This is a genomic window from Psychroserpens luteolus (assembly GCF_021032705.1).
GTDB lineage: Bacteria > Bacteroidota > Bacteroidia > Flavobacteriales > Flavobacteriaceae > Psychroserpens > Psychroserpens luteolus.
In genome coordinates this window covers 1-57,671 of the sequence record NZ_JAHVXI010000003.1, presented here as the reverse complement: position 1 = coordinate 57,671, position 57,671 = coordinate 1, and the positions used below count along the sequence as shown (strand labels likewise).

At 33.9% G+C, this 57,671-nt stretch carries 55 protein-coding genes and 1 other RNA gene (1 of these 56 running past the window's edge); 34 read left to right on the top strand and 22 right to left on the bottom strand.

Going from position 1 to position 57,671, the window contains the following annotated elements; translation table 11 throughout:
- The 3 genes from KWG70_RS09190 to rocD form a co-directional block, all read left to right on the top strand.
- Positions 1 to 164 carry the final stretch of an RNA polymerase sigma factor gene (locus KWG70_RS09190; RefSeq protein ID WP_230935722.1) on the top strand. 388 nt of this gene lie to the left of the window's left edge, so the window shows 164 of its 552 coding nt (coding positions 389-552); the start codon falls outside the window, past its left edge; it ends in the stop codon at positions 162 to 164.
- Complete coding sequence (locus KWG70_RS09185; protein ID WP_230935721.1) at positions 154 to 540, top strand: DUF6768 family protein; 387 nt, start codon at positions 154 to 156, stop codon at positions 538 to 540. The genes KWG70_RS09190 and KWG70_RS09185 overlap by 11 nt, the downstream gene beginning before the upstream one ends.
- A 157-nt stretch (positions 541 to 697) precedes the next feature.
- Positions 698 to 1,978, top strand: coding sequence for an ornithine--oxo-acid transaminase (gene rocD / locus KWG70_RS09180; RefSeq protein WP_230935720.1), 1,281 nt, complete (start codon positions 698 to 700; stop codon positions 1,976 to 1,978).
- A 68-nt stretch (positions 1,979 to 2,046) separates the two neighbouring features.
- Here the strand turns inward: rocD and KWG70_RS09175 are convergent, their stop codons facing one another.
- Positions 2,047 to 2,391: a CCC motif membrane protein gene (locus tag KWG70_RS09175; protein WP_230935719.1), complete on the bottom strand. Its 345-nt coding sequence runs from the start codon at positions 2,389 to 2,391 to the stop codon at positions 2,047 to 2,049.
- Positions 2,392 to 2,402: 11 nt separating this feature from the next.
- Complete coding sequence (locus KWG70_RS09170; RefSeq protein ID WP_230935718.1) at positions 2,403 to 2,705, bottom strand: DUF2752 domain-containing protein; 303 nt, start codon at positions 2,703 to 2,705, stop codon at positions 2,403 to 2,405.
- Between the two features lie 147 nt (positions 2,706 to 2,852).
- On the opposite strand from KWG70_RS09170, the gene KWG70_RS09165 reads away from it, so the two are divergent.
- Both KWG70_RS09165 and KWG70_RS09160 read left to right on the top strand, forming a co-directional pair.
- Positions 2,853 to 3,047, top strand: coding sequence for a hypothetical protein (locus KWG70_RS09165; protein WP_230935717.1), 195 nt, complete (start codon positions 2,853 to 2,855; stop codon positions 3,045 to 3,047).
- Entirely contained in the window at positions 3,047 to 3,598 is a 552-nt protein-coding gene (locus tag KWG70_RS09160) for a Smr/MutS family protein (RefSeq protein ID WP_230935716.1), read from the top strand. Before KWG70_RS09165 ends, KWG70_RS09160 begins: the two co-directional genes overlap by 1 nt.
- A 1-nt stretch (position 3,599) precedes the next feature.
- Here KWG70_RS09160 and KWG70_RS09155 read toward each other — a convergent pair whose 3' ends face one another.
- Positions 3,600 to 4,532, bottom strand: coding sequence for a hypothetical protein (locus KWG70_RS09155; protein WP_230935715.1), 933 nt, complete (start codon positions 4,530 to 4,532; stop codon positions 3,600 to 3,602).
- A 134-nt stretch (positions 4,533 to 4,666) separates the two neighbouring features.
- Here KWG70_RS09155 and KWG70_RS09150 point away from each other — a divergent pair, with 134 nt between their 5' ends.
- A complete protein-coding gene (locus KWG70_RS09150) occupies positions 4,667 to 5,809 on the top strand; it encodes a cysteine desulfurase family protein (protein ID WP_230935714.1) in 1,143 nt (380 codons plus the stop codon).
- A 7-nt stretch (positions 5,810 to 5,816) separates the two neighbouring features.
- Here the strand turns inward: KWG70_RS09150 and KWG70_RS09145 are convergent, their stop codons facing one another.
- From KWG70_RS09145 to KWG70_RS09135, 3 genes are all read right to left on the bottom strand, one after another.
- Positions 5,817 to 7,658 (bottom strand): hypothetical protein, encoded by a 1,842-nt coding sequence (locus tag KWG70_RS09145; protein WP_230935713.1) that lies wholly within the window; start codon positions 7,656 to 7,658, stop codon positions 5,817 to 5,819.
- A gap of 146 nt (positions 7,659 to 7,804) precedes the next feature.
- Positions 7,805 to 10,282: a TonB-dependent receptor gene (locus tag KWG70_RS09140; RefSeq protein ID WP_230935712.1), complete on the bottom strand. Its 2,478-nt coding sequence runs from the start codon at positions 10,280 to 10,282 to the stop codon at positions 7,805 to 7,807.
- An 11-nt stretch (positions 10,283 to 10,293) separates the two neighbouring features.
- Positions 10,294 to 11,985 (bottom strand): M23 family metallopeptidase, encoded by a 1,692-nt coding sequence (locus KWG70_RS09135; protein WP_230935711.1) that lies wholly within the window; start codon positions 11,983 to 11,985, stop codon positions 10,294 to 10,296.
- Positions 11,986 to 12,272: 287 nt separating this feature from the next.
- On the opposite strand from KWG70_RS09135, the gene KWG70_RS09130 reads away from it, so the two are divergent.
- The 4 genes from KWG70_RS09130 to rny all read left to right on the top strand — a co-directional run bounded on the left by KWG70_RS09130 (position 12,273) and on the right by rny (position 14,687).
- On the top strand, positions 12,273 to 12,563 hold the full coding sequence (locus tag KWG70_RS09130; protein WP_230935710.1) for a hypothetical protein: 291 nt from the start codon (positions 12,273 to 12,275) through the stop codon (positions 12,561 to 12,563).
- 15 nt (positions 12,564 to 12,578) lie between these two features.
- On the top strand, positions 12,579 to 12,872 hold the full coding sequence (locus KWG70_RS09125) for a cell division protein ZapA (RefSeq protein WP_230935709.1): 294 nt from the start codon (positions 12,579 to 12,581) through the stop codon (positions 12,870 to 12,872).
- Between the two features lie 56 nt (positions 12,873 to 12,928).
- A non-coding RNA gene (ssrS, locus tag KWG70_RS09120) (6S RNA) lies at positions 12,929 to 13,056 on the top strand.
- Positions 13,057 to 13,109: 53 nt separating this feature from the next.
- A complete protein-coding gene (gene rny / locus KWG70_RS09115) occupies positions 13,110 to 14,687 on the top strand; it encodes a ribonuclease Y (protein WP_230935708.1) in 1,578 nt (525 codons plus the stop codon).
- A gap of 30 nt (positions 14,688 to 14,717) precedes the next feature.
- Here rny and KWG70_RS09110 read toward each other — a convergent pair whose 3' ends face one another.
- Both KWG70_RS09110 and xerA read right to left on the bottom strand, forming a co-directional pair.
- On the bottom strand, positions 14,718 to 15,893 hold the full coding sequence (locus KWG70_RS09110) for a PAS domain-containing sensor histidine kinase (RefSeq protein WP_230935707.1): 1,176 nt from the start codon (positions 15,891 to 15,893) through the stop codon (positions 14,718 to 14,720).
- A gap of 69 nt (positions 15,894 to 15,962) precedes the next feature.
- Positions 15,963 to 16,871 (bottom strand): site-specific tyrosine recombinase/integron integrase, encoded by a 909-nt coding sequence (gene xerA / locus KWG70_RS09105; protein WP_230935706.1) that lies wholly within the window; start codon positions 16,869 to 16,871, stop codon positions 15,963 to 15,965.
- Positions 16,872 to 17,194: 323 nt separating this feature from the next.
- Between xerA and KWG70_RS09100 the strand changes: the two genes are divergently transcribed.
- From KWG70_RS09100 to KWG70_RS09085, 4 genes are all read left to right on the top strand, one after another.
- Positions 17,195 to 17,782, top strand: coding sequence for an outer membrane beta-barrel protein (locus KWG70_RS09100; protein WP_230935705.1), 588 nt, complete (start codon positions 17,195 to 17,197; stop codon positions 17,780 to 17,782).
- Between the two features lie 140 nt (positions 17,783 to 17,922).
- The gene (locus KWG70_RS09095) at positions 17,923 to 18,555 is read left to right on the top strand and encodes a porin family protein (RefSeq protein ID WP_230935704.1); all 633 of its coding nucleotides are present in this window, start codon (positions 17,923 to 17,925) and stop codon (positions 18,553 to 18,555) included.
- Between the two features lie 78 nt (positions 18,556 to 18,633).
- The gene (gene aroQ / locus KWG70_RS09090) at positions 18,634 to 19,053 is read left to right on the top strand and encodes a type II 3-dehydroquinate dehydratase (protein ID WP_230935703.1); all 420 of its coding nucleotides are present in this window, start codon (positions 18,634 to 18,636) and stop codon (positions 19,051 to 19,053) included.
- Positions 19,054 to 19,103: 50 nt separating this feature from the next.
- Complete coding sequence (locus KWG70_RS09085) at positions 19,104 to 19,586, top strand: PorT family protein (protein WP_230935702.1); 483 nt, start codon at positions 19,104 to 19,106, stop codon at positions 19,584 to 19,586.
- 50 nt (positions 19,587 to 19,636) lie between these two features.
- Here KWG70_RS09085 and lpdA read toward each other — a convergent pair whose 3' ends face one another.
- From lpdA to msrB, 3 genes are all read right to left on the bottom strand, one after another.
- On the bottom strand, positions 19,637 to 21,013 hold the full coding sequence (gene lpdA, locus KWG70_RS09080) for a dihydrolipoyl dehydrogenase (RefSeq protein WP_230935701.1): 1,377 nt from the start codon (positions 21,011 to 21,013) through the stop codon (positions 19,637 to 19,639).
- A 56-nt stretch (positions 21,014 to 21,069) separates the two neighbouring features.
- Positions 21,070 to 21,624: a DUF1572 family protein gene (locus tag KWG70_RS09075; RefSeq protein WP_230935700.1), complete on the bottom strand. Its 555-nt coding sequence runs from the start codon at positions 21,622 to 21,624 to the stop codon at positions 21,070 to 21,072.
- A 101-nt stretch (positions 21,625 to 21,725) separates the two neighbouring features.
- On the bottom strand, positions 21,726 to 22,208 hold the full coding sequence (gene msrB / locus KWG70_RS09070; RefSeq protein WP_230935699.1) for a peptide-methionine (R)-S-oxide reductase MsrB: 483 nt from the start codon (positions 22,206 to 22,208) through the stop codon (positions 21,726 to 21,728).
- A 164-nt stretch (positions 22,209 to 22,372) separates the two neighbouring features.
- Here msrB and KWG70_RS09065 point away from each other — a divergent pair, with 164 nt between their 5' ends.
- The 8 genes from KWG70_RS09065 (at position 22,373) to KWG70_RS09030 (ending at position 34,211) form a co-directional block, all read left to right on the top strand.
- Complete coding sequence (locus KWG70_RS09065; protein ID WP_230935698.1) at positions 22,373 to 24,310, top strand: alpha-1,4-glucan--maltose-1-phosphate maltosyltransferase; 1,938 nt, start codon at positions 22,373 to 22,375, stop codon at positions 24,308 to 24,310.
- A 1-nt stretch (position 24,311) separates the two neighbouring features.
- Positions 24,312 to 25,943 (top strand): trehalose synthase, encoded by a 1,632-nt coding sequence (locus KWG70_RS09060; protein ID WP_230935697.1) that lies wholly within the window; start codon positions 24,312 to 24,314, stop codon positions 25,941 to 25,943.
- A 3-nt stretch (positions 25,944 to 25,946) separates the two neighbouring features.
- Positions 25,947 to 27,854, top strand: coding sequence for a 1,4-alpha-glucan branching protein GlgB (gene glgB, locus KWG70_RS09055; RefSeq protein ID WP_230935696.1), 1,908 nt, complete (start codon positions 25,947 to 25,949; stop codon positions 27,852 to 27,854).
- A 157-nt stretch (positions 27,855 to 28,011) separates the two neighbouring features.
- Positions 28,012 to 30,417 carry a glycoside hydrolase family 31 protein gene (locus KWG70_RS09050; protein ID WP_230935695.1) on the top strand — a complete coding sequence of 802 codons (2,406 nt, stop codon included), beginning with the start codon at positions 28,012 to 28,014 and terminating at the stop codon, positions 30,415 to 30,417.
- A gap of 96 nt (positions 30,418 to 30,513) precedes the next feature.
- Positions 30,514 to 31,344: a M48 family metallopeptidase gene (locus tag KWG70_RS09045; RefSeq protein WP_230935694.1), complete on the top strand. Its 831-nt coding sequence runs from the start codon at positions 30,514 to 30,516 to the stop codon at positions 31,342 to 31,344.
- A 67-nt stretch (positions 31,345 to 31,411) separates the two neighbouring features.
- The gene (locus KWG70_RS09040; protein ID WP_230935693.1) at positions 31,412 to 32,746 is read left to right on the top strand and encodes an MFS transporter; all 1,335 of its coding nucleotides are present in this window, start codon (positions 31,412 to 31,414) and stop codon (positions 32,744 to 32,746) included.
- 33 nt (positions 32,747 to 32,779) lie between these two features.
- Positions 32,780 to 33,361 (top strand): hypothetical protein, encoded by a 582-nt coding sequence (locus KWG70_RS09035; RefSeq protein WP_230935692.1) that lies wholly within the window; start codon positions 32,780 to 32,782, stop codon positions 33,359 to 33,361.
- Positions 33,362 to 33,482: 121 nt separating this feature from the next.
- Positions 33,483 to 34,211, top strand: a complete 729-nt coding sequence (locus tag KWG70_RS09030; RefSeq protein ID WP_230935691.1) for a hypothetical protein — start codon at positions 33,483 to 33,485, stop codon at positions 34,209 to 34,211.
- 73 nt (positions 34,212 to 34,284) lie between these two features.
- Here KWG70_RS09030 and KWG70_RS09025 read toward each other — a convergent pair whose 3' ends face one another.
- The 4 genes from KWG70_RS09025 to KWG70_RS09010 are packed head-to-tail and all read right to left on the bottom strand — an operon-like array spanning position 34,285 to position 37,270.
- Positions 34,285 to 35,001 (bottom strand): head GIN domain-containing protein, encoded by a 717-nt coding sequence (locus KWG70_RS09025; protein ID WP_230935690.1) that lies wholly within the window; start codon positions 34,999 to 35,001, stop codon positions 34,285 to 34,287.
- Between the two features lie 29 nt (positions 35,002 to 35,030).
- Positions 35,031 to 36,128 carry a hypothetical protein gene (locus KWG70_RS09020; RefSeq protein ID WP_230935689.1) on the bottom strand — a complete coding sequence of 366 codons (1,098 nt, stop codon included), beginning with the start codon at positions 36,126 to 36,128 and terminating at the stop codon, positions 35,031 to 35,033.
- Entirely contained in the window at positions 36,106 to 36,672 is a 567-nt protein-coding gene (locus KWG70_RS09015) for a hypothetical protein (RefSeq protein ID WP_230935688.1), read from the bottom strand. Before KWG70_RS09015 ends, KWG70_RS09020 begins: the two co-directional genes overlap by 23 nt.
- A 37-nt stretch (positions 36,673 to 36,709) precedes the next feature.
- Positions 36,710 to 37,270 carry an RNA polymerase sigma factor gene (locus KWG70_RS09010; protein ID WP_230935687.1) on the bottom strand — a complete coding sequence of 187 codons (561 nt, stop codon included), beginning with the start codon at positions 37,268 to 37,270 and terminating at the stop codon, positions 36,710 to 36,712.
- A 230-nt stretch (positions 37,271 to 37,500) separates the two neighbouring features.
- Between KWG70_RS09010 and lon the strand changes: the two genes are divergently transcribed.
- The 4 genes from lon to cmk all read left to right on the top strand — a co-directional run bounded on the left by lon (position 37,501) and on the right by cmk (position 42,491).
- Positions 37,501 to 39,954: an endopeptidase La gene (gene lon / locus KWG70_RS09005; RefSeq protein ID WP_230935686.1), complete on the top strand. Its 2,454-nt coding sequence runs from the start codon at positions 37,501 to 37,503 to the stop codon at positions 39,952 to 39,954.
- The gene (locus tag KWG70_RS09000; RefSeq protein ID WP_230935685.1) at positions 39,938 to 40,687 is read left to right on the top strand and encodes a lytic transglycosylase; all 750 of its coding nucleotides are present in this window, start codon (positions 39,938 to 39,940) and stop codon (positions 40,685 to 40,687) included. The genes lon and KWG70_RS09000 overlap by 17 nt, the downstream gene beginning before the upstream one ends.
- A 74-nt stretch (positions 40,688 to 40,761) precedes the next feature.
- Positions 40,762 to 41,781 (top strand): type IX secretion system protein PorQ, encoded by a 1,020-nt coding sequence (gene porQ / locus KWG70_RS08995; protein WP_230935684.1) that lies wholly within the window; start codon positions 40,762 to 40,764, stop codon positions 41,779 to 41,781.
- Entirely contained in the window at positions 41,781 to 42,491 is a 711-nt protein-coding gene (gene cmk, locus KWG70_RS08990; RefSeq protein WP_230935683.1) for a (d)CMP kinase, read from the top strand. The genes porQ and cmk overlap by 1 nt, the downstream gene beginning before the upstream one ends.
- 29 nt (positions 42,492 to 42,520) lie before the next feature.
- Here the strand turns inward: cmk and KWG70_RS08985 are convergent, their stop codons facing one another.
- Positions 42,521 to 42,898 (bottom strand): LysM peptidoglycan-binding domain-containing protein, encoded by a 378-nt coding sequence (locus tag KWG70_RS08985; protein ID WP_230935682.1) that lies wholly within the window; start codon positions 42,896 to 42,898, stop codon positions 42,521 to 42,523.
- A 284-nt stretch (positions 42,899 to 43,182) separates the two neighbouring features.
- Here KWG70_RS08985 and rpsA point away from each other — a divergent pair, with 284 nt between their 5' ends.
- The 6 genes from rpsA to KWG70_RS08955 all read left to right on the top strand — a co-directional run bounded on the left by rpsA (position 43,183) and on the right by KWG70_RS08955 (position 48,294).
- Positions 43,183 to 45,018, top strand: a complete 1,836-nt coding sequence (gene rpsA, locus KWG70_RS08980) for a 30S ribosomal protein S1 (protein WP_230935681.1) — start codon at positions 43,183 to 43,185, stop codon at positions 45,016 to 45,018.
- 125 nt (positions 45,019 to 45,143) lie between these two features.
- Positions 45,144 to 45,683 (top strand): bifunctional pyr operon transcriptional regulator/uracil phosphoribosyltransferase PyrR, encoded by a 540-nt coding sequence (pyrR, locus tag KWG70_RS08975; protein WP_230935680.1) that lies wholly within the window; start codon positions 45,144 to 45,146, stop codon positions 45,681 to 45,683.
- Positions 45,684 to 45,688: 5 nt separating this feature from the next.
- The gene (locus KWG70_RS08970; RefSeq protein WP_230935679.1) at positions 45,689 to 46,618 is read left to right on the top strand and encodes an aspartate carbamoyltransferase catalytic subunit; all 930 of its coding nucleotides are present in this window, start codon (positions 45,689 to 45,691) and stop codon (positions 46,616 to 46,618) included.
- 4 nt (positions 46,619 to 46,622) lie between these two features.
- The gene (locus tag KWG70_RS08965; RefSeq protein ID WP_230935678.1) at positions 46,623 to 46,955 is read left to right on the top strand and encodes a ribonuclease Z; all 333 of its coding nucleotides are present in this window, start codon (positions 46,623 to 46,625) and stop codon (positions 46,953 to 46,955) included.
- Positions 46,956 to 47,387 (top strand): hypothetical protein, encoded by a 432-nt coding sequence (locus tag KWG70_RS08960; protein WP_230935677.1) that lies wholly within the window; start codon positions 46,956 to 46,958, stop codon positions 47,385 to 47,387.
- 1 nt (position 47,388) lies between these two features.
- On the top strand, positions 47,389 to 48,294 hold the full coding sequence (locus KWG70_RS08955) for a ribonuclease Z (protein WP_230935676.1): 906 nt from the start codon (positions 47,389 to 47,391) through the stop codon (positions 48,292 to 48,294).
- Here KWG70_RS08955 and KWG70_RS08950 read toward each other — a convergent pair.
- On the bottom strand, positions 48,291 to 48,725 hold the full coding sequence (locus tag KWG70_RS08950) for an SRPBCC family protein (RefSeq protein WP_230935675.1): 435 nt from the start codon (positions 48,723 to 48,725) through the stop codon (positions 48,291 to 48,293). The two genes, KWG70_RS08955 and KWG70_RS08950, sit on opposite strands and share 4 nt — an antisense overlap.
- 85 nt (positions 48,726 to 48,810) lie before the next feature.
- Positions 48,811 to 49,242, bottom strand: coding sequence for a hypothetical protein (locus KWG70_RS08945; protein ID WP_230935674.1), 432 nt, complete (start codon positions 49,240 to 49,242; stop codon positions 48,811 to 48,813).
- Between the two features lie 82 nt (positions 49,243 to 49,324).
- Between KWG70_RS08945 and pdxH the strand changes: the two genes are divergently transcribed.
- The gene (gene pdxH, locus KWG70_RS08940) at positions 49,325 to 49,972 is read left to right on the top strand and encodes a pyridoxamine 5'-phosphate oxidase (protein ID WP_230935673.1); all 648 of its coding nucleotides are present in this window, start codon (positions 49,325 to 49,327) and stop codon (positions 49,970 to 49,972) included.
- Between the two features lie 198 nt (positions 49,973 to 50,170).
- Positions 50,171 to 50,665, top strand: a complete 495-nt coding sequence (locus KWG70_RS08935) for a CAP domain-containing protein (protein ID WP_230935672.1) — start codon at positions 50,171 to 50,173, stop codon at positions 50,663 to 50,665.
- A gap of 70 nt (positions 50,666 to 50,735) precedes the next feature.
- On the opposite strand, the gene KWG70_RS08930 is transcribed toward KWG70_RS08935, so the two are convergent.
- The 4 genes from KWG70_RS08930 to KWG70_RS08915 all read right to left on the bottom strand — a co-directional run.
- Entirely contained in the window at positions 50,736 to 51,029 is a 294-nt protein-coding gene (locus KWG70_RS08930) for a hypothetical protein (protein ID WP_230935671.1), read from the bottom strand.
- 127 nt (positions 51,030 to 51,156) lie between these two features.
- Positions 51,157 to 53,091 carry an OmpA family protein gene (locus tag KWG70_RS08925; RefSeq protein ID WP_230935670.1) on the bottom strand — a complete coding sequence of 645 codons (1,935 nt, stop codon included), beginning with the start codon at positions 53,089 to 53,091 and terminating at the stop codon, positions 51,157 to 51,159.
- Between the two features lie 11 nt (positions 53,092 to 53,102).
- The gene (locus KWG70_RS08920) at positions 53,103 to 54,020 is read right to left on the bottom strand and encodes a PorP/SprF family type IX secretion system membrane protein (protein WP_230935669.1); all 918 of its coding nucleotides are present in this window, start codon (positions 54,018 to 54,020) and stop codon (positions 53,103 to 53,105) included.
- Positions 54,021 to 54,032: 12 nt separating this feature from the next.
- Positions 54,033 to 57,671, bottom strand: a 3,639-nt coding sequence (locus tag KWG70_RS08915) for a gliding motility-associated C-terminal domain-containing protein (RefSeq protein ID WP_230935668.1), incomplete at its 5' end; no start/stop codon positions are given.

Here is a 57,671-nt window from a genome sequence, read left to right as displayed (position 1 = left end):
CTGAGCATCAACAAATAGTGATTAAACTATTTTATACAGAAAACTATTCGTTAAAAGACATAAGCAAAATATTGCATGTATCTGTGGGTACAGTCAAATCGAGATTGTTTCACGCCAGAGAAAAATTAAAAAAAATAATTAAAACAGAATATTATGAAAACTAATATGAAAGACATTGACAAATTAATAAAAGAGACATTAACAGAAGAAGAAGCGAAGTTTTATGATGACTTGGATGAACAAAACGTTTTTGATATGATCTGGGGTTTGTTCAGAGGAAAGCATAAATGGATTATCATCTTAATGAATATTATGACTTTGATATTCTTTGGCCTATCTATCTATTGTGCTGTAAACTTTTTTGATGCCACCGAAACCAATGAATTATTAAAATGGGGAATGGGTTGCGTAGTGTTTTTACTTGGCGTGAGCATGCTCAAAATATTTGTCTGGATGCAAATGGATAAAAATGCGATCTTAAGAGAGATGAAGCGTTTAGAGTTGCAGGTTTCTTCGCTCTCTGGAAAAATCTCATCATAACATTTTTAGAAGCAACTAATATTTATTAATTTGCGAGCCCTAGGGATGATTTCTCTCCCACGCTGCTTTTTCAAGTCTTTGAAAGAATAAAGGTACAGAAGGAATGGACATTTTAGATATCCATTTGTTTGGATATGAACCTTTAAATTATTTTAAAATGGCTGTTTTAGACCAATTAACTTCGCAACAAGCGATCGATTTAGAAAACAAGTATGGTGCACACAATTACCATCCGTTACCAGTAGTATTGAGTAGAGGAGAAGGTGTGTATGTTTGGGATGTAGAAGGTAAGAAGTATTATGATTTTTTATCGGCTTACTCCGCAGTAAACCAAGGACATTGTCATCCAAAGATTGTGAATGCGATGACACAACAAGCACAAACATTAAGTTTAACGTCTAGAGCGTTTTACAATGACATGCTTGGAAAGTATGAAAAATTTGCTTCAGAGTATTTTCACTTTGATAAGTTATTACCAATGAATACAGGAGCTGAAGCTGTAGAGACAGCTTTAAAGCTTTGTAGAAAATGGGCTTATGAAGTCAAAGGAATTGATGAGAATGAAGCTGAAATCATCGTATGTGAGAATAATTTCCACGGACGAACTACAACGATTATATCATTTAGCAATGATCCAGTGGCAAGAAAAAACTTTGGACCTTATACTGATGGGTTTATCAAAATTGAATACGATAACCTTCAAGCATTAGAAGATGCGTTAGTAAATAATAAAAATGTTGCAGGGTTTTTAGTTGAGCCTATTCAAGGAGAGGCTGGAGTTTATGTGCCTAGCGAAGGTTATTTAGCAAAAGCAAAAGCGTTGTGTGAACAACATAATGTATTGTTTATTGCAGATGAAGTACAAACAGGTATTGCTAGAACAGGTCGTTTATTAGCGACTTGTGGAAACTGTAGTTGTGAAAATAAAAATTGTTCAGGTACTCCAGAAGTAAAACCAGATGTTTTAATTCTTGGTAAAGCATTGTCTGGAGGAGCTTATCCTGTGAGTGCTGTATTGGCAAATGATGCTGTAATGAATGTCATCAAACCTGGAAATCATGGTAGTACATTTGGAGGTAATCCAATTGCTGCAGCTGTTGCAGTCGCTGCTCTTGAGGTTGTTCGTGATGAGGATCTTGCAGAGAACGCATTTCAGCTAGGAGAATTATTCAGAAGTGAATTAAATAGATATATAGAAACAAGTTCTATAGTTAATTTAGTAAGAGGAAAAGGCTTGCTTAATGCGATTGTTATTAATGATGATGAAGATAGTGATACGGCTTGGAATATTTGTTTAGCACTTCGTGATAATGGATTGCTAGCCAAACCAACGCATGGTAATATAATTAGATTTGCGCCTCCATTGGTGATGACTAAAGAGCAATTATTAGACTGTGTATCGATTATTACTAAAACTTTAAAGCAATTTGAAGTTTAATTAGTTTTAAATATTAATAAAAAACCTCAATAGTTACTATTGAGGTTTTTTATTAATATGGGTATCTATTATTGTCCCATCATTTCTTCTAGTCTTTGTTGCATTAATTCTTGATCTTGAAGTGCTTCCATTCCAAATGTAACAATCAACCAAATCACTAAACACAAGTAAATCACACTTATTACCAATCCTATAATGGCTAAAATCTTACCAATTTTCACATTTTGATAACCTAGGTACATTTCTGGGTTTTGCGCATATGTTTTTGTCGCTTTTTGTGCTAAGATTAAGGCGACAATTGCTAGAATTATCCCTAGAATTCCATAACAGAAACATCCTATTATAGATAGGATTCCTAAAATTAAAATTAGTGTTGCGTTTTGTAATTGTTCTTGTGGTTGATATTCGTTCATGGTAGTATATGTTAATTTAAAAAAGTTTTATAAATGAAATTGCCTAAAATTAAAACGGCATTTACGATTGCCAAAGTAATAATAATTTTATAGGCATGCTTAAAATTTCTAAAGTAATTTAATAAAATCACGCCTAATAAAGCCATTAGACTGTAGATTGCTGGATACATATAGAATGCAGCAATAAGGTCTCCTTCTAGAATTAATGCGAGTGATCTTTGCATACCACAACCCATGCAATCAAGACCAAAAATCTTTTTGTTGATACAAGGGAGCATGTAATCTTCTGGAGACATCATTCTATAAAATTTCATTCAAAAATAATAAAATTGAAGGATAAGTGCTCACAGAGTTTCTGCCAATTACCAAAAATGATAAAAAAAACAGATTAGACCTATTAATTAAGTTTCTAAAATTGTATTTTCGATTAATTAAAGTGATACACGATAATTTAAAAATCAATGCCGAGAACACTTAGCTACATTTTAATCCTAATAGGAGGGATAATTGCCATTTACGCTCAAGCTCAAGAGGAACAAAATCAATATATCTTAATTGGAGGTATTGTTGTTTTAATGGTAGGTATTTACAATATATCTCGTAATATTCCGAGTAAGAATGACCAAGACAATACAGATAATGAAAACCTTGAGTGATGCATTTGAAAATTGGTGATCTTGTTTCGGTTTTAGATGAAGATATTAAAGGTGTCATCATACAAATTTCTGGTACTACGATAACTATTGAAACAGAAGATGGTTTTGATATGGAGTTTTTGTCTTCAGAGGTTATAAAAACACAATCATTTTCTTCTCAAATATTCTCGAATACAGATACTAATGCGGTTATAAACGAAAAGGAACAATCACATAAACCTAGGTCTGTAAGAGTAAAACCTAAAGCGCGAACACTGCCTGCAATGGAAGTAGATTTGCATATCCACCAAATCACAACACAGAATAAGCATATGAATAATTTTGATATGCTCAACTTACAGTTAGATACCGCAAGGCATAAGTTAGAATTCGCTATAAAAAAACGCATACAGAAAGTAGTCTTTATTCATGGCGTTGGCGAAGGGGTTCTCAAAACCGAATTAGAATATCTGTTTAGTCGCTATGATAATGTGAAGTACTATGCAGCCGATTACCAGAAATATGGCGCTGGCGCTACAGAAGTCTATATTTTTCAGAATGTAAAATCCTAGTTTAATTATCTTCTGGGAGTGTTATGGTAAATGTGTAAGTGCCTAAAGTTTGGTCATCAATACTAGCAATACTAATGTTTGCATTCATGATATCTACCGTCACAACTATGGTTCTTGTGTATTCATTTTCCGACATTTCACCAGCCGTAAAGGATTCTGCAGCATTTGGATTTAAATAACGTGCAGTATTTGGATCAGTGCCAGTTTCATCAAAATCATCAGTTAATGAAGAGTTACTGTTTTCATCTTCGTTAATGGTAGGAACACCGTCACCATCATCATCGTTGTCTAAATAGTTTGGTTTAGTGTCACCATTAGTAAAATTAAGATCTGTGTTTACTGCATCAGAAGGGTCACCATCACCATCAGGGTCGGCATTTTCATTAATCGTGAGTATATTGTCATTGTCGTCGTCTTGGTCGATATAATCAGGAATACCATCACCATCAGTATCTATGGCATCAGGATATGTGCCATCTGCAGCCTGTGCGCCGCGACCTTCAAATTCTGATAAGATACCATCCTCATCATCATCATCAAATGATGTAACGAATTTTGCTTCAGCTCCAGAGCCTGCAGCATAATCATTAGTAATAGTTGTACCTGGATTTGGAATGATTTGACAGATTAAGTCGTTTGGATCACCACTGTAGGTTCTATAGTTGAACATAGTCGATGTACCGTTAATAGGAATAGTCTTTTCGTAATTATTTGAAGGCGGATTAAAAATATCGTCATTACCAGCAATTGGAAAAAGTAGCGATAACGATTCATTAGGATCTACCTTGGTATCGTATAACAAATAGTCGCCTACATTAGCATCAAGACAAAGCTCAAGTGTTTGATCAAACTCAAGGTTAACTTCAAATACATCACCATCATCACAAGATAGAGCTAATAATCCAATTAAACATATATAAAGTAGTTGTCGCATTATCATAGATTTTAAACAAAAATAAAAGATTTGATTGTTTAATATGTCGCTTTAACAAATAATTTTGAACGCATAGCTAAGGAGTTTTAAAAACCCTTAGAAAGTTGCATCTTTGCATCAGAATTTTAATTGATATGAAGACTGTTTATTTTGATAATGCTGCAACCACCCAACTGCGAGATGAAGTCATTGATCGCATGGGCGAAGTGATGAAAACTAACTATGGAAATCCCTCATCTACACATAGTTATGGTAGACAATCTAAATCATTAATTGAGTCTTCAAGAAAACGTATTGCATCTCATTTTAATGTGTCAGCTTCAGAAATTGTATTCACTTCAGGTGGCACAGAAGCCGATAATCTCGTATTGAGAAGTGCTGTAAGAGATTTGGAAATTGCAGAGGTTATCACTTCAAAAATTGAACATCATGCTATTTTGCATACCATAGACCAACTTAGAGAGGAGTATGACATTTCAGTTAAATATGTAAAGCTAAACGACAAAGGAGATGTAGATATATCTCATCTGGAAACATTGTTGACATCTAAAACCAAACAATTAGTATCGTTAATGCATATCAATAACGAAATAGGGAACAAATTAAATCTCAAGCTTGTGGCAGAATTGTGTAAGACTAACAACGCCTTATTTCATAGTGATACCGTTCAATCGGTAGGTCATTATAAGCTGGATCTACAAGATATTCCTATTGATTATTTGGCTGCTAGCGCTCATAAGTTTCATGGGCCAAAAGGTGTTGGTTTTGCTTTTCTGAGGAAAAATAGCGGACTTCGAGCTTTGATATTTGGAGGTGAGCAGGAGCGAGGGTTGCGAGCTGGAACAGAATCTATTCACAATATTGTAGGATTGGATGAAGCGTTGCACTTGTCTTATAAGTATTTAGAAACAGAAGCCGCTTATATTTTGGATATAAAATCCTATTTTATCGAAAAACTAAAGCAAGTTCTTCCAAATGTGACTTTTAACGGTCAATCTGGAGACTTAGATAAAAGTACGTACACGCTTGTTAATGTGTGTTTACCTATTTCAGCAGATAAGGCTAATCTGTTACAATTTCAATTAGATTTAAAAGGTATTGCTTGCTCTAAGGGTAGTGCGTGTCAAAGCGGAAGTTCTCAAAATTCGCATGTGTTGACTGAAATTCTTGATAATGACCATTTGCAGCGACCATCTATCCGTTTTTCTTTTAGTAAGTATAATACGAAAGCGGATGTCGACTATGTGATTGATGTTTTAAAGGAATTTGTTGATTGATAAGGATTTAGAAACTCATAATATGTTTTTCTAAATTTTCTTCGGAAGAAAGATTGAGCTTTTTTCGAAGTCTGTACCTCGCCTTTTTAACACCTTCGAGTGATATGTTAAGTAAAGACGCAATTGAGTTTGAATCGTATTTCATTTTCAATAAAGCAATCAATCTAATATCATTTTTTGTAAGGTCACTATGAAGCTCAGTGATACTTTTATAGAAACTTGGATTCATTTCAATAAACTGAGTAGTAAACTGTTCCCAGTTATCATCTATTTGTTTGTCAATATGTAGTTTGTTAATCAGATGGTTCACCCTAGTATTATTAGTGTTATCTTTTTTTATGGTTGTGAGATCCTCTTTGAGTTCTATTAACATTTCATTCTTTTGAGCTATATGAAGCGCTTTAGAGGCAAGTTCTCTTTTTTGATATTCAATTTTTTGATTGAGATTATCGTTCTCTAATTCTGTTACTTTAGTGATAGCCTCTTGTTTTGTCGCTTTTAATCTAAATTTATTTATCAATGCGTAAGCTATGGCAGCTAGAAGGAGCAAAGAGATGATTAAGGCTATGTTCCGGTTATTTGCAGCGGTATTTTTAGTCGTTAGGAGATCATTTTCCTGTTGTTGGATTTTGATTTGATTGTCTCGTTTTTCAGCTTCGTAGAATTTTTCAAGAGCAGCGACCTCTTTTTGTTTTTCGGCTCCCAAAATGCTGTCTTTTAGTTTAATGTATTCTAAAAACGCATTACGACTTTCTTCATGTTTATTAACATCGTGGCTTGTGTTCGCTAGCGTTAGCAAGCTTTTTAATTTCTCGTATTTGTCATCAATAAGTTTTGAAACCGAATCAGATTTAAGCGCATACTTATAGGCAATTGCATTGTTACCTTTTTTCTTGTAGTTGTCTACTAAGAAACTATAGAAATTAATATTTAGGCCACGGTCATCAATACCTTCATTAATTTTTAGACCAGTCTTTAAATTGTCTATGGCTTCATCATATCTGCCTAATTGCCCATATAGATTACCGTAATGTTGGTATACGTAGGCATTAGCAAGCTGATGTTTGTCTTTGACTATTTTGTGTGCAACAGGTAAATACTTTAAAACGCTATCGGTTTCTTCCATATCTAAATAAGTAGAAGACATATCTATTAGTGCTACAGCATAATTCATGGTTCTACCTGCCTTTTTATATATCATTGCTGCTTTTTTAGTGGCAGCAATAGACTTTAAATCTTCTTGAAAATGTGTATAAACAATTGCTAAGTCTAAATTGACCATTGCAATACCTGTCGAGTCTTTTATTGTAGTATAATTTTTTTCAGATTCTAATAAGTTTGTTAAGGCATTTTTATAGTCGTTTATATTAATGTACGCAGCTCCAATATAGGATTGAGCATGAGCAATACGTTCTAGTTCTCCGCATTTTTTGGCAATCTCTAAGCTGTGTTTTGCACGTTCAAGTGTATTTGGATGATTTTGAAATAATGAAAAACGTGTAAGATTAAATTGGCTTATCGCTAGTTTACATTGATATTCAGTAGATTTTAATCGTTCATAGCCATTCTTATGCATTTGTTCAGCTATACTATCCCAATGGCCCATATTAAGTCTTAGATTGGCAAATTTGTGATAATAAAGTGCAGCGGTAGTATCAACCTCTAAGCGTTGTATGGAGGAATCTAAGGCTTCAAAAAACTTGGAATCAGCATTCGCATTTCCTAAATCAGCTTTGAAATGTTCATAAATACTATCCAAAGCGGTTTGATCATAAATTTCATTTTGAGAATTACATACGACATAGGAAAGGCAGAATAAAATAATCCAAGAGATTCTAGAGATATGCATTGTGAGACTTATTAAATGGTTGATAGCTAATTCTATCCATAAAAATAAGTCTTTTTAAAAAGATTAAAAAGTCAAGTCTTTATAAATGGGTGAAACTATAAATCGAAAAGCTAATTAAGCATGCTGGCAATAACAAAAGTCTTTATCTAGAACCGTGTAGACAGTCTTACATTAAATACACGTGGTGTTAAAAAGTTAGGAATCGCAAATTGACGTTTACTATATACATCACGAACCCAAGTATTGGTTATCGTATTTTGAGCATTAAACATATTAAAGATCTCAACTCCTAAAGTGAGTTCTTTAAATTTTTGTTTCCATTTCGATGTGTACGTTTTATTTTTATCAACTATGACATATGAAATTCCCAAATCGGCACGTTTATAATCACGAAGACGCGTTTGGAAATCGTAAGGATCTGCATAGCTTGGCGAGCCTCCTGGAACTCCAGTATTATAAACTAGGTTTAAATACATTTTTAAATCTGGAATATTAGGCACATAATCTTGAAAAAGCACACCAAACTTCAGGCGTTGATCTGTTGGTCTAGAAATGTAACCTCTATCATCAATATTTTCTTCGGTTTTTAAATACCCGAAACTAAACCAGCTTTCTGTACCTGGCACAAATTCTCCATTAAGTCGAAGGTCTACACCATAGGCATAGGCTTTTGCATTATTTTTTGCTCGATACCGTATTCTAACATTTTCTAAGGTATACGGATTTACATCACTTAAGCCTTTATAGTATGCCTCAGACACCAACTTGAATGGACGACCCCAAATCTCAAAACTGTACTCGTTTCCAAGAACAATATGAAATGATTTTTGAGCTTTTACATCAGGTTGAACTGTTCCTGAAGAATCTCGTAATTCGCGATAAAAAGGCGGTTGATAATACACGCCTCCTGCAATACGAAACAACATGTCTTTGTCCCAATCTGGTTTTATTGCAAATTGAGCTCTCGGGCTAAACACGGTTTGGGTAGAGGAGGAGACACCATTTTGATTTGGTATGTCGCTATTTACAGTCCAGTTGTGAATTCTCACACCAGCATTATAAAACACTTCGTTACTACCTAGCATTGTTCGCTTGCTCCATTGTGCATAGGCTTGGAGCCTATCAATTTGTACAGCATTGGTAGCCCTAACATTTTGAAACGCGACAAGAGGACCTTCAAATGGCTCATAGGGTTGATTGTTCGGGATATCAAAAATTGGAGGTCGTACCGAAAACCCAGCACTATCAATAACTTCCCATTCTACCAAACGGTCTCTAATATCTTCATGTGTATATTTTACAGACCATTCTAGCGTGCTTTCTTCATCGAGTTTATAATCGCCTTTATGCTCAATATTAACAATGACAGCATCCAAATCATTTCGTGCATGAGTCAATTGCGAACCAATACCTTCGGAAAACTCAACTTCTCCTAAGTTTTCATCACCAATATTACTATTAACTTCACCAAGACGGTATTGTGCTAAGATGTCAAAATATTCCTCTTCAGTAGTGTGATACGCTGAAGCAATAAGTTTTAGTGAAAGATCATCATTAACAAAATAATTAGCTTTAAATGCACCAAACGTGGTTAAATACTGATCTTTTTCCTGACCTTCATAAAATACCAAAAGCGCTACAGGTTCATCTAAAGTTCCAAAATTGGTTTGCCTATTCTTTGGTTGAAAGTCATATTTATTTAAAGAGATATTTCCAAGGAAATTTAAATGAAACTTATCACTAAACTTGTAAGTCAAATAGGTTTGAGCATCAGCAAAAACTGGAGTTACGTTGGTTTCAGTTTCAAGAGAGTTAATTAACAAGCTATTATCTCTATAGCGTAAACCTACAATTCCAGAGAATTTAGAGTCTTTACTTACAGCTTCGGCAGTAACGCTTCCTCCTAGAAGGCTAGCATCTGCTCGTACACCAAATGATACTGGGTTTCTATAGGTAATGTCTAGAACTGATGACAATTTATCACCATACTTTGCTTGAAATCCACCTGCCGAAAAATCTACGTTTTGTACCATGTTTGTATTCACAAAACTCAAGCCTTCTTGTTGACCAGAGCGAATAAGAAATGGACGATAGACTTCAATATCATTTACATACACAAGATTTTCATCAAAGTTACCACCACGAACAGAGTATTGTGTACTTAACTCGTTAGAAATATTAACACCAGGTAAGGTTTTTAATAGATTTTCCACACCAGGATTAGCACCTTTAATGGTTCTTATTATTTCAGGAGTAATTGTAGTGACGCCATCAACCGATTGTCTTGTATTACCATTTATAACAACAGTTGTTATTTGTTCAATTTCTATACTCATCACTGGATTGAATTCAATCTCCTGGCCATTTTTCAAATTGAAGGTTGCTTCAACACGTTTATGTCCTAAGTGAGTAAAAATAACTGTAACATTAGTGTCAGCTGGAATTTTGAGGATGTAGAATCCGTTCTCATTAGTTGTAGTTCCGTCATTACCAGCTTTTATACTAACACTAGAGATTGGTAATTTAGCATCGTCTAAAATGACACCTCTTATGGTTGCGGTTTGAGATATTCCGAAGAATGAAAAGCCTAACAAGGCTATAAGTAGCGTAATATTTAGTTTCAAAAGGTTATTTTTTATTTTCTAAAAAAGGTTGCTTCAAATGTAGTACTATTTCCAACATTATCTGTAACAATTATTTTAAGATTATTTTCGGTCTCTGTATTGACATTATCATCAAAGTCATAGGTCAAGGTATCTTTTTTATAATCGTACTCCATTAAAATCCACTTTCCGTTTATAGTTGCTCTGTAATTACTAATGCCAGAGAGATCATCATCAATCTTAACTTTCAGATAGTTGAGTTTGCTTAACCATTTTCCATCCTGAAAATTAATAGGAATGATAGTCGGGTTCACCGTGTCTCTTGCAAGAGCAAAGGTTCCTAATGATTTTGTTCTTGCAGATAACTTGTCGCCAAGACGTTTCGTACTGATATAACTCGGATTTTTATAATAACCGTATAATTTGGCAATAAATAATTTGCTTTTATCTTCTTCACTGTAACTACTTACATCATAAGTGATGGTGTAGCTTTTAAGCATAGGTACAACATCTCTATGCAATTTTAAGGTATCACTATCCACACCAAAATCAATATAAAAATCTTCATAAAAGCTTTGTTTTGGAAAGTATACTGAGATATTTTCGCTTTCTAATTCGTTAACTTGATCTGCATAGATGAAATGGTCTGGTTTTAATTCTGGAGCCTCTAAGATTTCTTTAGCAGGCCTTCCTTTTATTGGAATTGTCAACCATGACTCATTCCCTTTAAAATCTCTAATTCGTACTTTATATACCGTATTAGTGCTGTCCTCAACTTTTATATAACCATAACTGTCAACATCTTTAAGCATGCTTAAGGTGTTTCCAGATTGAACAAAGAGTTTCTGAATTCTTGATTTTTTCTCTTTAAATACTTCAAAGTCTATAAAGCGATTGATGTGTTTAGATTCGCTAAAACTGAAACGTTTAAAATCCATTTCAAAACTCTTATTGCCATTATAAAATGTTTGAATATTACTTACACCATTTTTATTGTTGGCAAGATCTTGCTGGTCATAACTCACAATTCCAAAACCAATATCACCTAGTGCTTCAATAGGTTCTGTACTGTAATCGCCATTTTTATTTGGTATTAATCGTAGTTCTTTTCGATTTTTTTCATCATCTACGTGAGAGTTTCTGTCTTTTGGATAGGCATAGGCAGCCAATAGAAAAGGACTTTTCGTGTCTTTTATATCAATACCAAAGAGCATAGGGTTTATAGGGCGTTCTTCATTGTCACGAATTTCAAAATGGAGATGCGGACCACCAGAACCTCCAGTGTTTCCTGAAAAGGCTACAACTTCATCTGATGAAATAGGAAGCTCGTCGGGAGACGGAAACATTTCAACTTCATAACTTTCCTTTTCGTACTGACACGCTTTGATATATTTTTGAATTTTAGGAGAAAACTTACTTAAATGTGCATAAACACTAACATAACCATTTGGGTGTGTGATGTATAGCGCTTTTCCGTAGCCATAATGAGATATTTTAATACGACTTACATAACCTTGAGCCGCAGCATATACCTTTAGACCTGTGCGTTGTTGTGTTTTGATATCTAAACCAGAGTGAAAATGATTTGAACGTAATTCGGCGAATGTACCAGAGAGTACGAGTGTAATATCTAAGGGGTTTCTAAAATAGTCTTGAGGATAAGGCGTTTCTGATTGACCAAAAGCAAAAGTGCAAACAAAGAAAAGTAAAATTAGGTACTTCATGTGGTTATGAGTTTACGTCAAAAGTTATATAACGTAAAAATATTGATTAAAATTGAATATAGAAAATATTCTACATATGTTGTTTTTAATATTGGTGAGTGAATATCTGAAAAAAACTGAAAATAATAAACAAAAACTTATAAAAAAGGAATTAGAAGTATTTGTAAATTGTTAGTCATGAGCCATTATGACTAAAGAAGTGTCATAAATTTCAAAATTAATATGAAAACAATTGCGATTTTTCACTTAGTATGTTAACTTTGTTACATCAGTATTGAAATTTGTAAATGAGTAAAATTGAAGATATTGTAGATTCTTTAGAGAACAAAATCAGCAAAGTTTTGCACAAACTAGAAGTTTTAAAGCAAACTAATGCTAAAATCTCTGAAGAATTAGCAATACAACAACAGAAAAACCTTCAGCAGCAAGAAGAATTAAGTTCTTGGGTTGAAAAATATGAATCACTCAAAATGGCAAATTCATTACTGGGCAGTGACGAGAATAACAGAGAAACAAAGCTCAAAATAAACACATTAATCAGAGATATTGACCATTGTATTGCTCAATTATCTGAATAATGCTAATTACAATTAATGGCAGAACAGCTTAAAATAAAGCTATCTATAGCAAATAGAGTTTATCCTCTTACCATTGCGCCAAGCCAAGAAGAAGGGTTGCGCAAGGCCGCTAAAAAGATTGAAGCCATGATAACACAGTTTGAGCAAAACTATTCTGTGAGAGATAAACAAGATGTACTAGCCATGTGCGCTTTACAGTTTGCATCTCAAGTAGAACAGAAAACAATAGATAAAGCCAATGTAAGTGAAGAAGTAGAGGAGAAGCTTAATGCTTTAAACCAATTACTTCACGAACATATAAGTGCATAACGTTCTTTAAAATAAACAATAGGTTACTGCCTACATTAGTTATTTATTTTTGATAAACTCAACGTTAATTCTTTAAAAAGGGTGAGTTGAAGTTGTAAAACCGTGCTGCTAATACTAATTTATTTTAGTATTTAGGCAGATTTTTGATCAGCTTGTTAGCCCTAAACTTGTTTTTAAGGAGTTTATACAGAATCCAAAACTGATGTAGGCTTTTTTTATATATAAACACTAACTAACATGGATACGAACACAATTTTAATGATTGTAGGAGGCGTGGTACTAGGTATAGTACTCGGGTATATTATTGCAAAAGCATTAGAAAAAAATAATGCTTCCAAACTCATAAAAGAAGCAAAGAATGAAGCAAATTCAATTTTAAAAAATGCTAAGAGCGAAGGAGAAACAATTAAAAAAGATAAGATTCTTCAAGCTAAAGAAAAATTTATAGAGCTCAAAGCAGAACACGAGAAAGTCATCTTATCTCGTGACAAGAAAATGGCTGAGGCAGAAAAGCGAACTAGAGATAAAGAATCACAAATCTCTAGTGAGTTGTCAAAAAATAAAAAAGCAAATCAGTCTTTGGAAAGTAAGATAAAAGACTACGATTTTAGACTCGAGTTTCTGGAGAAAAAGAAAGATGAAGTCGAAAAAGCTCATAAAAGTCAAATTAAGCAACTTGAGGTCATCTCTGGATTATCTGCAGAAGATGCCAAAACCCAGTTGGTAGAATCACTCAAAGGTGAAGCAAAAACTGATGCGATGAGTTATATTCAAGATACTCTTGAAGAAGCAAAACTTACAGCCCAACAGGAAGCCAAAAAGGTGATTATTAATACTATTCAGCGAATAGGAACAGAAGAAGCTATTGATAATTGCGTTTCTGTATTTAATATTGAGTCTGATGATGTTAAAGGACGAATTATCGGACGAGAAGGACGAAATATTCGAGCCATTGAAGCTGCTACTGGCGTTGAAATTATTGTTGATGATACACCTGAAGCCATTATTTTATCTTGCTTTGATTCGGTGAGACGTGAAGTGGCACGATTATCACTTCATAAGCTTGTAACAGATGGACGAATCCACCCTGCACGAATTGAAGAAATTGTTAGAAAAACACAAAAACAGATTGAACAGGAAATCGCTGAAGTTGGTAAACGAACTGTTATCGATTTAGGAATTCATGGATTACATCCAGAGTTAATAAAAATGGTAGGTCGTATGAAGTATCGTTCGTCTTATGGTCAAAACTTACTGCAGCATTCACGAGAAGTAGCTAAACTATGTGGTGTTATGGCTGCAGAACTTGGATTAAATCCAAAATTAGCTAAACGTGCTGGACTATTACATGATATTGGTAAGGTGCCATCTTCTGAATCAGATATGGAAACACCTCATGCTATTTTAGGAATGCAATGGGCCGAAAAGCATGGAGAAAAGTCTGAAGTATGTAATGCCATTGGAGCACACCACGATGAAATAGAAATGACAACATTGTTATCACCTATAGTTCAAGTGTGTGATGCTATTTCAGGAGCAAGACCAGGAGCAAGACGTCAGGTACTAGATTCTTATATTCAAAGACTCAAAGATTTAGAGGAGGTTGCTTTTGGTTTCAATGGTGTTAATAAGGCTTATGCCATTCAAGCGGGTCGTGAATTACGTGTTATGGTTGAAAGCGAGAAGGTTTCAGATGAACAGGCAGCAAACTTGTCTTTTGAGATCTCTCAAAAGATTCAAACAGATATGACTTATCCGGGTCAAGTAAAAGTAACTGTTATTAGAGAGACTAGAGCGGTAAATATTGCGAAGTAGGAACTTTAATAAATATGATAATAAAGCACTCTATTTAGAGTGCTTTTGTTTTTTAAAAATTAGACTAAACGTTGTCCCTTCATTAAGCTCACTATCAACGTCAATAGTACCACCCATAGCTTCAACTTGTGTTTTAGTTATGTATAAACCTACACCTCTTGAGTCTTCTCTATCTGTACCATGAAATGTTTGATACATTTCAAATAGTTGATTTTTAAACTTTTTGATATCTATACCTATGCCATTATCAGATATCAAAATCTTAAGTGTTTCTTCTGTATGTAGAGTTTGTATTACAACTTTAGACTTCCGTAGTGGATGGCTATATTTTATTCCGTTTGAAATGAGGTTGTAAAGTACGCTTTCTAAATAGGATCTATTGGCAACCAGAAAGTCATTTTTATCAACCGAATTATAAAGTGTTATATCATTGCTTGTGCTTTCAATTTCAAGACTTTCAATAATTTTTCCGGTACAATCAAAAATATTTATCTTTTCATTAAGTTCACTGGTATCAGATTTCGATTTTATACTAATGATGTCATCCAAATCCACAATGGTCGTCGTCAATGCTTCAGAAATCGTCTTTAAATGATTCATGAGTTCTTCTTTTTCATTTTCAGAGTTAGACTCGTCATAGAACTCAAGTATATTTTTAAAATTTCCAATGTGTGTTTTTAAATTGTGAGAGACAATATGTGTAAAATTGTGAAGTCTCTTATTCTGACTAGTAATTAACTGAAGATACTTCTCCAATTGCTCTTCTTTTTCAATTCTTGACGTAATATCGGTATGAGTTCCAATAACCCGTTTGTGCTTTCCTTCTGAAGTCCATTCAACAACTTTTCCACGATCTCTTATCCATTTATAGCTTCCGTCTTCACATAAAACGCGATGTTCATTTTCATACATCGATTTACCGTTACTAAGGTGGTCTTGAAAATCTTTGAAATATTTGACTTTATCTTCGGTATGAACGCGATCATTCCAATCATTTGGGTTTTTACCAAAATTATGATCTTCAACACCTATTATTTGTTTGGAACCTTCAGAGAAAAACACACTGTCTAGCTCTGCATCGTATTCCCAAAGACCAATACTGGAGTACTCTAAGGCCAGTTCCCACTTTTTTACTTCAGAAAATTTTGAATCTATTTCTTGTGTAGTTGATGGTAAATTAAGAAGCTTTTTTATTAGCTTTTTCATAGACTAAATTTTATAAATAAGACACATGAATTGTAAAGTTGTCACTTTTTTACTACAAAATTAAGAATATTATTTTCTAGGATGATAAGACATCAACACATCTTTAAGATGTGAACGGTCTACATGCATATATATTTCTGTGGTCGTAATGCTTTCATGACCTAGCATGAGTTGAATAGCTCTAAGGTCGGCCCCATTTTCTAATAGATGTGTAGCAAAGGAGTGTCTGAACGTATGCGGTGAAATTACTTTATTTAGATTAATAGCTTTTGCTAAATCTTTTATAATGGTAAAAATCATTGCTCTAGTGAGTTGCTTTCCTCTGTTATTAAGAAACAAGGTGTCTTTGTATTCTGGATCTACGCTTATGTGCACTCTTATGTCTTTCCAAATATTAATGTAGTTCTGTGTGTTTGTTCCAATAGGGACAAAGCGTTGTTTATCTCCCTTTCCAGTAACTTTAATAAAACCTTCATCAAAGAATAAATCTGATAGTTTTAAATTAACAAGTTCACTAACACGAAGCCCACAGCTATACAAGGTTTCAAGAATAGCTCTATTTCGTTCCCCAATTCGTACACGATTAAACTCTCTATTTAGATCTATGGCATTAATTAAGGCATCAATTTCATCAATGGAAAGCGTATCTGGCAATTTACGCCCTATTTTAGGAGATTCAATATGATCTAACGGATTGGTTGTTCTGTAATCTTCAAATACTAAGTAGCCAAAAAAACTTCGCAAACCTGATATTAAGCGAGATTGTGATCTAGAGTTTAATTGTTTCGAAGCATCATAAATAAAAGCTTGTACAGTTTCATGCTCAATTTGTATAGGAGAAATTGAAATGTCATTAACAGTTAAATAATTAATTAACTTTTCAACATCTAACTCATAGTTGGCAATTGAATTTGCAGATAAACCTCTCTCAATTTTGAGATAGTATTTATAATCATGGAGTGCGTTTTGCCATTTCATTGAACAAACTTGGTTTTGAGTCTCGTGATAATTCACTTCAAAAATACTGCAAAATATTAAGTTGAAGGCATCTTAAATTAATGATATTTAAGACTGAAATTTTAAGTAGTACTAATAGCATGTGATCAATATTTATTATCAGTTATAGTTAAAAAAATAGAGGAGCCTTAAAAATATTCATTTTTACTAATAATTCGTTGAAATACACTATTTTGCCGATGAAATACATAGAATTATATGTTTTTTCTTGTGAGACTAAAAATTATCTATTATGTTTGCCGACCAAATAAAATAAAAACCAAAATTATTTAAACTTAACAATTATGAAAAAATTATTACTAATAGCTGCAGTTGCAGTTTTCGGATTTACAAACGTAAATGCTCAAGATGAAAACACTACAGGTGGTTTTGAAGAAGGAGATGTTTATGTGTCTGGTACAGTTGGATATAATAGTACTAAAGAAGGAGATTTAAAAACTAACAGATTTGATTTTATGCCTACAGTAGGATACTTTGTAAGCGAAAATATCGCTTTAGAAGCAAATTTGTCTATTGGTTCTGCTGAAAATGCTGCCGATGATAAAACTACGACGTTTGGTGGAGGTTTAGGAGCTACATATTTCTTTACTCCAGCAAATCAATTTTCTTTCACAGTAGGTGCAGGAGTTTCTTATGCAAATTCTAAATTTGAGCCAAATGGAGGAGGAGAGTCTAAGCTTGATGTATTTGCTATTGCTGTAGGGCCAGGTCTTAACTATTTTGTATCAGATTGCTTCGCTTTAAGAGCATCAGTTGGTGCATTATCTTATATCAGTGCTAAACCAGATGCTGATGGTGCTGAATCTGCAAATTCTTTCGGATTAAACTTAGATTTATCTGATATCAATTTCGGAGTTACTTATAAATTCTAATTGGTATTAACCACATAAAAAAACCGAAGTGATATCGCTTCGGTTTTTTTTATGTCTAAAGCTTATATTTTACGATTTTTTACACTTTTAATTGTAAGTAAAATTTTAGATTCGTAGCCTAACAAAACTTTAAATCTATTATGAAAAAAATAATTACAATTGTCTTTATAGCTCTATGCTGTAACTTAAATCTTAATGCTCAAGCTGATAAAGGTGATATTGAAATTGGAACTGGACTTGGTTTAAATATATCTAATGTCGTTGTAGGATCGGATTCTAATAATGGAACCCGATCAAAAACAGGCGTTAACCTTGGAGTGTCTGGTGAATATTATTTCTCAAATCGTTGGGGAATAAAGGCAAAACTTATCTATGATTCAAAAGGATGGGGAGATGGTTTTTTTGATAACGAACTTACAAATGAGTCTTATATTACAGACTTTAATGTGACGTATTTAACTGTTCCAGTAATGGCAAATTGGCATTTTGGGTCGACAAGAAAATGGTATTTGAATTTTGGTCCTTATGTTGGATTCCTTTTAAATGCTGAAGAGGATAGAGGAGGAACAGATGTAAAGGACGCTTTTAATTCTACAGATTTTGGTATAGCTTTAGGTATTGGTTATAAATTCAATGTTGGCGAAAACACTAAATTCTTTGTAGAATACGATGCACAATCTGGTTTATCAGATGTTTTTAGTAACAACCTTGGCTCTTCTGTACGAAACGGTAGAAGTAGTTTTAATATTGGTGTTATTTTAAATAATTTATAAAGATTACTTCCTTAATAAATTCAAACCGGAGCCTTTTGCTTCGGTTTTTTTGTACTCAAATTTTAATATCTTTACTTTATGAAAAAACTCATCATTATTAATGGTCCTAACTTGAATTTATTAGGAAAGCGTGAAACCAATATCTACGGAAACTTATCATTTACCGACTTTTTTGAGCGCGTTGTCAATAAGTATCCAAATATCGCGTTAGAACACTATCAATCAAATATTGAAGGAGAACTCATAGATAAACTTCAGGAGGTTGGATATAGCTATGACGGAATTATTTTAAATGCTGCTGCTTATACACATACATCAATTGGTATTGGTGATGTTGTAAAAGCAATAGAAACTCCTGTTGTAGAAGTGCATATCTCTAATACATTCTCTAGAGAAGAGTTTAGACATCAATCCTATATTTCACCTAATGCCAGAGGTGTTATTCTAGGTTTTGGATTACAAAGCTATGAGTTGGCTATTCAAAGCTTTTTTGATTGACATAAGACTAAAATTAATAGATTCTAAATATTCTTAACGATTATAATAATATGAAAAAAGCTGTGTTTGTTTTTCTGAGTATTTTGCTTTCTAATCTTTATGTATTTGCACAGTCTAATGCCGAATTTGGTATTAAGGGTGGATTAAACCTCACTTTTTTTAATGTCGAACAAGCTAACTTTGGCCCAAATGCTGAAACTGAAGTTGGTTATTATGGTGGCATTTTTGTTGATGTGCATATTGATGAGTCACTTTCGATACAACCAGAATTACTCTATATTGGTCTTGGCGACTTTGAGTTTTTGAATGCACCAATTTATGCAAAATATGAAGTGGCAAATAATTTTGATATTCTTGTTGGACCAAGTCTAAATTATTTTTTTGATTTTTTTTCGAATAAATTTAAAGTAAGAGGCGATGTGAGTGTCGCTTATCATATTATAAAACCCTTAGATATACATATGAAATACACTATTGGCTTTGAAGAGATTTCTCCCAATGGTCTCTTTATAGGGTTAGGGTATAGATTATAAAAAAAGCGATTCTAAAAGAATCGCTTTTTTTATATATCCATTTAAGAAGTTTAAAGATGAATCACTTCATCATAAGCATCTGCAACAGCTTCCATAACCGCTTCACTCATGGTTGGGTGAGGGTGAATGGCTTTTAATACTTCATGTCCCGTCGTTTCAAGTTTACGTCCTAGCACAGCTTCAGCAATCATATCAGTAACTCCAGCACCAATCATATGACAACCTAACCATTCTCCATATTTTGCATCAAAAATTACTTTTACGAAACCGTCTTTGTTTCCTCCTGCACTAGCTTTTCCAGAAGCAGAGAAAGGAAATTTACCAACTTTAATATCTATACCTTGCTCTTTAGCTTGTTTTTCTGTTAATCCTACACTTGCAATTTCTGGTGAACAATAGGTGCAACCAGGTACATTTCCGTAGTCTATTGCTTCGACATGATGTCCTGCAATTTTTTCTACACATAAAATACCTTCTGCAGAAGCAACATGGGCTAAAGCCTGACCAGGAGTAACATCTCCAATAGCATAATAACCAGGAATATTTGTTTGATAGTAATCATTCACTAAGATTTTATCTCTATCAACAGCAATACCAACATCTTCTAGTCCGATGTTCTCAATATTAGATTTTATACCAACCGCAGATAATACTAAATCTGCCTCTAATACTTCTTCACCTTTTTTAGTTTTTACGGTTGCTTTTACACCTTTTCCAGATGTATCTACTTTAGTTACTTCCGAAGAGGTCATGATCTTAATGCCACTTTTCTTAAATGAACGCTCTAATTGCTTAGAAACATCTTCATCTTCTACAGGTACTACGTTTGGCAAATACTCTACAATTGTAACTTCTGTTCCCATAGAGTTGTAGAAATACGCAAATTCTACACCAATAGCTCCAGATCCTACGACAATCATTTTCTTTGGTTGTTTATCTAAAGTCATGGCCTCTCTATATCCTATCACTTTTTTACCATCTTGAGGTAAGCTTGGTAACTCACGTGAGCGAGCTCCAGTAGCAATAATAATATGGTCTGCACTATATTCCTTTCCGTCAACTTCAACTTTCTTCCCTGTTTTTAAGGTACCATAACCTTCAATGACATCAATTTTATTTTTCTTCATTAAAAATTGAACACCTTTGCTCATGCCATCTGCAACACCACGACTACGCTTTACAACAGCACCAAAATCGTGACTAGCATCTTTTACATTAAGACCGTAATCTTCCGCATGTTTTAAATATTCAAAAACTTGAGCAGATTTAAGTAATGCTTTTGTTGGTATACATCCCCAATTTAGGCAAACACCACCTAAGCTTTCTTTTTCCACAATAGCAGTCTTAAAGCCTAATTGTGATGCTCTAATTGCTGTTACGTAGCCTCCAGGACCACTTCCAAGTACTATAATATCGTATTTACTCATGAGTCTATTTTTGTCTAATTTTTAAGGTTACGAAGTTACAAAACCTTATTGTAATATTAAAGGTCATCTGTAAAATGTCTACGACCTTTTTCTTTACTGAATTTTTCTTTGTTATATGTAGTTGATTTGCCCTTTGGAATGGATAAAGATACCCAGTTTTGACCTTTGGATAGTTTCCCTAAAAAGACCAATTGCCCTATGTGATAGGCATAATGTGCCAATTGCCTATTAATAGCTTCTGTTACTGTATGGCCTTGATTTCTTATGTAAATGACACGCTCTAAATCGTTTACAGTTAATGGCCTTATGGCATTAAATAAACAATCCCATCCCGTATTCCAATAATTGAATAGTTCTTCTTTTGATTGAAACGTATCCTCAAATTCACCATCGCGATGTCTCCATTCTTTTTCGCCATCTTCAGTTAAGAAATTTGTCCAACGACTAAGCATATTTCCCGCAATATGTTTTGTAATGATAGCAACAGAATTTGTGTCCTCAACAAATTCGTGCTTAAGTTCTGCTAAAGTTAATTGATTCAAGGTCGCATCGCCCAGAGATTTGTAATACTCAAATTGTTTGAGAATACTACTTAGATATGAGTGTTCCATTATATTTAATTAGTACTATAAAAATAGCGATACAAAATGGCTATAACTATAAATAGTCATAGTTAGATTTTATATCGCTATAAGTAATGAATACTATTAATTTATTTTTCGGGAACAAATTTTAAAGCTACACCATTAATGCAGTGACGTTTTCCAGTTGTTTTTCTAGGTCCATCATTGAAAACATGTCCAAGATGCCCTCCACAGGTCGCACAATGTTCCTCATTTCTGGCATAACCTAAATTATAATCTACAGAATAGTCTACATTACCCTCAATCTCTCTATCGAAACTTGGCCAACCGGTACCCGAATCAAATTTGTGTTCACTTTTAAATAACGGTGTATCGCAAGCAGCGCAATGATAGATACCTTTGCGACTTTCTTTATTTAACGAACTAGAGTATCGTCGTTCTGTTCCGGCTTCTCTCAATACATAATATTGCTCACTTGTGAGTTCTTTTTTCCATTCGGCATCAGTTTTTGTAACTGGATACACTTTTTCTTCTTTGGCTTTTGTTTTTTGTGCTGAAGAATTACAACTAAAAAATAGCATAATTGTAAATAGTGTGATAATCTTTTTCATAGAGTAAAAATATGGTTTTTTTATGTTTTCTTCTGTCGAAATAAAAAACTTGAACTTACGCAAACGTTGTAAATTTAATAATCGGCTTTTATTAGTAAATTATTGATGAAAATTGCATCTTATTTTATTAATTTCACATTCTTAACACTCAATTAACCAACAAAATGCAAAACCAAAGACGTGTTGTAATTGATGCAGTATCACCTCAAATTAACTGCGGAGATTTTTTTATAAAGCGAATTAAAAATGAAATTGTCAACATCGATGCTCATGTACTAGTTGATGGTCATGATGTAATTGCTGCCGCTGTATTATTCAAGCATGAAAAAGACCGCCAATGGAGCGAAACCAGAATGCATCATGTTGAAAATGACGAATGGAAATCTTCTTTTATAATGGAGAAACAAGGGTTTTATGCATATAAAGTGCAAGGTTGGGTAGATTATGCATTGAATTGGCAACATGGAATTGAACGAAAAATAGATGATAATCAGCATGTGAAGTCTGAACTTTTAGAGGGTGTTACTTATTTGGTGCCACTTTTAAAGAAGGCTACAAAAACGGAGAAGACGTATTTAGAACAGTGCATCTCAGATTTTAAGAACGATTCTAAATATACTGCTGCTATTAAAGCAGCTAAAAGCAAAAAACTGCACGATATATTTTTTAAATACCCTCAAAAGCATTTGATTAATGAAACTCAAGACTTTCAAGTGTATGTGGATAGAAAAAAAGCGAGATTTAGTACATGGTATGAATTCTTTCCGCGTTCTTCATCTGAAACCGAAGGACAACATGGAACTTTCAAAGATTGTGAACGTCTTTTGCCTAGAGTAGCAGAAATGGGATTTGATACGCTGTACTTTCCACCTGTTCACCCTATTGGAGAAGTAAATAGAAAAGGAAAAAACAATACTACCGAAGCCAAAGAGGGTGATGTAGGATCTGCTTGGGGAATTGGTTCTAAGTATGGTGGACATAAAGATTTACATCCAGAGTTGGGATCTATAACAGACTTTAAACGTTTAGTAAAGAAAGCAAAAACTCTTGGTATTGAAATCGCTATGGATTATGCCTTGCAGGCAGCTCCAGACCATCCATGGGTGAATTCGCATCCAGATTGGTTTAAATGGAGACCAGACGGAACTGTTCAATATGCTGAGAATCCCCCTAAGAAATATCAAGATATTCTACCTATTTATTGGGAAAGTAGTGATTATAAAAATCTTTGGAAAGAATGCTTAGACACAATGCTATACTGGATAGATTGTGGTATTAATGTATTTAGGGTTGATAATCCACATACTAAGCCTTATTTTTTTTGGAATTGGCTTATTTCAGAAGTCAAAAAACAGCATCCAGATGTAATCTTTTTAGCTGAGGCATTTACGAAGCCAAAAGTTATGCAGCGATTGGCAAAAGAAGGCTACACACAGTCATATACGTATTTTACATGGCGTGATAATAAACACGAGCTTATTGAATATATGACAGAGTTGACACAAACAGATCAACGTGAATATATGCAACCAAACTTTTGGCCAAATACTCCAGATATCAATCCCTTTCATTTGCAAGGCGCTAATGAGTCCAAATACCTTCAGCGTTATGCACTGGCGGCAACTTTAAGTTCGAGTATTGGTATCTACGGACCTGTATTTGAACACATGATTAGTGATGCCATACCTGGCAAAGAGGAATATTACATGTCTGAAAAATTTCAGTTAAAACATTATGATTGGTTTAAAGAGAATAAATTAACATTGCTTATTTCAAAAATCAATGCCATTAGACACGAGAATGAAGCTTTACAGCAAACTAATAACATTAAGTTTTGTAACATAGAAAATGACAATTTACTTGCTTTTTATAAATGGAATACCGACCGTACAAATGAGGTGTTGATTATTATAAGTTTAGATCAGTATTATGCACAGCAAGGCAATGTTCAATTACCAATGCAGGATTTAAATAGTCATAATGGACAACAAATTAGAGTTGAAGATTTGGTAACAGGCAGTAGTTATAATTGGCATAACGAATGGAATTTTGTTGAGTTACATCCAACACTTCCATTTCATATATTTAAGATACATAAGTAAAATGGCTAAGAAAGTTACAAAAACGTCAGTGTTGAAACCTCCCTATAATTTTAGCAATTCATGGGAGACACTTCTCGAAAATGAAGAATTCATTAAGGTGTTCTTGTCTGATATTTTGGAGGATTATATTATTAAGCAACGTTGGTATGGTGGGAAAGCGAGTCAGCTCAAATACATTGAACTTGCAGAGTACTTTAGAATTCAGCAGCATGATGAAGTCTATTATGGCTTGATTCTAGAGGTGAATTTTACCGAAGCTTTCTATCAGCATTATTTTTTACCCATTGCATTTGTTTCAGATGAAAATTTTGCCAAAGACGATAGGATTCTGCCTATAAGTATTCAAGATCAAAAAGGGTTTATAATTGATGCCATAAATCTTGAAGCCTTTCGAAAAGTTGTTTTTGAACGCATATTAACAGCACGACCCAAAGATCGCACTCGAGTAAGTTATCATAAAAGTGAATTATTTACCAATGTAAGTTATGAATCGTCTCGTTTTATGGGAATGGAACAAAGCAATACATCCATTGTTTATAATGAGAAGTATGTATTGAAATTTTTCAGACGTATCTATGCCGATCGTAATCCAGATTATGAGATGAGCCGTTTTTTATCTGATAAAAAAGATTTTAAAAACACACCAGCTTACCTCGGAAGTATTCAAATTAAAGATCATGAAAACGTCAATATTACTATTGGTTTGATGCAAGAAATGGTAGAAAATCAAGGGGACGCTTGGGAGTATATGCTTACCGAATTCCATAAGGTGTTTTCAAACCTAGAATATAAAAAGATTGATATTTCAAAATTGCCTAAAACTGAAGATTTTGGACGATTTCAAATTGCAGATGTGCCACCAGAAATTATTGATTGGGTAGGACTTAATGTCTTTACTAAAATTCAAACTTTAGCCAAGCGAACAGCTGAAATGCATATTGCTTTGGGTAGCGAGTTTGAAGACAACTCATTTACACCAACGCATTTTAATGGCGACTACACAGTTTGGTTAAAAAACAGGCTCTTATATCAATTTCAAAATAGACTAAACACCATTGAAAACAGTTTGCATAAACTAGAAGGTTTGGCCTTAGAACTAGCTCATGAGTTTCTTGACAAAAAAAATGAGATAAGAAAGCGCTTTGTAAATTTTGATTGGACGAAATTAAAAGGTGAACGTATTCGTGTTCATGGAGATTATCATTTAGGGCAAGTGCTCGTCAAAGATGACGACTTTTATATTTTAGACTTCGAAGGTGAACCAGAAAGCACTATTCGTGACCGTAAGGTAAAACAACCACCTTTAAAGGATGTGGCTGGTTTGTTTCGTTCGTTCCACTATGCGATTTACGCGACGATATTTAATAATATCGAATTGTATAAACATGATCAGCAAGAACTTTTTGATGCTGGAGAAATCTTATATCAATACTTAAAAGGGGTGTTTTTAGGCACTTATATTTTAAAAATCCAAGATGCCAATTTAAATATTGGATACCATCAAGAACGTATTTTTTTACTGAAATATGCTATGTTAGAAAAAGCAGTCTATGAACTAGGATATGAACTTAACTCTCGTCCGCGTTGGGCAGTAATTCCTCTAAAAGGTATTTCAAACATTATTAATAATTGATTTATGGCAGATGTAATAGCACATAGTCTTTTTACCGACTTTGATATCGATTTATTCAAAGCAGGAAAGCATTATAAATTATATGAAAAAATGGGATCGCATATCATGACATTAGATGGTGTGGAAGGCACTTATTTTGCAGTTTGGGCACCAAGTGCTAAAATGGTTTCTGTCATTGGCGATTTCAATTTTTGGGTAGAAGGGACTCATAAGCTTAATGTTCGTTGGGACGAAAGCGGTATATGGGAAGGTTTTGTTCCTGGAGCTGGTAAAGGAAGTACTTATAAATACAAGATTCAAAGTCATAATAACGATATTAAAACTGAAAAAGCAGATCCATATGCAAGACGTTGCGAGCATCCGCCGAAAACAGCTTCTGTAGTTTGGGATGAGCCCTACAAATGGAATGATAGTAAATGGATGAAAAAGCGTAAAAAACATAATGCACTTAATGCGCCATTTTCAGTTTATGAAGTTCATCTCGGTTCATGGAAACGCAAGTTAGACGAGAATCGTTTCTTAAGTTATCAAGAGTTGGCAGATGAACTGGTAGCCTACCTTAAAGATATGAACTTTACGCATGTCGAGCTTATGCCAGTTATGGAGTATCCTTATGATCCGAGTTGGGGCTATCAGCTTACAGGTTACTTTGCACCAACATCACGATTTGGTTACCCTGAAGATTTTAAATTGCTGGTAGATAAACTCCATCAAAATGATATTGGAATAATCCTAGATTGGGTACCTTCTCATTTTCCTGAAGATGCACATGGTTTAGGATTCTTTGATGGTTCAAACCTATATGAGCATCCCGATAAGCGAAAAGGGTATCATCCAGATTGGAAGAGCCTTATTTTTAACTACGGAAGAAATGAGGTTAAATCCTTTCTTATAAGTAACGCTGTGTTTTGGTTAGACCAATTCCATGCAGATGGGCTACGCGTTGACGCTGTTGCATCAATGTTATTTTTAGATTACAGTAGAAATGAAGGGGAATGGGAGCCAAATATGTATGGAGGTAGAGAAAATCTTGAAGCGATGGCGTTTCTAAGAGAAATGAATGAAGCGGTCTATAGCATGTTTCCAGATGTTCAAACCATAGCCGAAGAGTCCACATCCTTTCCAATGGTGTCAAAACCAACTTTTTTAGGTGGTTTAGGGTTCGGTATGAAATGGATGATGGGATGGATGCATGATACCTTGCAATATTTTGCTAAAGAACCTATATATAGAAAACATCATCAAAACGATCTTACCTTTTCAATGACCTATGCGTTTACTGAAAATTTCATGTTGCCTTTAAGTCATGACGAAGTTGTGTATGGAAAACGCTCCATTTTAGGTAGAATGCCTGGTGATGAATGGCAACGCTTTGCTAATCTAAGATTATTGTATAGTTATATGTTTACACATCCTGGAACTAACTTGTTATTTCAAGGTGCAGAATTTGGACAAAGTGAAGAATGGAATTTTCAACAAAGCTTAGCTTGGCATTTATTAGATCATGCACCTCATAAAGGTGTTCAAGAGTTATTAAAAGCCTTAAATTTATTGTATACAACTGAGCCTGCATTGCACCAAAAGCAATTTTCAGCTGAAGGTTTTGAATGGATAGATTATAATGATGCCGAGAATTCTGTTTTGGTTTATATCAGAAAAGGAGAGAAGCGAAAGGATGATCTTGTAATAGCATGTAATATGACACCAATGGCAAGAGAAAGTTATCGTATTGGCCTTCCGAAGAAAGGAAAACTTAAAGAAGTGTTCAATAGTGATTTAAAAGCTTATTTTGGAACAGGAGATTTTAAAAATGAGGTGTTGACATCTGATAAAATTGCATGGCAATTTAGAGAGCATTCTACAGAAATTACAATTCCACCATTAGGAATGATAGCCTTCAAATATGAATAAGAGGTTCTAATTTTTAAGATAAAAATCTCATTTTTTTTAAACTATTCAAAACCGCAAACGTTGTAGTTAATAATTCACTGTAATAAGTAATTACAATGCTTTTTTTCACGCCTTTTTTTCCGTTTTTTTACATTCATCTTACAAAATAAATTGCTACATGATAGTCAATACAGAATTAGAAAGTAAAGGAAACTTATTTCCGTCCAAAATCATAGATTTTAAGAAAGACGTTGATACGTTGTATTTCACTACCAAAAATGATGTAGTGCTTCAGCTTACAGTATTACGTGATAGTGTATTGCGTTTTAGATATTCAACAACTGGGAAGTTCGAAAATGACTTCTCTTATGCTATTACCAAATATGCCAGTACAGGCTATAATCATCTTGATATTGATGATACTAATGAATTTTATAAGATCACAACCTCTAAATTAATTTGCCACGTTAATAAACGTAACCTTAAGGTGACGTTATTTGATGCAAAAGATGGTTTAGAAATCAATCAAGATGAAATTGGATTCCACTGGGAAGAGAGCTATGAATATGGAGGAGATATTGTCAAAATGAGCAAACGCTCCCATGATGGTGAAAGTTATTTTGGTTTAGGTGATAAACCCAATCATCTTAATTTAAAAGGGAAACGCTATGAGAATTGGGTCACTGATTCATATGCCTACGGAAAAGAAACAGATCCAATTTATAAGGCCATTCCTTTTTATACGGGATTACACCACAATAGAGCTTATGGTATTTTCTTTGATAATTCGTTTCGTTCGTTTTTTGATTTTGCACACGAACGTCGTAATGTGACTAGTTTTTGGGCTCAAGGCGGAGAGATGAATTATTATTTTATCTACGGACCTAAAATGACAGAAGTCGTTGAGAGCTATACAGACTTGACTGGGAAACCACACTTATTACCACCTTTATGGGCGTTAGGGTTTCATCAATGTAAATGGAGTTACTATCCAGAGAGCAAGGTCAAAGATATAACTTCTACATTCCGAAAGTTGAAAATCCCTTGTGATGCTATTTATTTAGATATAGATTACATGGAGGGTTTTAGGTGTTTTACATGGAATAAAGATTATTTTCCTGATCCTAAACGCATGGTAAAAGAGTTGGCTGATGATGGATTTAAGACCGTAGTTATAATTGATCCAGGAATTAAAATAGATAAAGATTATTCAGTATTCAAAGAGGCGCTAGATAAGGATTACTTCTGTAAACGTGCAGATGGGCCTTACATGAAGGGTAAAGTATGGCCAGGAGATTGTTATTTCCCAGATTTTACTAAACCAGAAGTAAGAGACTGGTGGTCAGGATTGTTTAAGGAACTTATAGAAGACATTGGAGTAAAAGGGGTTTGGAACGATATGAATGAGCCTGCTGTTATGGAAGTTCCTAATAAAACATTTCCAGATGATGTACGTCACGATTACGATGGAAATCCTTGCAGTCATAGAAAAGCACATAATATATACGGAATGCAAATGGCTCGAGCGACCTATCAAGGTTTAAAAAAGTTTGCCTACCCAAAGCGACCTTTCGTGATTACTCGTGCAGCATATTCTGGTACTCAACGCTATACATCCACATGGACAGGTGATAATGTGGCGACATGGGAACATTTATGGATAGCAAATGTACAAGCGCAACGTATGGCAATGTCTGGATTTAGTTTTGCAGGAAGTGACATTGGAGGATTTGCAGAGCAACCTCAAGGCGAATTATTTACACGTTGGATTCAACTAGGAATCTTTCATCCGTTTTTTAGAGTTCATTCTTCGGGAGATCATGGAGATCAAGAACCTTGGGCTTTTGATACAGATGTAACAGATATTGTACGGAAGTTTATTGAAATACGTTACGAATTACTTCCTTATTTATATACTGCATTTTGGAATTATGTCGAAGATGGTACACCATTGCTAAAATCGCTTGTACTATACGATCAAGAAGATGTGCATACACATTATAGAACAGATGAGTTTGTTTTTGGAAATCAAATCTTGGCATGTCCAGTTTTAGAGCCTAATGCTAAGGGACGTCGTATGTATATTCCTAGAGGCAATTGGTATGACTTTTGGACCGATGCTGTTGTAAAAGGAGGCAAGGAGATGTGGGTTGATGCAGATATTGATAGTATGCCAATCTATATTAAAGAAGGCGCTATTATTCCGAAGTACCCAAAACAACAATATGTTGGTGAAAAAAAGATCGATTCTGTTATTTTGGACGTATATTATAAAAAGGGAAAGGAGCGGTCACAGTTGTTTGATGATGCTCATGATGGCTATGATTATACTAAAGGGCGTTACAGTTTGCGTAGTTTTAAGCTTTTAGGAAAGTCTAACGAGCTAATTATTCAGCAACATAAAGAAGGAAAATTTAATGCTAAATACAAAACCTTCGAACTTAGAATTCATGGTTTGCCTTTTGAAATTAAAGAAATCCAATTGGATAATGTAATAGTTCCTTTAGATCATGTAAAAACAAATGGTGTTTCTAATATGATTATAGATAAGGAGTTTACAGAGTTGCATTTTATAGGAGAATAATTTTTTTGTGCTTAAATGTGACAAAATTCTATTGTTTTGTGTCAAAATAAATAGAATCATTTTGTAAATTTAGCTTACACTTAAAACCCATTAACAATGCGTATAAAAAATAACATAGTTCTCATAGGTACAATAGCTCTATTTCTATCGTGCACAACAAATCCTTTTACAGGAAAAAAGACGTTAGCATTAGTACCAAATTCCCAATTATTCCCGACTGCTTTTGCACAGTATAATCAATTTTTAACCGAAAATAACGTTGTTACAGGTACGGCCGATGCCGACATGATAAAGCGAGTGGGTCAGCGTATTGCTGTAGCTGCCGAACGTTGGTTAAATGCCAATGGACATCAAGGTTATTTAGATGACTATAAATGGGAATACAATTTAGTAAATGATAAAACGGTGAACGCTTGGTGTATGCCTGGTGGTAAAATAGTATTCTATACGGGAATCTTGCCTATAGCACAAAACGAAACAGGAATTGCTGCAATTATGGGGCATGAGGTAGCTCATGCGCTAGCAAATCATGGTCAACAGCGTATGAGTGCAGGAATGTTGCAACAGCTAGGCGCTGTAGCAGGAAATGTCGCAATTAAAGACGAGCAAACACGTAACATATTTAATCAAGCCTATGGTGTTGGAAGCACAGTAGGAGTAATGCTACCTTTTAGCAGGAGTCATGAAACACAATCTGATGAAATTGGATTGTATTTAATGGCAATAGCAGGTTATAATCCAGAAGAAGCTGCCGAATTATGGAAACGTATGAAAGCAAATAGTGGAGGACAAGCTCCGCCAGAGTTCTTGAGTACACATCCGTCTAATGACACCAGAATCAGTAATTTACAGCAATGGGCTCCAAAGGCTAAAGCTGAAGCAAAAAAGTTTGGAGTGGATTCATTTAGACCTTTAGGTAACTTTTAATTGTAAAGATTAAAAATTATAGTAATTTAGAAGCTGTCCACTAAAGGGCAGCTTTTAACTTAACTATATGGCAAACCTAGAAAAAGGCAGTAAAAAACTGCTTAATGCTTGGGCATTTTATGATTGGGCTAATTCTGTTTATACGCTTACCATTGCGTCATCAATATTTCCAATATTTTATTCTGCTTTATTTGTTTCACAAGTAGAGAAAACTGTTCCAGCCTTTGGAATGGTCTTTAAAAGTACTGCGCTCATCACTTATGTGACTGCATTTACTTTTTTGGTAGTAGCATTTACATCACCTATACTTTCGGGTATTGCTGATTATGTGGGAAATAAAAAGAGTTTTATGAAATTCTTCTGCTATGTTGGTGGCATTGGGTGTATTGGCCTCTATTATTTTAGTCTAGATCATATTCATTTAAGTTTATTATTTTATTTCATGGGATTGATTGGATATTGGGGTAGTCTAGTATTCTATAATTCTTATTTACCAGATATTGCTTATCCCGAACAACAAGATAGTATAAGTGCTAAAGGTTTTAGTTTAGGTTATATAGGGAGTGTGATTTTATTGCTTCTAAACCTCGCTATGGTAATGAAACCTAGCTGGTTTGGCTTTGATGTTGGTACAACTCAGGAGGATAAAGATTTGGCTTCACTTGAGGCTATGCGTGTTGCATTTATCACTGTTGGTTTATGGTGGATTCTCTTTAGTCAATATACCTTTTACATCCTACCAAAGGGTGTCTCTAATGGTCATAAGGTGACAAAGGCTGTCGTGTTTAATGGTCTAAAAGAATTGAAGCTGGTTTGGAATCAACTTAAACAAAACCTACGTTTAAAACGCTATCTCGTCGCCTTTTTCGTATTTAGTATGGCCGTACAAACTATTATGTTAGTAGCAGTCTACTTCGGAGAAGAAGAAATTTTATGGGGCGATTCTGATGCTAAAACACAAGGATTGATTGTAAGTATCTTAGTCATTCAATTAGTTGCTGTTCTAGGTGCTATCTTAACATCAAGAGCATCATCCAAATTTGGAAATATTAAAACACTAATCGTCATCAACTTTATATGGATGTCACTTTGTGTTTATGCCTATTTCATGAAAACACCTGTACAGTTTTACATAGCTGCTTCCTTAGTTGGTTTAGTGATGGGAGGAATTCAAGCATTGGCGCGTTCAACTTATTCTAAATTTTTACCGGAAACAGATGATACGACATCTTATTTCAGTTTTTACGATGTTGCCGAAAAAATAGGAATCGTTATAGGTATGGTCATTTTTGCTACCATAGATCAAATAACAGGAAGTATGCGTAATGCAATCTTGTTTTTATTCATTTTCTTTTTTGTAGGAATAGTTTTATTGTATAGAGTACCTAAGGAAAGTAAATAATTACTATGTTTGTTAAAACTAAATCAATTTATAATGAAAAAACTTAGCTTTCTTTTTGCCTTATTTATATTACTTACAGCATTTACTTGTGAAGATGAACCGTTAGAAGGGGACTTTCAAAATGAGAATTCAAACAACAATGCGACATTAGTTGGAACATGGTCTTTAATTGAGTTTAATGCAGACATTACTTCGGAATCAAGTTTTGGAGGTATAGACTTTGTTGTTGATTTTACAGCTGAAATGGTTGAGGCAGATTATGAATTAGTTTTTGCAGAATCTGATTATACGGTTTCTGGAGATTATGAATTACAAGTATCAACAACGTTTGAAGGTGAAACAACAAGTTATTCAGATGCCTATACCAATGTGAATGGTTCTGGAACTTATTCTACTAACGGAAATATTATGACTGTAGATGGTTCATTTATTGAATTTGATTTTGAAGATATGCCAATGGAAGTTGATCAAGGCGAACAAATGGCAGAGTTTTCTTTAAGTGCAGATGGGCAAACATTAACTTTTTTCCAAGATATTGTACAGACTGAAAATGGAGGAGGAGCTAACGTTACAGTGTCAACCGTAGCAACTTCGGTTTGGCAAAAAGTTGAATAGAGAATAAACCCAAAATTAGTAAATAGACCAGAGGAGACTCTGGTCTTTTTGTTTTATTGAGCGCCTAAAAACCTATTATGCAATAAATTAGTATGTTTGTATAAACCCAATTTAGTTTATTATGAAAAAAATTCTGACGATCTTAACCTGCATAGCTATCTTAAGTTTTGTATCCTGTGAAGATGAAGCCTTAGAAGGAGACTTTGTTCAAGGTGGATTGACTTGTGAAACAGCTACTGCCAATACAGCTCAAGCTGCTTTAAATTTTTTAGGTGTAAATGTTGATAATTATACACAATTATGTATTGCTTATCGCAACGCTCTTGAAGCACAAATACAAGCTTGTGGAGACGACGACGGAACGCTCCAGGCTCTAGTTGATACGCTTGGCGATTGTACAAATGATGTTGAACCTACTGAAGTTGAAGGAACATGGTTGCTAACGGCATGGATTGGTGAAGAACCTATTGATTTAAATAATGATGACACTGAGAGTGCTAACTTTTTAGATGAAATGGATTGCTATAATAATGAAACTATTGTCTTTAGTAATGATGGAACTGGAACAGTGATGAGTACGTCATATGCCGAATTCACTTTTGAAATTGTTGTTGGTACAACAGATGAATATAATTATACCATAGAATGTATTGATGAAATAGAAAATACAGATATAACTTGGACGCAGTCTGGAAATACAGTCTCAATTACTGATGTTTTCGGAACTACAGATTGGACCTTAAACGGTAACGAATTATCTATTACAATTCCAGATGGTTTTAGTTCGTCAAATGAAGATGGAAGTATCATTATAACTCAGGATTTAACCTTTGTTTACACAAAACAATAAATAACTATCTAACCACAAAAAAAAAGCCACTGGTAAGTAATTACGAGTGGCTTTTTAATTAGATGTGATAAGTTTAATTCTCTATACTTCCAGAACCAGATACTTTAGTGTCAGAATTTGTTGGATTTCCTCTGTACTCGATATCTCCAGAACCCGTAACTCGTGCCTTAAACTTTCCGTTACAAACCACTTCAGCATCACCAGATCCTGTTACTGAAACATCTGTGTTTGTTGATTTTAGGTTAAAACCGTGAAAGTCACCAGAACCAGTAACACCAGCTCTTAAATCGGTAGTAGCTCCTTTTAACGTTAGATCACCAGATCCTGTTACTTTTCCTGATACACTTCTCGTTTGTACGTCTAAAACAACATCTCCTGAACCCGATAATGATACTTCGAGATTATCTGATGTAATTCGATCTTCATTCCATAAATCTCCTGAACCTGATAATGATACTTTATCAAGGTCTTTAAATGGGATGGTGACCTTTATGGTTTTATTTCTGCTCGGACTTATATTTTTGCCTTTTTTTGTCTTGATGTGTAAACTTCCATTTTTAACTTCGGTTACCACGTATTCTAAAAGATTTGATTCGCCTTCTAATGTAATTTGACCTTCGGTTCCTGCAACGAGGATATAATCAAAACTCCCTGCACATTTAACGGTGTCATAATCTGAAGTTGATCTCGTAACTGTAGTCATATTTCCGTTACCTTTTATTTTCTTCCATTGCGCTTGAGAAACTGTAAAGCTTAACAAAGCAGCTATTAATATTATTGAATGTTTCATTGTCCTAAATTTTATTGTGTGTTATTATGTTATTTTCTTTTGAATGTTACGCTGCCATACTCAGATTTGATTCTAATCATGTTTCCGCTATTGGCATTTCCTCGGTAACCTTGGTAATATTTATCTGATGATTCGATACGTCTCTTGGTAAATTCGAAAGCATCTGTATCACGTAACGACGCATATTCTAAATCAATGTCAAAACTAAATTGATACCCAGAATCATAACCAATTGTAATCCCATTGTAATCTGATTCGATGTCAATATTTCCTGCATTTGCAGCCATCTTTTCTATTTTAATCGATCCATAATCGGCCTTAATACCAACATTTTTATAAATCGTTCCCAATCTTAAGGTCAAATAATCACCATTACCTACAACATTGTTAGCGTTATCGACTTTTAAAGTGCCATAGTCGCAGTTGTAATTAATGTTTTCTGCTATCTCGATTTCAGATTTTGTATAGTCTGCATTAATATCTAAGGTTTTTGTTTTTCCAACCGTATAACTACTGTAATCTGCATTGATTTTTCCACTATCAATAAATTCAAAGTAACAGTTATTCGTGTAATCGAAAGAGATAGAGTTATTACTCGCCATTAATTCTTTAGTGGTAATTTTTCCATAGTCACAGTTAATTGTTGCACGCCCTTCAAGTTTATCGAGATCAATACTTCCGTAGTCATTGTTTAGATCTACACTATTCGTTATTGGCATTTTAATAATGTAGTTGATTTCCATGTTTACATTATTATTTTTACCCCAATTCCATATAGATTTTGACTTATTCTTACTAAACAGTGTTTTTGCCGATACCATAGAACTTGATGCATTAAACTCTACGTCGATGTTGTCTAGTTTTTTCTGAACTTTCTCAAGGTTGTTACCATTGGTTTTTATTTTTACTTCAAAAGTAATGGTAGAGCCTTCATAGGTGGTAATATTAATATTTCCGTAGCTATTATTAACTTTTAATGTGGCATCAGAGCTTACTGAAAATTCCTTTTTTATGGTTTTTTCCTTAGTGTGTTTGCCATTCCATTTATCGTGTGCTCCATTTGCACATGATATTGAAGGAATTAAAATAAAAGCAAAAATTAGCTTATATAGTAGTTGTGTTTTCATTTTGGTTGTTTTTAAAATTTTTGACTTCTTCAATGTGTTCTAAAACGGTTTTTAATACGTTTATTCTATTTTGAAAATTGGTAATCATTGCATAAATAACGCGTTGATCATTACCACTTTCGGTTAAATCTATTTTAAGTGATTCGTATTCACCTTCGAGAATCTTTAGTTCTCTCATTGCTGAATAAATCATTTGCTCAGTTTCTGGAGTACGCTCGGCTTCCAACAGTGTTATTTCTTGCTCGATAGCAGCAGTAAAAAAGGATTGTGTTTGTGATAATTCTGGAGATACACTCGCTAAATCCATTAATTCTGGTTCTTGTTGTTGCATCATAGTAAATACACTAAAGCATAATATTAGGGATGCTGCAACCGCCAAAAACGGTTTCCAGTAAGTTCGTTTCTTAGATTCACTTAAAACAACAGGGTTATTTTGCTGCTTAAGTTTGTCCAAAAACCTATTCTCATGACCAGAGTTTGGCATTTCGGTATCGAAGCCGCCTTCTAGTGATTTGAATAATTCATTTATAGTATCTTTTTTCATAAGCCTTACTTATAGTCTATGTTTAGACTGTCATTACTTAATAGTGTGCTAAAGGTTCAAGTTTTTTTCTTAAGCTGTCTTTTGCACGTGAGATCATTGTTCTACAATTTGCAGATGAAATATTCATAATTTCACAAATCTCATCATAATCATAACCTTCGATTAAATGGAGCGTTAAGCTCATACGATAATTATCTTTAAGCGTTTTCATTGTCTCCAGAACTAGATTCGCTTTAAGAGTATTAAATTTATAATCTTCAGTTATTCCTGAGCAGTCTTCAATTTTATATAACACATCATCTAAAGGCAAATCTTGATATTTACTATTTTTCTTGTAATGATGTATACTGTTATTGATTACAATTCGTTTTAACCATGAACCAAATGTTTTAATCTCTTTAAGACTATCCAACTTTGTGAAAGCGGTTAAAAATGAATCTTGCATGATGTCTTCAGCTTCAAAATTGTCTTTTACAATTCTGTGTGCTGTGTTATACATCGCTTTGTAATACCTATTATAGACTTCCATTTGCGCATGTTGGTTGCCCGATTTACAAAGCTGCAATAACTGCTCTATATTTTGATTGGTTAGTGTCAAAAAACAAATGCTTTAATGTAAAGATGAAAGTGCATTATGTTTGTTACACTTTTAGTAAAAAAAGTTTTTAATCTGAAAACGTGTAATGGCATAACTATTGAAATTATATAAAGGTATATAATTGCTTCGACATTGTAAACGATTGATTTTCAAAATGTTTAGCAATTATTTGAATAATTATAAATCTATAGTTTTGTTGTTTTTAATGACAGAATGACTAAAAAAATAATATGGCAAAGTCTAAATTTTTAAAGCTTGACAGTTTGTCATTTCAGGATTTTGATGAAAACTCAGAATTAATTCCTTTAATGACACCTGAAGATGAAGCAGAAATAAATAACGAACTCCTCCCCGAATCATTACCTATTTTACCATTGCGTAATACCGTTTTGTTTCCTGGTGTGGTGATTCCAATTACAGCTGGTAGAGATAAATCTATTAAGCTTATAAATGATGCTAATAATGGCAGTAAGGTTATTGGTGTTGTATCTCAAAAAGATGAAACGGTAGAAGATCCTTCTGCTAAAGATATTTTCAAAAAAGGAACGGTTGCCCGTATTTTGAAAGTTCTTAAAATGCCTGATGGTAATACAACAATTATTATTCAGGGCAAAAAGCGTTTTGAAATTCAAGATGTGGTTGCAGAGCAACCCTATTTAACTGCTACTGTAAAAGATGTTCCTGAAGCAAAACCTGCAATCGATAATGAAGAGTTTACCGCAATCATTGATTCTATAAAGGATATGTCGTTACAAATTATAAAGGACAGTCCAAATATTCCGACAGAAGCGTCTTTTGCGATTAAAAATATTGAAAGCAACTCATTTTTGGTGAATTTTGTATCGTCTAATATGAATCTTTCTGTAAAAGAAAAGCAACAATTATTAGAGATTAACGATCTTAAAGAGCGTGCACTTACCACTTTAAAGTACATGAATACTGAGCTTCAAAAATTGGAGCTTAAAAATGATATTCAGTCTAAGGTTCAAAGTGATATGAACCAACAACAACGTGAGTATTTCTTGCATCAGCAAATGAAAACCATTCAGGAAGAACTTGGAGGTGGTGTGTCTTCAGGAGAAGAGATTGAAGATATGCGACAACGTGCAAAGACTAAAAAATGGGATGATAAAGTTTCCGAACATTTTGACAAAGAATTAGCCAAAATGCAGCGTATGAATCCGCAAGTTGCAGAATACTCCATACAACGTAATTACCTTGACCTGTTCTTAGATTTACCTTGGAACGAGTTTAGCGAAGATAAGTTTGATCTAAAACGCGCTATGAAGATTTTAGATCGTGACCATTATGGTCTAGATGATGTAAAGAAGCGTATCATTGAGTATCTAGCTGTTCTAAAATTGCGTAATGATATGAAGTCACCAATTCTTTGTTTGTACGGACCTCCAGGTGTTGGTAAAACATCTTTAGGGAAATCAATTGCCGAAGCTTTAGGTAGAGAATATGTGCGTATGTCTTTAGGTGGTTTACGTGATGAAGCTGAAATTCGCGGACATAGAAAAACCTACATTGGTGCTATGCCTGGACGAATTATTCAAAGTTTGAAAAAAGCTGGTACATCCAACCCTGTTTTTGTTTTAGATGAAATTGATAAATTATCTAATACACATCAAGGTGATCCTTCTTCTGCGTTACTAGAAGTTTTAGATCCTGAGCAAAACAGCGAATTCTATGATAATTTCCTAGAAATGGGATTTGATTTGTCTAAAGTGATGTTCATCGCAACGTCTAATAGTTTGAATACAATTCAGCCTGCGTTAAGAGACCGTATGGAAATTATTAATGTGACTGGATATACTATTGAAGAAAAAGTAGAAATAGGTAAGCGTCACTTATTACCTAAACAATTAAAAGAACATGGTTTATCTGATAAACACCTCAAAGTAGCTAAACCACAACTGGAAAAAGTTGTTGAAGGATATACCCGAGAATCTGGTGTTAGAGGATTAGAAAAACAAATCGCCAAATTAGTGCGTCACGCAGCTAAGAATATTGCGATGGAGGAAGACTATAACCTTAAAGTTACTAATGAAGATGTGATAGAGGTTTTAGGTGCACCTAGACTTGAGCGCGATAAATATGAAAATAATAATGTTGCTGGTGTTGTTACAGGATTGGCATGGACAAGAGTAGGAGGAGATATTTTATTTATTGAATCGATATTGTCTAAAGGCAAAGGGAATTTGACCATTACTGGTAACTTAGGAAAGGTGATGAAGGAGTCGGCGACCATTGCCATGGAATACATTAAGGCAAATGCAGATGAATTTGGAATTGATTCTGATGTTTTTGGAAAATACAATGTGCATATTCATGTCCCTGAAGGAGCAACTCCAAAAGATGGTCCAAGTGCAGGTGTGACTATGTTAACTTCTTTAGTATCTTTGTTTACACAGCGCAAAGTCAAAAATAGTTTGGCAATGACTGGTGAGATTACTTTAAGAGGTAAAGTATTGCCAGTTGGTGGTATCAAAGAAAAAATATTAGCTGCTAAACGTGCAAGAATTAAAGAGATTTTGTTATGTGAAGATAACAAGCGTGATATAGATGAGATTAAGCCAGAATATTTGAAAGGACTTACGTTTCATTATGTTAAGGACATGAGTGATGTCTTAAAGCTTGCACTAACAAATCAAAAAGTTAAAAATGCTAAAAAGCTTTAAATTAATAGTATTAGTCTTAGTGTTAACAGCTTCAAGTTTTGGGGCTGTTGCACAAACTAACACTTATAAAGATGTACTTCTCAACGGAAAGCCAGCAAAACTCAATATAAAAACAGGAGAAATAATTTTAGTAGAGGCATCATCTATAAAAGCCAAAGACAGTATAGTAGGTAAAACAGAAATACAAGCTAATCTAATTACTAATACACCCAACACTAATAAAAACGATAGTACATTAGTGATCGTAACAAATAGGCCAGATACATTAACAAACTATTTTAAAAAGAAAAATACATTAGCTACTACAACTACAGATTCATTACAGACTAAATCCATTCCTGAACAGCTAGAGCCAAAACTATCAGAAAAAGCAAAAAAGGCAACCACTTTGGTTTATGATATTTCTCAACCAGTTACCACAGAAACTAATGATTCTAATTATCATACAGTAAAAAAAGGAGAGACCTTATACGCGTTATCTAAACGTTACAATACGAGCTTAGATGAACTCAAGCGTGCCAATAATTTAGATACAACACTTATAAAAATAGGGCAAGAGTTAAGAGTAAGAAACTTCGAAGACCTTTATAATTCAGACGTTTGGATTGTAGTAAAGGGAGACACACTATATAGCATTGCAAAAAAAACGAATACTACAGTTGCAGGAATAAAAGCTTTAAATGGTTTAACAAGTAACTTGATTAAAATTGGACAAAAACTTCAATTAAAATAGAATTCGTCCCTTTAAAAAAAATAAAATACACATATAGTCGTTTTAAGATAGATTTAGTTACTTTGCACACTTATATGCTAAAGAAAATTGCCACTATTTTTTGTCTATTCTTGACAACAACTTTTTATGCCCAAGTTGGTGGTGAGTCTACATACCAATTTCTTAACTTAATAGCATCACCAAGGCAAGCTGCTTTGGGTGGAAAAGTGATTACTAACTATGATTATGATGTTACAGGAGGTTTGTTTAATCCAGCGACTATCAATTCGGAAATGGATAACCAACTTGCGATTAACTATTCAAGTTATTTAGGTGGTATAAGCTATGGTTCGGCAGCATATGCTTATACATGGGATAGACATGTGCAAACGTTACATGTTGGAATGACCTATATCAACTACGGAAGTTTTGAAGGATATGACCTTAATGGTGTTTCTACAGGATCATTCACAGGCAATGAAGCGGCACTTTCTGCAGGTTATGCTTATCAAATTCCGTTTACGGATTTTTATTTAGGTGCTAACTTAAAATTAATCACTTCCAAATTAGAACAATATAATTCTATTGGTGTAGCTACAGATCTAGGAGCAATGTATATTAATGAACGTCTAGAGTTTCAAATGGCATTAGTAGTTAGAAATCTTGGTACTCAAATAGTAACCTATGCTGGTCAAAATGAAAAACTCCCATTAGAAATTAATTTGGGATTGTCACAAACTTTAGAAAATATGCCATTACGTTGGCATTTAACTTTTGAGAACTTACAAGCTTGGCCAATTCGATTTTCTAATCCTGCAAGAGCTACAACAGACTTAGATGGTAATCAAACTCAAGAAAAGGTTGGTTTTTTAGGCGAATTGTTGCGTCATACCATTATAGGTGCAGAATTGTTTCCAGACAAAGGTTTCAATATAAGAATGGCATATAACTTTAGACGAGCTGAAGAATTACGTATCTTAGAACAACGAAATTTTTCAGGATTATCATTTGGTGTAGGTATTAAACTTAATAAAACACGATTTAGTTATACACATGCTAGATACTCTGGCGCAAGTAATGCCAATTTCTTTGGTGTACAAATAGATTTAAGATAATGACCAAAATTACCATTGCAATTGACGGATTTTCATCTACAGGGAAAAGTACTGTGGCCAAACGATTAGCTAAAGCATTAGGTTATGTATATGTAGATTCAGGAGCAATGTATCGCGCAGTCACATTATATACGATGCAAAATGGATTTATCGAAAGTGATTGTTTTGATGTTGAAGGTCTTATTTCTCAATTGGAGCATATCGAAATTAGTTTTAAACTCAATGAAGACTTAGGGTTTGCTGAGGTATATCTAAATGGAGAGAATGTTGAAAAAGAAATTAGAACACTTGAAGTCTCCCAGTTTGTGAGTCAGGTATCTACCATATCAGAAGTACGAGAGCAGTTGGTTAAGCAACAGCAAAGTTTTGGAAAAGATAAAGGTGTGGTCATGGATGGTCGTGATATTGGCACTGTAGTATTTCCAGAAGCCGAATTAAAATTATTCATGACAGCTTCCGCAGAAAAAAGAGCTCAACGTCGTTATGATGAACTTCTGGAAAGGGGAGATGATGTCTGTTACGAAGAGGTTTTAGCAAATGTACAGTCTCGAGATCATATAGATTCTACAAGAGAAGATTCGCCTTTAACCATGGCAGAAGATGCAATTGAGGTTGATAATTCTAATATGACTTTAGACGAACAATTTGAATTTATAGTGTCACTTGCGAAAGACAAAATAAATTCACTTCATAAAAAAAAGCGACACTAGGTCGCTTTTACTTTTTTAATCTACCACTTTTATAAATTTGGTATAATTAATTCTTGATCTGGATGAATTAAATCAGGATTCTTTAAGATGTCATTGTTTGCAGCAAAAATATCTTTGTATTTCATTGCATCACCATAATAGTGCTTAGCAATCTTTCCTAATGTTTCTCCACTTTTCACTGTGTGTCTTGCATAAACAGACGTGTCTGCTACTTGAATATCTGCCATAATATCGCTTGGGTTATCACCACCAGCGGCTTTTATTGCATCCCATAAAAGATTCTTTTCGTATTGAGTTTTTGCAGTTCCTGTTACTTTTAATACGCCATTCTCTTCTTTTACATCACCATTTTCGATGTTCAACGATTCTCCTAAGTCTAATACACTTTGGTATTTTGATCTTACCATAATTTTTGTTTTTAATTTAGTGTTAATACTATTGTAAATATACCAATTTATGTGCCAAAAATTAAGCAAGCCAAGTAAGAATTTTTAACATTTTTAGTTTCTGAAACTCAAATGATTAGACAATATTGTATTTATTTTGTTTTATTGTAAATAAAACGTATTTTTGCACTCCTTTTAGCGAAATAAAGAAAGATAAAAGGAACAAATAATAACAAACAATAACACTTCTGTGTGTTATCGCTTAATTCTTTCTAAACATACAGAATACAAATTTTATTCAGCACATGTCTGAAAAAGAAACAAAACAAGCTGAAGTAGCAACTACTGAAGCTCCTCAAACTGAAGCTCCTCAAGTCTCTGAGGCTCAGGCAAACCCAGAAAAATTCTTAAAAGATTTCAATTGGCACAATTACGAAGAAGGAATTGATCCTGTTGATGACAAACAATTAGAAGAATTTGAAAAATTAGTATCAGAAAATTTTGTAGATACTTTAGATGATGAAGTTGTAGAAGGTGAAGTTATCCATATTACAGATCGCGATGCTATCATTGACATCAATGCTAAATCTGAAGGTGTAATCTCTCTTAATGAATTTCGTTACAATCCAGATTTAAAAGTTGGTGACAAAGTAGAAGTATTAATTGATGTTCGTGAAGATGCAACTGGTCAATTAGTATTATCTCACAGAAAAGCTCGTGTAATTAAAGCATGGGATCGTGTAAACAATGCACACGAAACTGGTGAAATCGTTAATGGTTTTGTAAAATGCAGAACTAAAGGTGGTATGATCGTTGACGTATTTGGTATTGAAGCATTCTTACCAGGTTCTCAAATCGATGTGAAACCAATTAGAGATTACGATCAGTACGTAAATAAAACAATGGAATTTAAAGTGGTGAAAATCAACCACGAATTCAAAAACATTGTTGTATCTCATAAAGCGCTTATCGAGGCTGATATTGAGGAACAAAAGAAAGAAATCATTGGTCAATTAGAAAAAGGTCAAGTATTAGAAGGTATCGTGAAGAATATTACGTCTTACGGTGTGTTTATTGATCTTGGAGGTGTTGACGGTTTAGTTCATATCACAGATTTATCTTGGTCTAGAATTAATCATCCAAATGAGATCGTAGAATTAGACCAAAAATTAAATGTGGTAATCTTAGACTTCGATGAAGATAAGTCTAGAATCCAATTAGGTCTTAAGCAATTAAGCAAGCATCCTTGGGAAGCTTTAGGTGAAACTGTAAAAGTTGGCGATAAAGTGAAAGGTAAAGTTGTTGTTATTGCTGATTACGGTGCATTTGTTGAAGTAGAAGAAGGTGTAGAAGGATTAGTTCACGTTAGTGAAATGTCTTGGTCAACTCATTTACGTTCAGCTCAAGATTTCGTATCTGTTGGAGATGAAATCGAAGCTGTGATCTTAACTCTTGATAGAGAAGATCGTAAAATGTCTCTTGGTATCAAACAATTAACTCCAGACCCATGGACAGATATTACATCTAAATATCCTGTAGGTTCTAAACATTCAGGTATCGTACGTAACTTTACAAACTTTGGTGTTTTTGTTGAATTAGAAGAAGGTATCGACGGATTGATTTATATCTCTGATTTATCTTGGACTAAGAAAATCAAGCATCCAAGTGAGTTTACTAATGTAGGCGACAAGTTAGATGTAGTGGTATTAGAATTAGATGTTGAAGGACGTAAATTATCTTTAGGTCACAAACAAACTACTGATAACCCTTGGGATAAGTATGAAACTGAGTTCGCTTTAGGAACAACGCATACTGCTGAGATTGCTGAAATCGTAGATAAAGGTGCTACAATCAATTTCAACGATGATATCGTTGCATTTGTACCATCTCGTCACTTAGAAAAAGAAGACGGAAGCAAGCTTAAAAAAGGTGAAGGTGCAGACTTTAAAATCATTGAATTCAATAAAGAATTCAAAAGAGTTGTAGCCTCTCATACTGCTATCTTTAAAGAAGAAGAAATGGCAAATGTAAAAGCAGCTGTTAAGAAGCAAGAAGCTCAAGCAGCAGAAGCAAAACCAACTTTAGGTGATGCTAATGACGCTTTACAAGCACTTAAAGATAAAATGGACGGGAAGAAATAATTCCTTGAATTTTAGATATTGAAAAGCCTCTCAGAAATGAGAGGCTTTTTTATTGATATATAAAAACGATTGCAAACCCTGATTTTTTAACTTAACTTTGCCAACCAAACACGTTTGGAAACCATATGAGTCAAAAAGTTTTACTTAATGCTAAAGAGGTAAACATCATTCTTCATCGACTGGCTTGTCAACTTATTGAAAATCACAACGATTTTTCTAATACAGTACTTATCGGATTGCAACCAAGAGGAAAATTTCTTGCCAATCGCTTAGCAGTCATGCTAAAAAATGATTATAAGATTAAAAATATCCAACTAGGACATTTAGATATCACGTTTTTTAGAGACGATTTTAGACGTGGCGAAAAGATATTAGAAGCCAATACTACCGAAATTGATTTTATTGTAGAGAACAAGAATATTGTTTTTATAGATGATGTGCTGCATACAGGACGTAGTATAAGAGCAGCATTAACAGCGATTCAATCTTTTGGAAGACCAAATGAAATAGAGTTATTGACGTTGATAGACAGACGTTTTAGTAGACATTTACCAATTCAACCTAATTATAGAGGTCGTCAGGTAGATGCTATAAATAAAGAAAAAGTAAAAGTTAATTGGGTTGAAAATGAAGGTGAAGACTCAGTGTACTTGATAAATAATTAATAGTTATGAGCGAATTAAGTGTTAATCACTTATTGGGAATTAAATACCTTAATAAAAAGGATATTCAATTAATTTTTGAAACAGCCGATCATTTCAAAGAGGTGATTAATAGACCAATTAAAAAAGTGCCTTCGCTTAGAGATATTACTATAGCTAATTTATTCTTTGAAAACTCAACACGTACCAAGTTATCTTTCGAACTTGCAGAAAAGCGACTATCTGCAGATGTAATCAACTTTTCGGCTTCGCAATCTTCAGTAAAAAAAGGAGAAACACTTATTGATACTGTAAATAACATCTTGTCTATGAAAGTAGATATGGTTGTGATGAGGCATCCAAATCCGGGAGCAGGTGTGTTTTTGTCTCAGCATGTAGATGCCAGTATTATTAATGCTGGAGATGGCGCTCATGAGCACCCAACACAAGCACTATTAGACAGTTACTCTATAAGAGAACGCTTAGGTGATGTTAAAGGTAAAAATGTAGTTATCGTTGGTGATATTCTACATAGTAGAGTAGCTTTATCAAATATTTATGCCTTGCAATTACAAGGTGCAAATGTGATGGTTTGTGGACCAAAAACCTTACTTCCGAAGTATATAAAAGATTTAGGGGTTAAGGTAGAAACCAATTTGCGAAAAGCTTTAAATTGGTGTGATGTAGCTAATATGTTACGTGTTCAAAATGAGCGAATGGATATTAGTTATTTCCCATCAACACGAGAATATACACAACAATACGGAGTTAATAAAGCATTGCTGAATTCGTTGGATAAAGACATCACAATCATGCATCCAGGGCCTATAAATAGAGGTGTAGAGATTACGAGTGATGTTGCCGATTCTGATCAAGCAATTATTTTGGATCAAGTTCAAAATGGTGTAGCGATTAGAATGGCAGTAATTTATTTATTAGCTTCAAAAATAAAACACTAGGATTATGATTTTTGATAAAGATGGAAATACATCCATAATCACACAGGAAAAAGCGTCTATAATAGAACTTGTAAAAAAGATTGATGTGTTATACGAACGTTTTAAAAATGACAATATCATTGTTAATCTTACGACTTTGAATAAGGTGTCACTCCAAGATATTGTAGAGTTTTTACAGCTATCTAATAAACATCGTAGAGCGAAACATTCGTTTGTTATTGTTACTTCTAAGGCTAATCTTAATGAAACTCCAGATGAAATCATAGTAGTCCCAACTATGCAAGAAGCCCGCGATATTATCGAAATGGAGGAAATTGAGCGCGATTTAGGGTTTTAAATGAATAAAAGAATAGTCCTTTATGATGAACAATTGTTTGATGCTATTTATCAAACACTGTTTTTTTTCTTGTCGTTCATTCCTTTATTTTCGTTTGAAGATCTAGTGGAGAACGAAATTCTAAATAAAGCTATATATTACATCCTAATATTGGTAGTCATTTCTGCTATTAAAATCTCAAAACGAGTTTCTATTCATAATGGTTTTGTTGTAAAAGATTTGCATACTTTATTCCTAGGATCTATAAAAAAAATGGTACATTTTCCTATTTCAGAAATAGAGGATGTTATCTTAAACCAAAATGAGGAACTTTATTTCGAAATTACAGCCAAAAGAAAAAATGGCACAGATTTTATTTTTATAACATTACCAAATAAAAATCCTGCTTTGAAAGAACTGGAATTAATAAAAAGTCATTTAAGAATACAATAATTTGAAACTAAGAATACTTGGCTGTTATAGCGCTACACCATTGATACATACCAATCCCACTGCTCAAGTTCTTGACATAAAGAACCATACCTTTCTAATAGATTGTGGAGAGGGAACTCAGGTTGAGTTGCGCAGAAACAAAGTAAAGTTTGGTCGTATAAAACACATTTTTATTTCACATTTACATGGTGACCATTGCTTTGGTCTTGCTGGTTTGATTTCTACATTTAGATTGTTAACACGTGAGGCCGATTTGCATATCTATGCACCAAAAGGACTTAAGGAGGTTATAACGCTGCAAATGAAACTCTCAGAGTCTTGGACTAATTACAAATTGATTTTTCATGAATTGTCTTCAAAATCATCAGAGTTAATTTTCGAAGATGATAAAGTTGAAGTGTACACTATTCCTTTAGATCATCGTATATATACCAACGGATTTCTATTTAAAGAGAAACTTGGAGAACGCAAATTAGATATGAATGCAGTATTAAATGCCAATATTGACGTTGCCTATTATCGAAAATTAAAGCAAGGTGCTGATGTTCCTGATAATAATGGAAATATGGTAAGCAATGCATCAGTTACACTGGATCCAAAACCGCCGAAGAGTTATGCATTTTGCAGTGACACAGCATATAACGAATCCATTGTGCCCATCATAAAGGGTGTAAACGCTCTATATCATGAATCTACATTTATTGAAAAGAATGAAGCTCTAGCCTTACCAACAAAGCATTCTACTGCCAAACAGGCGGCCACTATTGCAAAAAAGGCAAATGTTGGTCAGTTAATTTTGGGGCATTACTCTACGCGATATGATGATTTGACTCCATTTAAAACAGAAGCGGAAACAATTTTTCCTAAGGTAGAATTAGCTAAAGACGGAAAGACCTTTGAATTTTAGTCTAGAAGAGATTCGGTATAGGTCTTAAATTGTGTCATCCATTTATAGACTTGCTTCTTAAACATCCCTGGAAATAAAGTTGCCATGAGTTTGATGAACAGTCCATTAAATTTAGTGTAATCTATCTCAGAAATATATTGTGTTTTATCGTCAGCAAGAGCTTTAAATTGCACGCTCATAGTATTGGTCATATGCTTATGTTCATAAAGCGCTTTAAACTCTGCTGGTAGATTATTGGTGATTATTGTTTCTTTGAGCTCAAGCTTTTTATATATCATTTTTGAAATAGCTCCTTCTGATCCTTCAGTTCCGCTAATAAGTTCTTTAGAAATAAAACCATCTTGAAAATGCTTTAGATTGTCTGGATTTTCAAACACGGCTGCTGTATGATCTATAGGCGCATTTATAATAATTTCGCAGCTAAACTTCATAAGTGGTTGTTTTTTAATTCCTATAAAAATACAGAAATCTAACTCAACTTACTTTAAGGCTTTAAGAAAGAAGAAAAATAATAAACTATTTAAGTTTGGTTTCTTTTTTAAACTCGTCGAGATTGGTCATCCATTCGATAGCTTCGTCCAGACTATGACAGCGTTTTAAACTTTTTTGGAAGAAATGTTTTTCTAACGAAGAATTGAGATAACTAAAGTCACTATAAGAGACAATGGCACTAGCTACCATGAAATCGTATTCATTATTAAAGTCTAACCATAATTGTGGTTCAAAAGAATAAGAGTTTATACGATTGGCGATGTAGCCAATTTTAATTCCTTTTCTAATATACTCTGAAAACTTACTAATTAGTTCACTTACTATAGTATAGTCAACATGAATACCTTCGTTTAGTTCTGACACTACAAAATGTTTAGTGGTATAGATTGTTCCGAACGGAAACTCAATTTTTTTGTATTCTAAAAGTTTAGAATATTTACTGTTTTCAAATTTCATTAGTAGGGATTATTGCTTAAATTTATAGTAAATATCTAAGGCTAGAAAAGAAAAGCCATGTTAAATTTTATATTTGAATCTAATGAATACAGACTTAGGGAGTTACAGAAAGTCATATGAGAAGCAAGAATTACTCGAAGAAAACGTGAGCGACAATCCGATGGAATTGTTTCAAAAATGGTTTCATGAGGTTGATCATAATTTTGATATTGCGGAAACAAATGCGATGACTATAAGCACTTTAGGATTGGATGGGTTTCCAAAAAGTAGAGTAGTACTTCTTAAAAAATATACTTATGAAGGTTTTATTTTCTACACGAATTATGACAGTGAAAAAGGTAAAGCCATACTTAATAATCCCAATGTTTGCTTATCATTCTTCTGGCCAGCTGCCGAACGTCAAATTATAATTAAAGGCAAAGCAGAAAAAATAGCAGATAATTTAAGTGACGGTTACTTTGAATCTAGACCTCGCGGAAGTCAACTAGGAGCTTTGGTCTCAAATCAAAGTGAAACTATAGCAGATAGGACAGTTTTAGAAGAACGTCTTAAAGCATTAGAAAAGGAATATGAAGGTAAAGATATTCCAAGACCTGAGTTTTGGGGAGGATTTATAGTTAAACCTCAAGAAATTGAATTTTGGCAAGGTCGCCCAAATAGACTTCACGATAGATTACGCTATCAATTGGATAAGGATTTTAATTGGAATATGGATCGATTATCTCCTTAAAGCTATAATTAAAACATCGATGAAATGCATTTAAAAAACGTTTAAATGCATTTTTTTTGTTTCCAAACGTGCATTTCATCGATGTTTTGCATAATTTTTCGATGAAATGCATGCTTTTCATCGATTTTAACAATTCATTAACATTTTTTACATAAGCAGGTCTCTATTTTAGTAATCCCAAATCTATAATAACCGCTTATGAGACCCTTTAAACACTTGCCAATTATGGCATTAGTAGCGTTGCTATCGTTTTCATGTTCTACAGAAAGTATTCCTGATGAGACCATTGATACAATGGCATTACCAGTCCCACCAGCTGCTAAAACAATCGAAATAGAAATCTTAGAGCTTATCAATGCTCATAGAATAAATGAAGGACTTACACCATTAAATAATCACAATACCATTAAAGCTGTTGCTTACACACATACAGATTATATGGTTGAATCTAATAATGTTGGTCATGATAATTTTTTCCAACGTAAAAACAGTTTAATGCAAAATGCATCTGCTACAAGAGTATCAGAAAATGTTGCTTATGCATATAGCTCTGCAGAATCTGTAGTCAATGCGTGGATCAATAGTGACGGACATAGAGACAATATTGAAGGCGATTTTACCGACTTTGATATTTCAGCAGAACAAAACGATGAAGGTAAATGGTATTTCACCAATATCTTTATTAAACGATAATGACTTAAAAATTGATTAATAGCAAATCGTTATTTTTAGGCCACAGTTTTTAACTGTGGCTTTTTTAGTTTTAGTTACCGAATGGTTTTGAGAAATCTCTTAGTCTTTTAAGATTTGACCCTTCTAAATTTTCGTATTCTGCCCAAAAAATAACATCTCTTGGATCTATTCTGGCGCATTCAAGATAGTTTTTAAAGGCAACAATATTACCTTCACTCAAAAAAATAACACAGCGTATAACACGTGATGTATTGATCTGTTCGTGTTTCAACAAAAACGTTGATAATATAGACATTACAGTCATATAATCATCCTCGAACAGGTGTTTTACTTCTTGTTTGATATCTTCTCTTAATGATCTCAATATTAATTTTATTATAGACAATTAAATATAATGAGATTATTATAATGTATTGACCTTTGCTGAGTTTTATCAAAAAAAAAGCAGACTCACGACAAGTCTGCTTTTTCAAGTTTAGTTTAGAGGGTGGTTATTCTTTTAATATATAGAAATATGATCTTCTATTTAACTGATGTTTTTCTTCGCTACATTTGACACCATTAGAACACTCATTTAGTAATTGAGATTCTCCATATCCAATGGCACTTTCTATACGCTCAGGAGCAATGCCTCTTGAAATAATATATTCCATTGTAGATTTCGCTCTTCGATCTGATAATTTCATATTGTACTTATCACGTCCACGACTATCTGTATGTGATTCAATTTTAATCACCATAGTTGGATGCGCACGCATAACATCTACAATATTCTCAAGCTCATACTGAGCATCTGTTCTAATATTCCATTTATCAAAATCAAAGAAAATAGGGTTAATTACAATCTGACTATCAGTAATTAGTGGTTCTAGGTATAAATCGGCTTCTGTTACCTTTTCATGTTCATTATCTGTAGTCACTTTCTTTTGATCGTCTTTAAAGTCTTCTTTGCTAGCAATAACGGTATAGCTAGTATTACAATCTGCAGTAAATTCATAGCTTCCATCTTCACCAGATTCTATTTCGGCGATAACTTTTCCAACTTCATTAATAAGTTTTACAGTTGCACCTGGCAGTATTTCATTAGTATTTCTATCTCTAGTGATTCCTTTAATGGTTTGAATGCAAATTGAAGCATCAAAACCGTATATATCATCACTTCCTTGTCCGCCTGGCCTATTTGAAGAGAAATATCCGGTGTGTTCATTTTCTGCTTCAGAAGTATTTTTGAAATATGCAAAATCATCGGAGCCACTATTATATGGCGCTCCTAAATTTTCTGGTTCGGCCGATTCATCTTTTAGAAGGTTAGATTTAAAAATATCTAATAGCCCTAAATTTAAATGACCATCTGAAGAGAAATAAAAGGTGCTGTCTTTAGCTATAAATGGGAACATCTCTCGACCTTCCGTATTAATTTGTTCTCCTAAATTTCTTGGCTCAGAATATTCGTTTCCGCCATTAATATCAACAACATATATATCAGTACTTCCTAATCCACCTTCACGATCAGAAACAAAGTATAGTTGCTTGTTATCTGGACTTAGTGCAGGATGACCTGTAGAAAATACATCGTCGTTAAATGGCAATTCTACTATGTTGGTCCATTGATTATCTACTAGAGTTGCTTTGTATAATTTAAGATGTGTCGTTCCTTTTTTATCGTATTTTACTTTTTTAGTACTCTTGCCTACATTATCTCTTGTGAAATACATTGTATTTCCATCATTGGTAATAGCTATAGAAGCTTCGTGAAAATCTGTATTTAATTTTTCAGCAGCTATAAAATCTGGAGTACCATAAGTTGTTGTATCTACACTTTTGTCAACGGATACTTGATAGATATCCAAAAATGGCTCCTTATTCCAGCTATACAATTTCTTTTCATCTGTATTTCTAGACGACGCAAAATAAAGCTGATCATTATGAATGTAAGATCCAAAATCTGAATACTTAGAGTTAAATGGTAAATTTTGAAGTTTTACCACTTTATTTTTATCTGCACTAGCTAATTCATTATACTTCGCTATATTCTCAGGATTATAACCTTTAATACGCGTATCATTATTTTGAATTTCCATGAATGCCTTCATCCATGTATCAGCTTCTTCATATTGACCTAAACTACGTAAAGATTGTATATGCTTATAGATATATTCTGGATTGATATCATCTTTTCCATACTTATCTAAAGCTTTGCCATACCAAAATGCTGCTTTTTCAGATTTAGAATTGTTATAATAACAATCACCTAAGCGTGTCAGGACATGAAGGCTAGTATCACCTTTTTTCAGAACTTCTTCATAGAGTTCTGTGGCTTTTACATACCCAAAATTGCTAAAAAACTTATCAGCAAGTTTTTCTTGGGCAATCATAATTGTGCTACTAAGCGCAAATATTAAGATTAAAAACTTTGATTTCATCATTGATTTGTTTTTTAGAAATATCGTGGTGATTTAATACGCTTACTTTTAAATATTTCAAACATTAATAGAACTTCGTGAGTTCCACTCGTATATGGTCTAAGGTCTGAAATTGGATATTCGTATGCGTAACCAATTCGTAATTGTTTTGATATTTGAAAATCTGCAATACCACCAATAGCAGCAGCACGTTCATTTATTCTGTAACCAGCACCAACCCAAAACTTTTCATAAAATAAAAAGTTGGCTGTAAGGTCAAAAGATAAAGGCGCACCATTAGTTGCTTTTAAAAGTGTTGCAGGTTTAAATTTTGTGTTTTCACTTAAGTCAAATACATAACCACCTGTGAAATAATAGCTAATTCTTTCTAAAGACTCAAACTCTGCGTCACCAGTATAATCTGTATTTAAAAGTCGAGGAGCAGATAGTCCTACATACCATTTATTACTGTGCCAATAGATGCCAGTTCCAATATTGGGTTTCCAGCGGTCTTCAAAACCAAAAATAACAGGATCATTTGCTTGTGATTGTTGAAAATCACTATCTAGACTATAACTTGTGAATCCAGCTTTGATACCAAATGCTAGTTTGCTATTCTCACCTGTTGGGATCGTATATGAAAAATCGCCGTAGAGGTAAGAGAAGTTTTGATATCCGAGTTCGTCATTAATAAATGACAAGCCTAGACCAACTCTTTCATTTCTCATTGGAGTATGTATAGAAAGGGTTTGCGTTTGCGGTCCTCCTTCTAGACCAACCCACTGACTTCTATGCAGACCTACAACACTCAAAGTTTCTCTACTTCCTGCATAAGCGGGATTTATAGAAATAGTATTGTACATATACTGAGTAAACTGCGGAAGCTGTTGTGCAACTCCCATCCAGCTACTGAATAGTATAAATGCTATAATATTAAACTTGACTAATTTCATATAGGTTAAGGTTTATTTTGTTGAAACGTAGATTGGGCCCGTAAACGGTTTTAGTCCACTGTTCTTTATATTTATAACGTAATAATAGGTTCCTGTTGGTACAAAGTCTGAGTTTCCAATTGAAGCTTTAGATGATGTACCATTCCAATCATTTTGGTAATTGAAATTCTCATATATTTTTGCTCCCCAACGATTAAAGATTTGTAGTTCGTATGTAAATCCACATTCTTCAACTCCAGTAATCGTAAAGAATTCATTAATACCATCGAAGTTAGCAGTTACTGCTTTAGAAATTTCAACATCATCTTCACCACAAGGGAATACTACACATTCATCATTTAATGTGATAGTGACTGATACCATTCCAGGACATTCGCCTTCGTAAGTATATGTGAACACATAATCACCAAGCTGGTCTTGCGTATAATCATCATTGAAGTCTAATAATGACGATGGATTAAAAATACTACCATTTATAGTTGCGTTCCCTGTAGTAACAGTCCAAACACCATCAATATCATAATCGCCTAATAGTAAATCAAATAGATCAAAATCAATATCTTCAGTAATACATAAATCTGCATCATCTGTAGGAATTTCACTTTGTACTGTAACATTTACAGTTTGTGTATATAAAGCCTCATTCCCACATTCGTCACTTACAAACCAATCTCTGATGATAGTGTAATCCGTTTCAGTTCCGTCAGAAGTTGATGTTTCATTAAACTCTACTGTAATATTTGTAGAACATGCATCTTCAAATACTAACTCTGGAACTTCAGGAATATCACTACAAACCACATTGATTACTTCTTCTAGCTCACCAACTAGAGTTGGAGCAGTAGAATCTATAATGCTAATTGTTTGTACAAGACTTGTTGTATTGTCACACTCATCAGTTAATGTCCATGTTCTAGTGATGGTAGATTCGTTTGGACAATCACCTTCCGAAATAACATCAGTAAATACAGCTTCTAAATCTAATGAGCAGTTATCGGCTTCATCAGTAACATCACCAGTTAAAGTAATATCAGTAGCATCTTGGTCACACTCCAGTGTAATATTTTCTGGAACTGTAAATGTAGGCGCAGTCGTATCTTGTACTGTAATGGTTTGAACTAAAGTCGTTGTATTATCACAGTCATCCGTTAAGGTCCATGTTCTAGTAATAATAGATGAATTTGGACAATCACCTTGAGCAACAGTATCTGTAAATGTCGCTTCTAAACCAGTAGAACAGTTATCTGCTTCATCTGTAACATCACCTGTTAAGGTTATATCTGAAATATCTGCATTACAATCTAGGTTTACATCTGCAGGAACAGTAAATGTTGGTGCTGTCGTATCTTCAATAGTAATTGTTTGTATTAAAGCAGTTGCATTTCCACAATCGTCAGTAACAGTCCATACTCTAGTAATGATAGACGCATTAGGACAATCACCTTGAGCAACAGTATCTGTAAATGTCGCTTCTAAACCAGTAGAACAGTTATCTGCTTCATCAGTCACATCACCAGTTAAGGTTAAATCAGAACTATCTTGATCACATTCTAAGGTTATGCTTTCAGGTACTGTAAACGTAGGCGGAATTGTATCATCAATTGTAATTGTTTGTACTAAAGTGGTCGTGTTATCACAATCATCAGTTAATGTCCATGTTCTAGTAATGATAGACGCATTAGGACAATCACCTTGAGCAACAGTATCTGTAAATGTAGCTTCTAAGCCTGTAGAGCAGTTATCTGCTTCATCAGTCACATCACCAGTTAAGGTTAAATTAGAACTATCTTCATCACATTCTAGCGTTACATTTTCAGGTACTGTAAATGTAGGAGGCGTTGTATCTTGAACAGTGATCGTTTGTACTAAAGTTGTTGTATTATCACAATCATCAGTTAATGTCCATGTTCTAGTAATGATAGACGCATTAGGACAATCACCTTGAGCAACAGTATCTGTAAATGTAGCTTCTAAACCAGTAGAACAGTTATCCGCTTCATCAGTCACGTCACCAGTTAAGGATAGATCAGAACTATCTTGATCACATTCTAAGGTTATACTTTCAGGTACTGTAAACGTAGGTGGTGTTGTATCTTGAACAGTAATCGTTTGAACTAAAGTCGTTGTATTATCACAGTCATCCGTTAAAGTCCATGTTCTAGTAATAATAGATTCACTAGGACAATCACCTTGAGCAACAGTATCTGTAAATGTAGCTTCTAAGCCTGTAGAGCAGTTATCTGCTTCATCAGTCACATCACCAGTTAAGGTTAGATCAGAACTATCTTGATCACATTCTAAGGTTATACTTTCAGGTACTGTAAACGTAGGCGGTGTTGTATCTTGAATTGTAATTGTTTGAACTAAAGTCGTTGTATTATCACAGTCATCCGTTAATGTCCATGTTCTAGTAATTATAGATTCACTAGGACATGAACCATCAGCAACAGTATCTGTAAATGTCGCTTCTAAACCAGTAGAACAGTTATCTGCTTCATCAGTCACATCACCAGTTAAGGTTAGATCAGAACTATCTTGATCACATTCTAAGGTTATACTTTCAGGTACTGTAAACGTAGGCGGTGTTGTATCTTGAATTGTAATTGTTTGAACTAAAGTCGTTGTATTACCACAGTCATCCGTCAAAGTCCATGTTCTTGTAATAATAGACTCACTAGGACATGAACCATCAGCAACAGTGTCAACATATGTGGCTTCTAAAAGACCAGAACAGACATCGGTTTCATCAGTTACATCACCAGTAAGTGTTAAATCTAATGGGTCTTGATCACATTCAATTGTAATACTCTCAGGAACAGTAAACGTTGGAGGCGTTGTGTCTTCAATCGTTAATGTCGCTTGAAGTGTAGCTGAGTTTCCACACTCATCTGAAATCGTATAGGTTGCAGAGATGCTTCCACTTAATCCACAAGATGATACAAAATTTGTATAATCATAATCTGAAGTCACAGTTACAGCTAAATCATCTGCACAAGCTTGAAGTGTCACAATGTTATTTTGATTCCAATCGTTCGCTAATGTTTCATTTTCATCACCTGAACATTCTAATGTTATATCTTGAATATCACAATCTGATAAATCAGGAATTGTTTCATCTCCAAAAGTTAATACTGCAGTAAGCGTTGTTGCATTACCACAATCATCAGTAACGGTATAAGTCACACTAATTGTTCCACAAGGACCACAAGTTGTATTAAGGTTATTAAAATCATAATCAGAAGTCACCTGACCAGTAAAGTCTGTATCACAAGAATCAGTAGCACAAGCCTCAAGCGCTGCAATATTAGCCGCATTCCAAGCATCAGCAAGGGATTCATTTTCAGTATCAGAACATTCTAACGACGTATTTTCTACAGTACAATTTGAAAGGTCTGGCGCAACTGTATCCTCAAGTGTTAGTGTTGCATTCAATGTTGTTGTGTTACCACAGTCATCAGTAATGGTATAGACAACAGCAATTGTTCCACCAAGACCACAAGTAGATACTAAGTTAGTAAAGTTGTAATCAGAAGTGACTTGCGTATTTAAGTCTGTATCACAAGAATCAGCAGCACAAGCTTCAAGGGCAGCGATATTGGCTGCATTCCAATCGTTAGCTAATTGTTCGTTATCATCACCAGAACACTCAAT

What these genes read in the sequence shown, in the direction of transcription:
- KWG70_RS09185 (WP_230935721.1), top strand. Translation starts at nt 154, where the DNA reads ATGAAAACTAATATGAAAGACATTGACAAATTAATAAAAGAGACATTA.
- rocD (WP_230935720.1), top strand. Translation starts at nt 698, where the DNA reads ATGGCTGTTTTAGACCAATTAACTTCGCAACAAGCGATCGATTTAGAA.
- KWG70_RS09175 (WP_230935719.1), bottom strand. Translation starts at nt 2,391, where the DNA reads ATGAACGAATATCAACCACAAGAACAATTACAAAACGCAACACTAATT.
- KWG70_RS09170 (WP_230935718.1), bottom strand. Translation starts at nt 2,705, where the DNA reads ATGAAATTTTATAGAATGATGTCTCCAGAAGATTACATGCTCCCTTGT.
- KWG70_RS09165 (WP_230935717.1), top strand. Translation starts at nt 2,853, where the DNA reads ATGCCGAGAACACTTAGCTACATTTTAATCCTAATAGGAGGGATAATT.
- KWG70_RS09160 (WP_230935716.1), top strand. Translation starts at nt 3,047, where the DNA reads ATGCATTTGAAAATTGGTGATCTTGTTTCGGTTTTAGATGAAGATATT.
- KWG70_RS09155 (WP_230935715.1), bottom strand. Translation starts at nt 4,532, where the DNA reads ATGCGACAACTACTTTATATATGTTTAATTGGATTATTAGCTCTATCT.
- KWG70_RS09150 (WP_230935714.1), top strand. Translation starts at nt 4,667, where the DNA reads ATGAAGACTGTTTATTTTGATAATGCTGCAACCACCCAACTGCGAGAT.
- KWG70_RS09145 (WP_230935713.1), bottom strand. Translation starts at nt 7,658, where the DNA reads ATGCATATCTCTAGAATCTCTTGGATTATTTTATTCTGCCTTTCCTAT.
- KWG70_RS09135 (WP_230935711.1), bottom strand. Translation starts at nt 11,985, where the DNA reads ATGAAGTACCTAATTTTACTTTTCTTTGTTTGCACTTTTGCTTTTGGT.
- KWG70_RS09130 (WP_230935710.1), top strand. Translation starts at nt 12,273, where the DNA reads ATGAGTAAAATTGAAGATATTGTAGATTCTTTAGAGAACAAAATCAGC.
- KWG70_RS09125 (WP_230935709.1), top strand. Translation starts at nt 12,579, where the DNA reads ATGGCAGAACAGCTTAAAATAAAGCTATCTATAGCAAATAGAGTTTAT.
- rny (WP_230935708.1), top strand. Translation starts at nt 13,110, where the DNA reads ATGGATACGAACACAATTTTAATGATTGTAGGAGGCGTGGTACTAGGT.
- KWG70_RS09110 (WP_230935707.1), bottom strand. Translation starts at nt 15,893, where the DNA reads ATGAAAAAGCTAATAAAAAAGCTTCTTAATTTACCATCAACTACACAA.
- xerA (WP_230935706.1), bottom strand. Translation starts at nt 16,871, where the DNA reads ATGAAATGGCAAAACGCACTCCATGATTATAAATACTATCTCAAAATT.
- KWG70_RS09100 (WP_230935705.1), top strand. Translation starts at nt 17,195, where the DNA reads ATGAAAAAATTATTACTAATAGCTGCAGTTGCAGTTTTCGGATTTACA.
- KWG70_RS09095 (WP_230935704.1), top strand. Translation starts at nt 17,923, where the DNA reads ATGAAAAAAATAATTACAATTGTCTTTATAGCTCTATGCTGTAACTTA.
- aroQ (WP_230935703.1), top strand. Translation starts at nt 18,634, where the DNA reads ATGAAAAAACTCATCATTATTAATGGTCCTAACTTGAATTTATTAGGA.
- KWG70_RS09085 (WP_230935702.1), top strand. Translation starts at nt 19,104, where the DNA reads ATGAAAAAAGCTGTGTTTGTTTTTCTGAGTATTTTGCTTTCTAATCTT.
- lpdA (WP_230935701.1), bottom strand. Translation starts at nt 21,013, where the DNA reads ATGAGTAAATACGATATTATAGTACTTGGAAGTGGTCCTGGAGGCTAC.
- KWG70_RS09075 (WP_230935700.1), bottom strand. Translation starts at nt 21,624, where the DNA reads ATGGAACACTCATATCTAAGTAGTATTCTCAAACAATTTGAGTATTAC.
- msrB (WP_230935699.1), bottom strand. Translation starts at nt 22,208, where the DNA reads ATGAAAAAGATTATCACACTATTTACAATTATGCTATTTTTTAGTTGT.
- KWG70_RS09065 (WP_230935698.1), top strand. Translation starts at nt 22,373, where the DNA reads ATGCAAAACCAAAGACGTGTTGTAATTGATGCAGTATCACCTCAAATT.
- KWG70_RS09060 (WP_230935697.1), top strand. Translation starts at nt 24,312, where the DNA reads ATGGCTAAGAAAGTTACAAAAACGTCAGTGTTGAAACCTCCCTATAAT.
- glgB (WP_230935696.1), top strand. Translation starts at nt 25,947, where the DNA reads ATGGCAGATGTAATAGCACATAGTCTTTTTACCGACTTTGATATCGAT.
- KWG70_RS09050 (WP_230935695.1), top strand. Translation starts at nt 28,012, where the DNA reads ATGATAGTCAATACAGAATTAGAAAGTAAAGGAAACTTATTTCCGTCC.
- KWG70_RS09045 (WP_230935694.1), top strand. Translation starts at nt 30,514, where the DNA reads ATGCGTATAAAAAATAACATAGTTCTCATAGGTACAATAGCTCTATTT.
- KWG70_RS09040 (WP_230935693.1), top strand. Translation starts at nt 31,412, where the DNA reads ATGGCAAACCTAGAAAAAGGCAGTAAAAAACTGCTTAATGCTTGGGCA.
- KWG70_RS09035 (WP_230935692.1), top strand. Translation starts at nt 32,780, where the DNA reads ATGAAAAAACTTAGCTTTCTTTTTGCCTTATTTATATTACTTACAGCA.
- KWG70_RS09030 (WP_230935691.1), top strand. Translation starts at nt 33,483, where the DNA reads ATGAAAAAAATTCTGACGATCTTAACCTGCATAGCTATCTTAAGTTTT.
- KWG70_RS09025 (WP_230935690.1), bottom strand. Translation starts at nt 35,001, where the DNA reads ATGAAACATTCAATAATATTAATAGCTGCTTTGTTAAGCTTTACAGTT.
- KWG70_RS09020 (WP_230935689.1), bottom strand. Translation starts at nt 36,128, where the DNA reads ATGAAAACACAACTACTATATAAGCTAATTTTTGCTTTTATTTTAATT.
- KWG70_RS09015 (WP_230935688.1), bottom strand. Translation starts at nt 36,672, where the DNA reads ATGAAAAAAGATACTATAAATGAATTATTCAAATCACTAGAAGGCGGC.
- lon (WP_230935686.1), top strand. Translation starts at nt 37,501, where the DNA reads ATGGCAAAGTCTAAATTTTTAAAGCTTGACAGTTTGTCATTTCAGGAT.
- KWG70_RS09000 (WP_230935685.1), top strand. Translation starts at nt 39,938, where the DNA reads ATGCTAAAAAGCTTTAAATTAATAGTATTAGTCTTAGTGTTAACAGCT.
- porQ (WP_230935684.1), top strand. Translation starts at nt 40,762, where the DNA reads ATGCTAAAGAAAATTGCCACTATTTTTTGTCTATTCTTGACAACAACT.
- cmk (WP_230935683.1), top strand. Translation starts at nt 41,781, where the DNA reads ATGACCAAAATTACCATTGCAATTGACGGATTTTCATCTACAGGGAAA.
- KWG70_RS08985 (WP_230935682.1), bottom strand. Translation starts at nt 42,898, where the DNA reads ATGGTAAGATCAAAATACCAAAGTGTATTAGACTTAGGAGAATCGTTG.
- rpsA (WP_230935681.1), top strand. Translation starts at nt 43,183, where the DNA reads ATGTCTGAAAAAGAAACAAAACAAGCTGAAGTAGCAACTACTGAAGCT.
- pyrR (WP_230935680.1), top strand. Translation starts at nt 45,144, where the DNA reads ATGAGTCAAAAAGTTTTACTTAATGCTAAAGAGGTAAACATCATTCTT.
- KWG70_RS08970 (WP_230935679.1), top strand. Translation starts at nt 45,689, where the DNA reads ATGAGCGAATTAAGTGTTAATCACTTATTGGGAATTAAATACCTTAAT.
- KWG70_RS08965 (WP_230935678.1), top strand. Translation starts at nt 46,623, where the DNA reads ATGATTTTTGATAAAGATGGAAATACATCCATAATCACACAGGAAAAA.
- KWG70_RS08960 (WP_230935677.1), top strand. Translation starts at nt 46,956, where the DNA reads ATGAATAAAAGAATAGTCCTTTATGATGAACAATTGTTTGATGCTATT.
- KWG70_RS08950 (WP_230935675.1), bottom strand. Translation starts at nt 48,725, where the DNA reads ATGAAGTTTAGCTGCGAAATTATTATAAATGCGCCTATAGATCATACA.
- KWG70_RS08945 (WP_230935674.1), bottom strand. Translation starts at nt 49,242, where the DNA reads ATGAAATTTGAAAACAGTAAATATTCTAAACTTTTAGAATACAAAAAA.
- pdxH (WP_230935673.1), top strand. Translation starts at nt 49,325, where the DNA reads ATGAATACAGACTTAGGGAGTTACAGAAAGTCATATGAGAAGCAAGAA.
- KWG70_RS08935 (WP_230935672.1), top strand. Translation starts at nt 50,171, where the DNA reads ATGAGACCCTTTAAACACTTGCCAATTATGGCATTAGTAGCGTTGCTA.
- KWG70_RS08925 (WP_230935670.1), bottom strand. Translation starts at nt 53,091, where the DNA reads ATGATGAAATCAAAGTTTTTAATCTTAATATTTGCGCTTAGTAGCACA.
- KWG70_RS08920 (WP_230935669.1), bottom strand. Translation starts at nt 54,020, where the DNA reads ATGAAATTAGTCAAGTTTAATATTATAGCATTTATACTATTCAGTAGC.